This is a genomic window from Arthrobacter sp. R4, from assembly GCF_051365025.1.
Classification (GTDB): domain Bacteria; phylum Actinomycetota; class Actinomycetes; order Actinomycetales; family Micrococcaceae; genus Arthrobacter.
The window spans coordinates 1-57,671 of sequence record NZ_JBLWIJ010000041.1 but is presented as its reverse complement, the minus strand read 5'-3'; the positions used below and the strand labels follow the sequence as shown (position 1 = coordinate 57,671).

Below are 57,671 nucleotides of genomic sequence, written 5' to 3'. Positions count from 1 at the left end.
CTTCGAGGAGTTCGCAAATGAGCTTTACTGCCCGGCGGGAGACCTCGGCCGGACGGAGGTCAATCGTGGAGAGAGGAATGGGCTGGAGTTCAGCAAGCGTGGGAGTGGCGCTGCCGATGACCGAAACGTCTTTGCCGGGAGTTAGCCCGCGGTTCGACAGTGCCCGTCGCAGTACGTCCTGAACCGTGCCATCAGGAGCAATAAACGCGGGCACGCCCGTGGTTTCGGCCAGGGCCTTGTCCACGGATTCGGCAATGACATCTCGGTCGGTGCCGCCGGGCAGGTGGAGTACCTTGACACCCAGGCTCTCCCCTGCCTTGTCGGTGCCGGACATGAAGCGTTCCACGTAATTCACGTGCCGGTCTACTACTTCCCGCTGCCAGTCAAGGACGGAGATCACCGTGTGGCCCGCTGCGGCGAGGTCCCGAACGCACTGTTCGCCGGCCATTTCAAAGTCGGCATCGATGCAGACCAAACCGGAAGGGTCGTGCGGGATGCCAATCAGGACCACAGGCACATGGAGGCTTCGGACCACGGGCAGCCGCTCATCGTCGCCCTCTACCTGCATGAGAATCAAGCCATCACAGATCTGCTGGCCTACCACGCGCTGCAGGCCTGGTGCACCTTCATCCTCGGTGACCAGCAGGATGTCGTGATCGTAGAGGCGGGCGGTATTGGCGATCACGGAGACGAACTCCATGATGGAGGCCATGTGCAACTCAGGTATGAAAGGAATGACCAGGCCAATGACGCGGGTCCTGCGGCTGGCCAGCGCGCGGGCTCCGGCGTTGGGCTGGTAGGTCAGCTGCTGAATGGCATCCTCCACCTTTTTCCGGGTCTTCTCGGAGATGGGCCGCTTGCCACTAAGAACATAGGAAACCGTGCTTTGGGCAACGCCGGCGGCCTGGGCAACGTCCTTGCTTGTGGGCATGGCCTAGCCTTCCTGTGCTCTCTGCTGAACGGTTCCTACTCATCGATACGCTTCGTCGATACGCATCGACCAACAGTATGACATGGGTCACTTGGCTGCGCAAGGGTGGCCGGCGAGCCCGGTATTTAATTCATCACTAAATTTAGTCGGCCAGTAATATGGGACGTACCCGTCAGAGAGGTCAACGCCCATGCCGTCCGTGATCTCCGCACCGGAGCCACAATTGCTGCGCAGGGTAAGCAACAGCGCTGTCCTCGACTTCATGCGGGCTTCTCACGCAGTGACAGTCACCGAGATCATGAAGGCAACCGGGCTCGCACGCGCCACTGCCATATCGGTGTCCGAGGAACTCGTGGAACGTGGCTGGATCAGGGAGCTGGAGAACCAGCGGGCTTTTGGCGAATACCGGAAGGGCCGGCCCGCCCGCCGGTTCGAGCTCAATGAAAGTGCCGGTTTCGTCCTGGGCGTGGACGTAGGAATCGCCAAGGTCACGGCGGTCGTGTCAAATCTCCGAGGCCAGACAGTCGGACGATCCAGCCAGCCATTCCCTGGTGTCCGGATCACTGCTGAGGACCGCATTCCCGGGACCCAGATTACTGCCGAAGAACGCCTTGCCATCATCGATCAGACGGCCATGACGGCCCTTCAGGATGCAGGTGCCTTAGCCGACATGGTGCTCGCCGTGACCATCGGCATAGCAGCACCCGTTGACCGAAACGGGGAAGTGTTGGCCACCCAACACTTCTGGGAACTGTTCGACCTGGACATCAAAACTGCTTTCAAGGACCTCCGCGGCTGGACCGTGCTGCTGGAAAACGACGCAAACCTTGCGGCCTTGGGCGAACGCTGGCACGGCGAAGCTGCCGGAGTCGACGACGTCGTAGTGATCCTCTCCAGTGAACGCTTCGGTTCGGGAGTGATCGACGGCGGGCGGCTCCTTCATGGCAGCCATGGTGGCGCGGGGGAACTGGCATTCCTGAAATACGTCGAAGGTGTGGGCAATACTTTTGGCATCGCCCTCATGGCCCGTACCTGGGCCTCTGAAACCCTCGCCGGCAAAACCAGGACATCCCTCCGAAACCACCCACGTGAGGAAATCAGTGCCGAACACGTATTCGCCGCGGCCGCAGACGGAGACGCCCTCGCATTGAGGATTTTGGACCGCCTCGCCGACAGGATGGCCAGAGTCATCGGCGCCGTGGCCACAATCTTCAACCCCGAACTCGTGGTCATTGGCGGAGCCGTGGCAAAGTCCGCCGGAGTACTGCTTGGACCCATCGCGGAACGGCTGGTCGAATTTACCGCGACTCCGCCCCGAATCGCGGTTTCCCCCTTGGGTGAGTCAATTGTGGCTGTCGGAGCCATCAGGAGCGCCCTGGACTATGTCGAGAAAAACAGCCTGGATCTTAACCTGCGCTTGCCGAGCGCGGCTGAATGAGCGAATTCATGCCTTACCGGCGGAGGCCAGCCCGAGCACAGGGTGTAGATGTTGACTCTCAAGGGCAAGGCGGGACTGGGCCGCGGCTGCATTGAGGGCATCCCCCACTGATGCACCGTGAAGGGTCGCAGCCAGGAAGCCGGCCATGAACGCATCGCCGGCGCCGTTCGTGTCCACCACATCAGCGGGAACTGCGGCAATCTCATGCTTTGTGCCGTCTGCTTCCAGCGCCAAGGCACCTTCTGCCCCGCGGGTGCATACAGCCAAGTACGGGCCCCGCTCAAGGCAGGAACTCATGAGCTCCCAGGGATCGCCGGTCCGGTCGTCATTCATGAACACGGCGTTGGCGGCACGCAGGAACGGCTCATGGAACGACGACGATCCGCCGTAGTCGTGGAGGTCCACCCACAGTGGGGTCTGCCGGACCTCATCGCGTTCCAACAGGAGTACGCCAAGCTCGCTCAGGTCAATCACGGCCAGATCGGCGGCCGCCACCAGCGCCGCGGCAGCTTCGAGGTCGTCTTCGGCAGGTGTGGAAGGGACCGAAACGTAAATGGAAACGCGGTCGCCGTCGTCGGTCATCAGGTTGACGTGGCGCTCGGTCCGTTCCGACGCGATTGCTTCGAACGTGACACCGGCCTTGGCCAGCGCGCCGCGGACCAGGCCGCCGTCGTCGTCCGCCCCAAGAGGCGAGCACAGGCGCACACTGATGCCTAGATCCGCAAGGTGCAGCGCCTTGCCCGCCGAGGTACCCCCAAGCGTCTGCCAGGAGCGCCGCGCAAACTGCATATGGGGGACGGGCTCCGGAAGGTGATCAAGAAGGACGAGCTGGTTCCACGAAGCGGGCCCGCACACGACCACCGTAGGGGAAATGGACATCCCCTACTCCTGCCGGGGGGCAAGATCAGGCTCCCTGCGGTTGTTCCGCCCGGCACTGTCGGAATGTACTTCAGCAGGCGAGGCGTTGGTGGTGTGCTGCCTGCTTGGTTCGATGTCCCGATAATGGCGGGCCGCAGGCTCCCACGAATCCCGAAGGGCGATACCAGCGTGGCTGACGGTGAATGCGTCCATTGTGCCAATTCCTAACATGTAGCGGCGTCCGGACTTGGCCGGAGCAGAAACTGCGTCAAGCATTCAGTGATGGTTTGCTTGACCCCCAATCTGACATGGCAACAACAGTAGAGATCAGCGCAGAGCCTCGTCAACGATTACGGAAAAAAATACGCTTCGTTTGCGTCCCATTCCGATGGAACCCGCTGAACAGGAAAGGACTCCAGCAGGCCCTGGGGTGGCACCGTAGCGAGAGTTCGTCCGTCTATCCCGAAACCTTAGGGGCCGGCCCGGTGGAGGCCCTCACCACGAGGTCGGATTGCAGGAGCACTTCGGACGGTCCGCCGAATTCCCCGGAAATGTCCGTGATGAGCGCGTGAACTGCTGCATGGGCAATCGCGCCCACCGGTTGGCGCAGTGTGGTCAGCGGCGGATCGGTGAACGCCATCAGCGGAGAGTCATCGAATCCGATCACCGACACATCCTCCGGTACCCGCAAGCCAGCCGCGCGCGCAGCCCTTACGGCTCCCAGCGCCATGAGGTCGGAAGCGCAGACGATCGCCGTATGCCCTGTCCGCAGCAATTCAGAAGCAGAGCTCTGGCCACCTTCAATGGTGAACATGCTGGTGGCTATGTGCGCATCAAGGTCCTGCTCACCCAGGAGTTCCTCCAGGGCGGTGCGGAAGCCGTCGATCTTGTTGCGGCTGGGCAGGAACCGGTGGGGACCAATGGAGAGTCCAATTTTGGTATGTCCCAGCGTGACCAGGTACTGGACGGCGTCAAAGATGGCCTTCGCGTCGTGATTTGCCACGGACGTCGCTTCGAGTTCCGGCCTGCTGCCGTTGACAAGCACGTAGGAGAGCCCGCGGCCCTGCAGGCGGTGGTAGCGCTCCATATTGGCCTGCCCGTCCGCATGGGCCCCGCAGATAAAGACAATCCCGACCGCTCCCTGCTTAATCAGCAGGTCGATATATTCGTCTTCCGACCTTCCGCCGCCAGGAAGGGCGCACAGCACGGGTATGAAGTCTTCCTGGGAAAGCAGGGAAACCACGTTTTGTGCCAGCGCTGGGAAGATCGGGTTGATCAGGTCTGCAACGATGACGCCCACCTGCCCCCGAGTGGTGCCGCTGACCCGGTCTGCGCGCTCATAACCGAGATCGTCCATTGCAGTGAGGACTGACTGCCGGACTTGACGGGAAACCCCGCTTCGACCGTTCAGCACCCGTGACACCGTGGCAACGCTCACCCCTACGTGCTTGGCGAGGTCTTCAAGGCGGGGCCGCTCCTGGGCGCTGCTGCCCTTGGGTGCGACGGCGTTCTTCATGGATGCTCCTGATCTTGACGGACCGTGGTTACGCCCAGTATAGGCAGACCACGCTCGTCGCACTTACGAAAACATAATGTAAATTTTGCGCAAGTCTTGACGTGTCGTGTTTCACATTTCTATCATCGACGTTACCGACAGCTCATCGATGATGCCGATCTGGGTCATTTCACGGAAGGTTTTCCATGGTTCTTCGAACCCCTGCAGCCGGGTCAAGCCGGGCATTTCAGAAACCGTACTTATCAGCCATAGCAGCCGCGGGCATGACTCCGCTGGTTCTGGGAGGACTGGCGGGCCCCGCCCTCGCGGACCACACCCCAGCACCGACCAGCGTCACCGTGGTCGGTTCATTGCAGTCCGAACTCGGCTGCCCCGGAGACTGGCAGCCTGACTGCGGCGCCACCACGCTCCAGCCGGTGGCCGGTTCACCGGGCCTCTATCAGGGGACATTTGATGTTCCCGCTGGTGGATACGAGTTCAAAATCGCGCTCAACAATTCATGGGAAGAGAACTATGGAGCTGGCGGGGTGGCAGGCGGGGCGAATCTTGCCCTGACAGCACCGGGCGGACCAGTGACCTTCTACTACGACCACAACACGCACCTGATCACCGATAACCTGCCGGACGCCGTGGGCAATGTGGCCGGCGCCCACTGGCTTAGCAGCACTACGATCGCGTGGAAAGGTTCGCCAGTAACGGCTGCGAGCTACCGGCTCTACACTGCACCCGACGGCGGAATCAGCATTTCGGGCTCACAGCTCAGTGGCGGGCAAGCCATCGAGCTGAGTCGTCAGGCCACGGGCCTCAGCGGCGAACTGGCCACACGCTTCCCCCACCTTTCGGGGGTTCCGGTCCTGACCATTCCAGCCGCCGACGCGGGCCGTGCCAAGGAACTGCTGAAGGGGCAGGTGCTCCTCGCGGCCCTGGACGCCGCAGGCAACGTCGTCGCGACGAGCGGGGTGCAGACACCCGGAGTCCTCGACAATGTGTATCCCGGGGCCCTCCAGCGCGAGCTTGGACTGATCTGGAAGGGCCAGAAACCTCAGCTTGCGCTCTGGGCGCCGACTGCGCGGAGCGTACAGGTAAAGGTTTACCCGGACGGAGCCGGTGGCGAGCCCAGCGCCGCTGTTCCGCTGACGCTGGACAATGACGGAGTCTGGACAGTCGAAGGAGACAAGAACTGGAAAGGCTCGTACTACCTGTTTGAGGTGGAGGTGTACGTTCCCGAAACAGGAAAAGTTGAACGCAACATCGTGACCGACCCCTACAGCCTTGGGCTTTCAACAAATTCCGAGCGAAGCTTCTTCCTCGACGTGGACGACAAGGCATTGGCCCCCGATGGGTGGAACAAAATCTCCAAACCCGCGCTGGCCAAGCCTGAAGACCTGTCTATCTACGAACTCCACGTACGCGACTTTTCCATCAGCGACCAGAGCGTCCCCGCCGATCACCGCGGCACGTACAAGGCCTTCACGGATGCCGACAGCAACGGGATGAAGCGCCTGAAGGAACAGATAAGCGCTGGCATCAACGCCATCCACCTCCTGCCCGTCAACGACATCGCGACAATTGAGGAACGGCGCTCGTTGCACCAGGAGCCAGCATGCGACCTGCCTTCCCTGCCTCCCGCAGGCGAAGAGCAACAGGAGTGTGTTGCCAGGATAGCCGCAAAGGACGGCTTCAACTGGGGCTACGATCCGCTGCACTACACCACTCCCGAGGGCTCATACTCTACGAACCCCGAAGGCGCCACCCGCACCATCGAATTCCGGGAAATGGTTGCTGCCCTCAACAACGCCGGCGCACGTGTGATTCAGGACGTGGTCTACAACCACACCTCCGGTGCAGGGCAGAACTCCCCGCAGAACCTGGACCGCATTGTTCCCGGCTACTACCACCGGCTGAACCCGGACACCGGCACTGTGGAAACCTCCACCTGCTGCGCCAACACTGCCACCGAAAACGGCATGATGGGAAAGCTCATGACAGATTCCCTGGTGACCCTCGCCAAGACCTACAAACTCGATGGTTTCCGCTTTGACCTCATGGGCCATCATTCCAAGCAGAATCTTCTGGACGTCCGTGCCGCCCTGGACAAACTCACCCTGCAAAAGGACGGAGTGGATGGGAAAAACATTTACCTGTATGGCGAAGGCTGGGAGTTCGGCGAAGTCGCGAACGACGCCAGGTTCGTCCAGGCAACCCAGGCGAACATGGCCGGAACCGGGATAGGCAGCTTCAACGACAGGCTGCGGGATGCTGTACGCGGCGGCACGCCGTTCGACGACGACCCCCGCATCCAAGGCTTTGCCACCGGCCTGTTCACTGACCCCAACGCCTCTGCTGCCAACGGAAGCCCGGAAGAACAGCGCGAAAACCTCCTGTTGGCGCAGGACCAGCTCAAAGTTGGCCTGACAGGCAACCTGGCCGGCTACTCCTTCACGGACCGTAACGGTGCAACCGCCAAGGGTTCGGACATCCTCTACAACGGGCAGCCGGTTGGGTACACCAACGATCCGCAGGAGGCCATTACCTACGTGGAGGCCCACGACAACGAAACCCTGTTCGACGCCTTGGCCTTCAAATTGCCCCAAGGCACAGCCATGGCCGACAGGATCCGCATGCAGAACCTCGCATTGAGCACTACTGCACTCGGGCAGGGGGTGTCGTTCTGGCACGCAGGAGCCGAAGCGCTGCGCAGCAAGTCCCTGGATCGCAACAGCTATGACTCCGGCGACTGGTTCAACGTCCTTGACCACACCGACGCCACCAATGGGTTCGCACGGGGACTGCCGCCCGCAGTCGACAACGGAGACAAGTACCCGTTCATGAAGCCGTTGCTCGAAGACCCGGCACTCAAGCCCGCGACGGCAGACATTGCCGCAGCCCGGGCCGGCGCCGCCGAACTACAACAAATCAGGAAGGGCAGCCCTCTGTTCCACCTAGGCACCGCGGCGCTCGTCCAGCAGAAGGTTTCCTTCCCCACTGGAGGACCAACGCAGACCCCCGGAGTTGTGGTCATGAACATCGACGACACCGTAGGGCCGGACGTTGACCCGAAGCGCAAGGGCCTCGTGGTCGTCTTCAACGCCTCAGATGAAGCAACAACCCAGAACGTTCCAGGCACTGCGGGACAGCGCTACTCGCTCCACGCCGTCCAGGCCGGCGGGAAGGACCCCATTGTGAAAACCGCCGTGCATGATGAGGCGTCTGGAACGTTCACCATCCCTGCCCGCAGCGTGGCGGTCTTCGAAGCCAACTAAACCCACCGTCGCCCGCGGCGTGCCGGCCAGCCTCCGCGCGCCGTGGGACGACTCCCACTCCAGTGCACCGAAGACGCAACCTGTCTTACAGCAGGAGCCAACGGAACGTAGGCGAAGAGATGCAGTTCACGGGAGTTGTGGGCGGAACGCTGTCCGTGGAGGAAGGTCAGGCAGCTGCCAGGCTGTGCGCCCTCCCCCGCCATCGCCGCCGCAAGCATCGTTGGCTGTCCGGCCGTCATCGTTGTGCCCAAGAATGCGCCGCAGATCAAAGTGGAGAACTGCCGCTGGTAGAGCCGACGAAGTCCTCAGGAGGCAATGTCGACCCGGCCGTCTACATGCGCGCGCTCACCACACATCCCTTTGGACTCGGGGCACAGGGCATCAGGACCCCATGATGCGCAGTGAACGCTGGCCAAAACCCGGAACCCACAAGTTTCAATCAAAAATCCGAATCCACACACTCACTTTTCGCCCGTCGGGGTTATCCTCAAAGAGCGTATCCAGTTGCGGGGGGCATCCGGGCGGGGGGCTAGGCGCACCCGCGGTGTGACTGCCGCGGGCCAGTTTCATATTGTGCATCCACACTGGGGAAACCCGGCGGATTTCAAAGGAAACGAGCATGGGCCGTCGACACGCAGCAACTGACCCCACCTACCCACGCTGGATCTGGTACGCCGCGGCCGCCCTGGTTGCACTTCTCATTCTTGGCGGTGCCTTTGTGCTGCAAACCCTTATTTACCCGGACCGTTCAGGTGGGGGTTCCGCGGGAAATGGCAACACGCCGTCAGCGACCGAACCCTTGGAACAGGACAGTCCTGCCGGCGTCGCCGGGTCCCCTCCCTGCATTTCCTTGAACATCCTCACGTCGCTGGAGAACGCTGAGATGGTCCGCGCCCTGGCGGCGGCCTATACGGCGAAACCCCGCAGCGTGGACAGCAAATGCGTGACGCCGGCAGTGACCCAGGAAAAAACCGGAGTCGCTGCACGCAAGGTTGCGGGGCAGTTCCCCGGTGTTCCTGCCGGTGACAGGCCGGCGATCTGGCTGCCCGACTCCTCCGCATGGTTACGGATCGCCGGGGAAGGCGCCGGCGGAGGTCCTGTCCCACAAGAGGGAACCAGCCTGGCTCGGAGTGCCATCGTAGTGGCCATGCCCGAGACAATGGCAAAGGCCCTCGGCTGGGACAGCAAACCGCCGTCGTGGTCTGAGGTGTTCAGGATGGCCGAGGACCGTGACGTCTGGGAGCGCCTCGGCCACGGCGACTGGGGAAAGTTCAAGTTTGGCAAAGCCAGTCCGCTCGTCTCAACCTCTGGCCTGATGGCCCTGGCTGCCTCCTACGGCGCCGCCGGCGGCAGCCCGGGCGGCTTGGACGACATGGACCTGGACGCTCCCTCCCTGGTGGAAAAAGTGCGCGCCGTCGAACTGGGCACCAGCCACTATATGGCCACCCCCGAACACTTCCTGTGGCACGCCAGGGAGGCTGACGACGCCGGCAAAGTCTCGGAATTCCTCTCGGCCGTAATCGTCGATGAAAAATCTGTATGGGACTACAACAGGGGTGTGGTCAGCGAGGACGGAATTACGAAGCATCCCGGCCCCGCGCCCAAGGAGCCCCTTACTGCCATCTACCCCCAGGACGGCGTGCACGTGGCGGACAACCCCGCAGTCATCCTTGACGGAGACTGGGTGGGGAGCCAGCAGCGCCTGGCTGCCCAGGATTTCATCGCGTTCGCCGTGACGGAACAGGGCCAAAACGTAGTCATGGCATCCGGGTACCGGACCATCCAGGGCAAAGTGGATACCGGCGTGGCGGACACCGGCCGGTACGCGCAGACGCTCCAGCCGCTGCCACTGCCCAGGAGGGAAGCGCTTGTATCCATGCAGGACAGCTTCCCCGATGTCCGCAAGCGTGCCAGGGCCCTGTTCCTGCTGGACGTCTCGGAGTCCATGGTGCAGGAGCCCGGCGTGACCAAGCTGCAACGGGCAAAGGATGCCGTCCAGAAGGCACTGGGTCATTTCACGGGTGAGGATGAGATTGGACTGGCCGCCTTCTCCCACGTGGGCGACGGTCCCCTGCAGCCTGGCATCGTCAGCCCGGTAGCCCCGTTCAAGACCAACAAAGATGACCTCCTCAACAAGCTCAACGGGCTCCAGGCCGTGGACGCCACGCCTCTTTTCGAAGCGGTGAGCCGATTCTCGGGCGATCAGGCAAAGGACTACAAGGACACCTTCATCAACACCATCGTGCTTTTGAGTGACGGCAAAAACGACACCACGCACCCCGGAGACCTAAACGGGCTCTCCCAGCAGCTGAGCCATCAGAACCACTCGACGCCGGTTCTCGTCTTTACGCTCGCTTACGGGCCCGACGCCGACGTCCCTACTCTGCTGGAAATCGCCAGGGCCAGTGGGGCGCACTACTACGACGCCACCGATCCGAATAGGCTCGAAGAGGTGCTGGGCGAACTGGTGACCAGCTTCTAGGTGTGATGCTAAATGCGATCCACCGCTAAGCGGAACAGCGAGCACCAGGAGATAGCAAGAAGGGACCGACCATGCTGATCTGCGCAACCTGCGCCGTGGAACGCGACGAACCTGCCCCGGAGCTCTGCCCGATCTGCACCGATGAACGGCAGTATGTGCCCGAGGACGGACAAAAGTGGCTCACACTGGACGGTCTGGCGCAGGAGGGCCAGCAGATAGTGCTGAAGGAGAACGAACCGGGTCTTAGCGGAATCATGACGAAGCCGAAAGTCGGAATCGGCCAGACCGCCCAGCTCGTAACGACACACGAGGGTTCATTGCTGTGGGATCCGATCGGGTATGTCGATGACAGCACTCTGAAGGCAGTACTCGAACAAGGCCCTGTCCTGGCTATCGCCGCCAGCCATCCCCACATGTTTGGTGTGCAGGTCGAATGGTCGCATCGGCTCGGTGGCGTCCCGGTGTTTGTGGCCGATGCAGACCGACGATGGCTGGGGCGCCATGACCCAATTATCAAGTACTGGTCCGGCACCCAATCCATCGCCGAAGGCTTGACGCTGCACCAGACCGGGGGGCACTTTCCCGGCAGCGCGGTGGTGCACTGGGCTGCAGGAGCAGACGGCAGGGGGGTCTTGTTGACCGGCGACAGCGTGTATCCGAATCCCGACCGGATCTCCATCTCCTTCATGCGCAGCTACCCGAATCATCTGCCGCTTTCCGGTGCCGTGGCGTTGCGGATAGCCGGGCAGTTGGGAGAGCTCAGATTCGACCGGATCTACGGCAACTTCAACAATGTCATCGCGTCCGGAGCCAAAGCCATCCTGCACGAGTCCGCGCAGCGGCATGCTGCCTGGGCGCGAGGTGACTTCGACCATTTGACCTGAACGTCAGCTGATGAATACTCGCCCCTGATCTCGTGGAAGTGGCCGCGGAGCAGGCTCTCGCATGGCACAAGGAATAGGGCTAGCCTGACGCACATGGCGCAGACAGCCTCACCCCACGCGCGTGGATCAGAACGATCCTCTTCCTGCTCCTGGCCCCGGGCGTCATCCCGTGGCTCATCTCCGGCTGGCGGTGGCGAGACTGGGGCGGCCTGGCCTGGGTCGTGGTGCCGATCGCATAGATCCAGGCACTGCTGTGCGGCAGTTGGTGGCTGGTGCTCTACGCCATCATCGTGCTCACCACGGTCGTCGGGTTCGTGAAGGCTACGAGGAGCCGACCCTCACCCCGCACGTACGGCGAGCAATACCTCAACTACCGCCGCCACGGCCCATGGCGGTCGCCGCTGCTCAAGCCGTGGCGGGAGTGACCGTGCCGGGATCTCTGGCGTCGAAAAGGGCTGGCGCAGATTGATGTCCCGCGGGCACCATGGGTGGGTGACCCCGGTCCAGGACATACCACCACACTTCTACGGCCAGCTGATCGAGACGACCGTCAGGGTAGTCGCGTGGAATGTCTGGGGGCTGTACGGTCCGTGGGAGGAGCGTGAGGCCGCGATCATCACCACGTTGGCAAAGGCCCGCCCAGATATAGTCGTGCTGGCCGAGTCGTGGGCAAAAAGCCAGGATAGCCAGTGTGCTCGGCTGGCAGGCCCGCTGGGGCTGCCGCACTATGCCTTCAGCGGTGTCACCGCGCAGGAAGACGACGCCGCGCTCTCCGGCGTAGCGGTGATGTCACGGTGGCCAATCAACTCCAGAGCCAGTACATCTTTCGGTGACCTGCGCGTGCAGCAGGCCGAGCTTTCCGGCCCTCGCGGACCGATCCAGGTCTATGGCGTGGTCATGGACGCATGGTGGTTCGATGAAAGTCACGAACGCCAAGAAGCGGTCAAGGGCCTGTTCTCAGAGGTGCACGCCGCGCAGGACGATCGAATCCCCTTCATCGTCTGCGGTGACTTCAACGCCGATCCTGACAGTGACGAAATACGGATGATGACCGGCCGGGCAGCGGCGCCCGTCCAAGGGGTGGCTTTCTATGACGCTTGGGAGGTGGCCGGCCCAGGCGACAAAGGCTGCACGTGGTCCAACAGCAACCCCTGGGCCACACAACTGCTGTGGCCGGACCGTCGGATCGACTACATCTTCACCGCGGCACCTCGGCGCGGCGGAGCCGGCCACCCCCGCTCCGCGGCGCTGGTTGGGACCACTCCCGTGCACGGGGTGTACGCCTCAGACCACTTCGGTGTGCAGGCCGACGTCCGCTACTAAACACCCATCATCGCCACGGGAGCCCGCTCCGGCACGCTGCGACTCGTATAATCTGAGCATGCCGATCACGCGCCTCAAGCGAGGCCTCCATGCCCAGCAGTCCACCCTCGAGCACTTTGGAAGTGATCTGTGAGCGGCGGTCTCGTCGCCCTGCTGGACGACGTCGCAGCCCTCGCCCGCATAGCGGCCGCGTCGGTGGATGACGTCGCGGCCGGAGCAGCCAAGGCGGGAGCCAAGGCCGCCGGCGTGGTGATCGACGACGCCGCCGTGACGCCACAGTACGTGTCCGGGGCGGACCCGTCCCGCGAGTTGCCGATGATTAAGAAGATCTTCTGGGGCTCGCTCCGCAATAAGCTGCTGATCATCCTGCCCGCACTTCTTCTCGTCAGCGCGTTCATCCCATGGGCCATTCCGTTCATCCTTATGCTGGGCGGCACCTACCTCTGCTACGAGGGCGCCGAGAAGGTCTGGCACAAGCTCCGCGGCCACCACGAGGACGAAAAAGCGCCGGCAGTTGAGCGAGGTCCGGAGGCGGAGGCCAAGGTCACCAAGGGCGCCATCACCACCGACTTCATTCTCTCCTGCGAAATCATGGTCATCTCGATGAACGAGGTGGCAAATGAGTCCCTGTGGGCCCGGGCCCTCATCCTGGTCGTCGTTGCGCTCGTCATCACGGTGCTCGTGTACGGTGCCGTCGGATTGATCGTCAAGATGGACGACATCGGCCTGCACCTGGCCGCTAAAGATTCTGCGGGGTCCAAGCGCTTCGGCGAGCTGCTCGTCAAGGGAATGCCCGCCGTGCTGACCGCGATAACCCTCGTCGGGACCATCGCCATGCTGTGGGTGGGTGGCCATATCATGCTGCAGGGAGCACACGATCTCGGCTGGCACGCGCCGTATGATCTGGTCCATGCCCTGGAGCACCCGTTCGTCGGAATCCCGGTGGTAGGCGGCTTCCTGGCATGGCTGGTCAATACCTTGTGTTCTGCCGTACTCGGGCTCGCCTGGGGCCTCGTGGTCGTGGCTGTCGTGGGCCCACTGCTAAAAGTGCTGCCTTTCGGCAAAAAGAAGAAGGGGCACGAGGAAGGAGACCTTCGCGCCGTGGTTTCCGGCCACAAGCCGGGTCAAGGCAAGGCCGATTCCAACACCTGACCTAGAGCCTCCGGATAGCCGTCCGACCCCCATCACGAAGTAGGCCGTCCAGGGTGGCAGAACGACGTCGTCCAGGTCCCCGCCTCGACTGACTAGTCCCGTAGAACGCGAAAGCGAGTCCGGCTTGACGAAGTTCGATGCTCACTACAGCGTTCACTGTGAGTCCAGCCCTGACCTGAGAGATCCCTCGCCCGTATGGCTGCTCGAGCCCGGTCGATGACGCGATGATCCTGCTGGGGGCCGGAGAAGTGAACGGGCCGTATCCTCATGAGGGTACGGCCCGTTAGCCTGGCGTCAGGTTCAGACGGGGATCAGTCGAAGCCGTGGCTGTAGACCTTGCGGATGGTCTCGGTAACATCCCAGCGGCCCGACCAGCCCTTGGGCTGCACAACAACGTCGCCGGCAGAGACCTCGTAGACGTTGCCGGTGTCGCCATCCGTGACGGTCACGCGGCCGCTCACGATGTAGCAGACCTCGGTGTCCTCGCGGGGGGTTATATTCCAACCGCCCGGCTGGCACTCCCAGACGCCCGTCTTGATAGCGGTGTCGAACTTAAGGATCGATGTCTGCGGGTCACCCGAGTCGTAGCCGACACGGTGGCCGTTGGGTTCGAGCTCGCCCTGAATTTTGGCTGCAGGGACATATACGTATGGACGCATGATTTTCCTTCCACTGGATCGTGAATTGTTGACAATCGTACTCCATGGATCGGCGGCGCGTCTATTGCACTCCTGGGACCAACTCATACGGACGAGATAATCACCAGCCTCCACGTGTGATTACCCGACGCCGTCGTAAGCGGTCTCCTGTCGTGTCGAGACCGCGCGGAATCGTTGACAATCTACTAACCATCAGAGTATCGTCGACAATCGACAGCAATTCTCAGATTCGTCGACAATCGACGAGCTGCCTATAACTGGAGGATCGATGGGATTCGAAACCAAGCCGAAGTTCGTTACGTTCGACATGAACGGAACGCTGATCAAGTTTGCTATCAACGATGCGATCCGTGAGGTACTGGGTGACCGGTTGCCGGCTGAGATCGCCGATGATTACCTGCGGGCCTGCAAGGCCTACCGCATCGATGAGTGCACGGGCGAGTACAAGCCGTTCCACCAGATTGTCGCCGACTCGATGGAACGCGCCTCGCGTCGGCTCGGTCTGGAGTTCCGTGCAGCCGACGCACGGGCGGTTTATGAGACTGTCCCCTCTTTTGGCCCGTACCCGGGTGTCACCGAGGCATTAAACCGCCTGGCTGAGGAAGTCCCGCTGGTCATCATCACGAACAGCGACACCGCCCATGCTGTGCGCCTTGCGGCCAACCTCAAGGCCCCGTTCGAGGTCATCATCAGCGCCGAGCAGATGGGCATGTACAAGCCGCGGCTCGGTGCGTTTGAGTACATGTTCGACAAGCTTGGCGTGACACCGGATGAGATCGTGCACGTCTCCGCGAGCCCGATGTACGACCACCGCCCCGCGGCCATTATGGGTATCAAGAACAAGGTGTATGTCGACCGCGGCTTCGAACACGACGAGCACTGGCTCGGCTACGAGCGGATCACCGACATCGCCGATCTCCCCGTCCTCTTCGGCCTTCCGCGTCCTGCTGCCTCCTGAGAGAAAACTGAGTAAAGGATGAGTCTGCCACTACCTCCAACCGTGAAGGGCGCATCGGCTTCAGATCGGCTCCAGGCCCTGGGTCTGGAGCTGCCCAGCCTCGCTGATAATGCGTACTACGTGGACCACCGGGCGGTGGACTCCAGCATCCACATCGCGGGCCAACTGCCGTTCAAGGACGGTGAGCTGCTGGGCACGGGGGTTGTGGGCCGGGACGTGGACCTGGAGACGGCGCGGGAGCTTGCGCGCCATTGCGCGCTGAACTGCCTCGCTGCCGCTGTACAGGCCGTGGGAGACCTGGACCGGGTCCGTATCGTGCAAATGCTGGTCTTCGTGGCCAGTGGACCGGACTTCGGTCTGCAGTCACGCGTCGCCAACGCGGCCAGTGAACTCCTCATCGAAGTGTTGGGCGAGAACGGCCGGCACGCCCGCACCGCAATCGGTGTCTCCGGACTGCCGCTGAACACTCCTGTCGAGATCCAGATGGTCTGCACGGGGGCGTAGATCGTTGAACAATGAGGAGTACAGCGTGAACCGCATTCAAGGAGCACTTGAGGCACTTGTCGAACGGATCGACACCCCCGCACCGATCGTGCTGGTCGATGTGATGCAGGAGAACATCGACCGGATGCAGGCCTTCGCCGCCCGGAAAAACCTGGACGTCCGGCCGCATGTCAAGACGCACAAGTGTGTCGAAATTGGCCGTCGCCAGGTTAGGGCAGGGGCGGTCGGAATCACGGCGGGCAATGTGGGTGAGGCCGAGGTCTTCGCCGCGGCCGGGTTCGACGACATCTTCCTCGCCTACCCGATCTGGCCTTCGGGAACGAAAGGGAGGCGGATCCGGCGGCTCGCCGAGAACACCCGGCTGCGCGTCGGCGCCGACAACGTCGCGGCGATCAATGGCCTCGCCGACGCGATGGGCGCAGAACCTGACCGGCTGCAGGTCGTGATCGAGGTCGACTGCGGTGCCCGCCGTTCCGGAGCTCCTGCCGAGGCCGCCGGCGACCTCGCCCTCGCCGCCCGCAACCGCGGCCTGGTCCCGGCGGGCGTCTTCACCTACCCGGGTCACGGCAGCGCCGGTCCGGACGCCCGCAAGGGTGCGGCCAAGGATCAGGACACCGCGCTCATTGCTGCGGTGCGCAGCTTCAACGCAGCTGGGGTCACCGCGGAGGTGGTCAGCGCCGGGTCCACTCCCACAGTGGAGTTCTCCACCAGCAGCGTCATCACCGAAATCCGGCCGGGCGAGTACGTGTTCAACGACCTGAACAACGCCAGGCTCGGCGCCTGCACCGAAGATCAGATCGCGCTCTTCGTCGCCGGCACCGTGGTCAGCGACTGGGTCCCCGACCAGGTCGTCCTCGACATCGGCACCAAAGCCCTCGGCCGCGAAGGCAGCCCCGAGCGCGGCTACGGCGGCATTGCCGGCACCTCGGCCGTCCTGTCCAAACTCAACGAATACCACGGATTCCTCCCGCTCCCAGCGGGCGGGTTCCGCCCCCGGGTCGGGACCGTGCTTCCGGTGGTCCCTAACCACGTCTGCCCGGTGGTAGTCAATTTCGAGGAATACATCATCACCGACAGCACAGGCACAACGCTGGAACGGTGGCCTGTCGATGCCCGTGGATTCCTCAACTGACCGATCGCGGACGGCAAGTCCCTCCCCTAGCTACAAACCCCAAGCAACCTAACTCACGATGGAGTGACTGACATGAGACTTGATAAGACCACGGCCCTGGTCACCGGCGCCAACAGCGGAATCGGGCAGGCAGTGTGCTCCCACTTCCGCAACGAAGGTGCCCGGCTGCTGCTCACCGGCCGCAGGGAGCGCCTCGACAGCGCCCAGCCCGAGGACCTGTATGTCCCGGGGGACCTCAACGACGAAGCGTTCGTCGGAAGCCTCGCCCGGCAGGCCGCCGAATCCTTCGGCACCGTGGACGTCGTCGTCCTTAACCACGGCCTGCAGGTCAGCGGCCCGCTGACGGAAATGGCCTACGAGGACGCGAAGAACGTGCTGCACAGCAACCTGCTCAGCTCCTTCCTGGTGATGAAGCACTTCGCGCCACTGATGCCTGCAGCGGGTGGCGCGTTCGTCCTCGTCAGCTCACGGCTCGGCATGGTCGGCAAGCCCGATGAAGTCCTGTATTCGGCGGCCAAGGGCGGCCTGATCATGCTCGCCAAAGGTGCCGCGATCGAATGGGCGTCCCGCACTATCCGGGTCAACGTCGTCGCACCGGGCCTGACCGCCACCCCGGTCATCGAAGCATCGTTCCAGCGCAAGGACGACCCCGAGGCCTACCGCGCCCAGCGCGAAGGGCAGATCCCGCTCCAGCGCCTCGCGACCCCCGAAGAGATCGCCGACGCGATCCTCTTCATGGCCTCGAAGGAATCGTCCTACATCACCGGAGCGGTCCTGCCCGTCGACGGCGGATACACCGCCGCCTGAATACCTCAACGCTTCACAGACAACGAAGGACAACCATGACAGCCCTTGCGGCAACACCCCGAAACGGAGAGCTCGGCTTCTGGATGGCCGGACTCGCGGACACCAGGCCCACCTACCCCCGCTTCACCGGCCAGGACTCTGTAGACCTGGCAATCATCGGCGGCGGCTACACCGGCCTGTGGGCCGCGTACTTCGCCAAGAAACTCGAACCATCACTCAAGGTCGCGGTCTTAGAGGCAGAACAGATCGGCTACGGCGCCTCCGGACGCAACGGCGGCTGGCTCTCAGCAATGCCCCCAGGAAACCGGGCCACGTTCGCCCGCGCATCCGGCGGAGGGCTGGACGCGAGCCGGGCCTTGCAGCAGGAGTTTGTTGCCGGCGTCGATTCCGTCCTGAATATTCTCCAGGCCGAAGGCATTGACGCGGACCAGAACAAGGGCGGCGCGCTCGTCGCCGCCCACACCAAGGCGGGGCATGGCCGGCTGGTAACCCGGCGTGATACCGACTGGAAGTACGGGCTGACCGAAGACGATGTCCATTTGCTTGACCGGAATGAGTTCCAGAGCCAGATCAACATCTCCACCGTCCACGGCGGACTCTTCTACAAACACTGCGCCCGCATTCATCCGGCGAAACTCGTCTACGGCCTCGCCGACACCCTGGCCTCCATGGGGGTCAGCATCTACGAAGGCAGCCGGGTGGACAGCATCCAAGGAACGACCCTAAGACTGGCCAACGGACAAGTGACGGCTGCCAAAACGTTCGTCTGCACCGAAGGGTATTCCGGACAGCTGCTTGGCAGCAGGACCCTGATCCCGATCAATTCCTCGATGATCGTGACCAAGCCGCTGTCCGAAGAAACGTGGCAGCAGATCGGATGGAACGGGCCCCAGTGCCTTAACGACTCCGCACACACCTTCATCTATTCGCAGCGCACCGCGGACGGCCGCATCGCCATAGGTGGCCGCGGTAAGCCCTACCGCTACGGCTCCGGCACAGGAGGCACCGGTTCAACACCCCAGTCCACCATTGACCTGATCTCAACAAAACTCCGCTCCTTCTTCCCCGGCATCCCCTTCGAAGTGGAACACGCCTGGTCAGGAGTCCTGGGCGTCACCCGTGACTGGAACGGCGGCGTGCACTGGGACCAGGCCAACGGGATCGGATGGTCCACCGGCTACGCCGGACACGGCGTCACCGCAGCCTACGTCGGCGGCCGAACCCTCGCGGAACTGGCCTTCGAGAAGGAAACAGAACGGACCACACTCCCCTGGGTCGGCTACCGCGCACGGAAGTGGGAACCCGAACCTCTGCGCTGGCTCGGCGTCCACGGCATGTACCGGCTCTTCGGCATTGCCGACCAATGGGAAGAACGCAGGGACTCCACCAAAACCTCACTCCTGGCCAAATTCGGCAGCAGACTCGCCGGACTACATGAATAATCCGCTCAGCCCAACTCCCACCACTACCCCATTCGAAGGGAAGCACCTTGAAAACCATCAACAACATCCAGACGGCAGCTGCGGGGCTCGTGATGGAGCGCAGTGACGCCAATGCCAAGGAAGCCAGGACCCAGGCGCTACCGGAAAAGGTGCTGTAGGCCATGGACGGAAAATTGGCTGTCATAGGCCTGGGCAGCATCGGAAGCATGGCGTTGTGGCAGGCATCGAACCTGACCGACTCCGTCACTGGTTTCGAGGCGCAGTCCCCTGCTCACGGCAGAAGCGCCGTGGGCGGCGATACCAGGCTCTTTCGGATGATCTACCGTGGAGTACCTGACCTCTACCCCATCCTTGGACGCTCACGTGATCTCTGGGGTGAACTGGAAGCAGAAACCGGACAGGACATCCTCATCCGCTGCGGCGGCCTGTCCATCGGCACCGCCGACGGCCCCTACATCCGCAGCCTCCTGGAGACCGCCCGAGCCAACAGGGCTGCCCATGAGATTCTCAGCCGCGAAGAGATGGCAGAACGCTACCCCCAACACAACCTCCGCCCGGATGACTGCGCCGTCTATGACCCGAACGCCGGGGTCCTGCGCACCGACCGTGCCGTCACAGCCGCCATCGCTGCTGCGGAGGCCAACGGCGCAACCGTCCACACCAACACCCCCATCGACAGCATCACCGAAACCGAAGACGGCGTTGTCATCACCTCCGGAGACACCTCCTGGACCTTCGAGAACGTCATCGTCTCCTCTGGCGGCTGGTCCCAGCGTCTGATGCCCAACTACCTCAAAGCCGCAACGCAGACAAAGCGCGTCTTCCTGACCTGGTTTGTTGCCCACGACGCAGCCCAGTTCACCCCGGAAAAGTTCCCCACGTTCAACCGGATGTACGAGGACCGCTCCATGTATGGGGCACCCGTCGTCGACGGGGTCACGGTCAAAGCCACCCTTGACGGCCGCGGGGCACCAACCCCCACCGCCGACTCGGTGCCAAGGGATCTGACAGACGCTGAGATAGCCGAAACCACCGAAACGGTTCAGGAGTTCTTCCCCGGCTTGATCCCCAACATCGTTCGCTCTGACGCCTTCCCGGATCTCTACACCACGGACCGGAATCCTCTACTGGGGTGGCTCAGCGAGTCACGCAGGATCTATTGCGCCACAGGCTTCTCCGGGGGCGGATTCAAGAATGCCACCGGGTACGGCCACATTGCCGCGTACGAAGCGCTCCGCAAACAGTCATTCACAGGCCTGGAATTCGTACGCCCGGAACGGTTTAGGACGAGCCAGGCCAAATCCGTCAGCCAGCACAGCAACAGCAACCTAGCCAACCCGCAGTACGCCGAAACATGAGATGGGTGGATGTCAATGGCGGCACCAGAAGGACCCCTTGCTCTGGAGGGAAGACCCACTGCGCAAGTGATCGCTGACCACTTGCGGGATCAAATCGTTCAGGGGTCCATCCGGCCCGGGCAACAGATCAACGAATCCTTCCTGGCGGAACAGCTCAACACATCAAGGGGCCCCCTCCGGGAAGCCCTGCAGCGCTTGGCCCAGGAAGGAATCCTGATCAGCCGGCGCAACTACGGAGTGTTCGTCAAGGAGGTCGAAACGCATGACCTGAGGGAGATCTACGCAGTTCGGGAGTCCATCGAATCCGCGGCCGCCAACAGGCTGCTGGACAGCAGCCCGAAACAGATCAGTGAAACCTGCGAGGTGCTGAAGGAAATTGTGGGTGAAATGGCGAAGCAAGTGCCTGCTTCCGACTGGCAGACCATGGCAGGGCTGGACATGCAGTTCCATTCAGCCCTCGTTGAAGGCGTGGGAAATTCCCGTTTTACCCGCATTTACAAGACACTCGCCGCTGAATCACGAATGTGTATCTTCGACTTGGAAGTTTCCTACCCAAGTTTGGACGTCCTGGTACAGGAACACCAAAACATCCTGGATCTCTTGAAGGCAGGCGACAGGGATGGCCTGCTCAAGGCCATCAGGGGGCATCTGCAACAGGCCACAACGCAGCGGAAGCCCTCAGCGTCTGACAGCTTCCGCTGCCGGGACCACGACTGGCGCCTTGTATAATCGACAATCGACAAGGGAGGCGGCACGATGGACCGCAAGTTCACATGGCAACAGCAGCGGACCACGACGCCGGACGGCGTCTACAGCGTGCTGCGTACAGCCATCCTGGACGGAACTGTGCCCCCAGGTGGGCAGCTGCGCGAGACGCACATTGCTGCCGATCTCGGAATCAGCCGGTCCCCGCTGCGTGAGGCGCTGACCCGCCTTGAAGAGGAAGGTCTGGTGGTGAAAATCCCCTTCCGGGGATCCTTCGTTGTGGAGGTCAGCGCCCGCGACGTCGCCGAAATCGCATCAATCCGTTTGCTTGTTGAGCCTTACGCTGCTGAACTCTCGGCCGCAACGTTGCGCGGCACTGAGCGGCTGCGGTTGAAGCAAACCATCGAGGAGCTTTACCGGGCCACGGACACCAACGATATTCCGGCCAGCATTGACGCTCACCTGCGCTTCCATAGGCTCTTCTACGAATATTCGGGGAACGCCGCCCTGCATGCTCTGTGGAACGGTTGGGAGAACAAGCTGCGTCTCTACTTCTCTGTCGACCATCGGACTTACAGCGACCTGCATGAAATCGCCGTTGAGCACGAGAGACTAGCTGCACTTGCTTTGGAAGGTGACTTCGAGGGTTTCCGCCAGGAGACTGTCCGTCAGTTCCACAATGCGCTCCGCGCCGAAAGTTAACCAAACCAAACCCCTGACTTGCGAGACTGGCATTGCTCTTCTTGCGCCGTCGTCACTGTTACTTCGAGTGTCCGCGTCTTCGGAAAAAGTGTATAGCTGTTATACAGTTTTAAGGTGACCATCAATGAAGCTGTGACAGTAGCCGACGCCGTCCGTACCCGGCTTGAACGCAGCCTCCTGGCCGGAGACTATTCAGCGGGAGCCCACATTAAGGACAGCCACGTGGCCCAAAAGTTGGGGGTGGCGAGGCCCACTGCGCGCGTTGCTGTACAGGCTCTCATCGCTGACGGCTTCCTGGAACGTGAAACCGGGCGAAGTGCAAGAGTCCGCCTTTTCTCCGTCCAGGATGTCGCAGACATCTTTCGCGTGCGCCGGCTCATTGAATTCGACGCGGTCCGCTCGGTCTGCCAGGGCGCGGACACGGAGCCGATTCGGGAATCCTTGGCGAAGTTTTCCGAGGTGAAAGGTGATCAGGATTGGGAAACCGCCGCACAGGCTGACATGGGCTTCCATGCGGCAGTCGTTGCAGCCGCAGACTCGCCAAGGCTGAGCAGACTGTTTCAGACGATTTCCACTGAAATCCGCCTCCTCATGGCACTTCTTCGGCCGCGGTACCCCCACGTATCCACACTTCACGATGAACACACTGTTCTTCTGAATGCTCTTGCCGCCGGCGACCAGGATCACGCATTGCAGCTTTGGGCGGCCCATTTGAACGACGCCGAAGCGTTCCTGAGCACCAGAATCCGGGAGGAACCCGCCCAATGACACTGACTTTCGGTTCATCAACACCGTTCCATGAAAACCCCAGTGGAAAGCACGCCATGCGTTCAAATTTCGCCGCCCCGGAACATACCCCGCTCCTGGAAAGACTCCTGGCAGCTGGAGTGCCCGTGGAAGCCTCTGGTCACCGGCTGGCCGCATACGCCTACGATGCGTCCAATTACCGGATCCCGCCGATCGGTGTTGTGTTTCCGCGCAGCGTCGACGACGTTGTCGCCGTCATAGCGGCGTGCCGGGAAACGGGCACTGCCGTGATAAGCCGCGGCGGCGGTACGTCCATGGCTGGAAACGCCATCGGCCCGGGAATTGTGCTGGACTTCTCGCGCCACATGAACCGGATCATCACCATTGATGAGTCGGCAGGAACGGCAGACGTCGAAGCCGGTGTTGTCCTTGCCCAGCTCACCCGCGAAACCGAACGCGTAACCGGCGGAAGCCTCACTTTTGCCCCCGACCCGTCCTCAAAAAACCGTGCCACCATAGGCGGCTCGATCGGAAACGATGCGTGCGGCAACCACTCTGTCCGCTACGGTCGGACCTCTGATCACGTCCACGAGATCGACGTCGTCACCTCCGACGGAGCGCTCCTTACCGCATCAGCCAAAGGCGTCCGTGCTACCAACCCGTCAGACGCTTACTCTGTATCCCGGGCGTTCCAGTTGGGCGAAGACCTCAAAACGCTTGCCCAGGAGAATCTTGCTGCTTTCCGTCGCGAACTTGGACGTATCCAGCGGCAGGTTTCCGGTTACCACCTTGCCAACCTGCTGCCGGAGAACGGCCTGAACGTTGCCAGGGCATTGGTCGGCACCGAAGGAACCTGCGCCGTCGTCGTCCGTGCCCGCATGAAACTCGTCCCCAAGCCATCCAGCGCACTGCTGGTCTGCCTCGGCTATGCCGACGTCGTCGATGCCGCCAAAGATATCGAGACCATCCTTGAGTTCTCCCCAGCAGCAGTCGAGGGCATCGATGAGGCCATCGTTGAGACCATGCGGCTGCGCCGCGGAGGCGACTCCGTCCTAGGGCTTCCCCTGGGCAAGGCTTTCCTGTACGTAGACCTTGACGGCGACGACCCGGTCGAAGTGGCCCGCCAGGCCGCCCTGATGCTGGAACGGCTGGCGGCGAACGGACGTTTGGTCGATGGTTGCGCGGTTCCGGACCCCGCTGAACGCGCTACTTTGTGGCGGGTGCGGGAAGACGGCGCAGGGTTGTCGTCAAGGCCCGCCAGTGGCGGGGAATCCCTGGCCGGCTGGGAGGACTCCGCCGTTGCCCCACAGAACCTTGCAGCCTACCTGGCCGACTTCCGGACGCTCCTGGATGACTATGCGCTGACCGGGATCATGTATGGACACTTTGGGGCAGGCTGCATGCACATCCGCATCACCTACGATTTGCGCACGGAAGAAGGCCGCAGCGTGTTCCGCAAGTTCACGCAGGCCGCCGCCGAACTTGTTGTCCGTCACGGAGGCTCCCTGTCCGGAGAACACGGCGACGGACGTGCCCGCTCGGCACTGCTTGCGCAGATGTACTCCCCCGGTATGCTCGCCGCGTTCGAGGAATACCGCAGGCTTTGGGATGAGGCTGGGATCCTGAATCCGGGTTCCATCACCGATCCGGATCCGTTTGACGCCAACCTGGCACTCGAGGGGGTCCCCGAGCGTGAGTGGAGGACGCACTTCGAACTCAGGCCCGTCGAAGCCGCCGCAGCCGGAGCCGACCCCTGGGTGCATGCCGTCCAGGCTTGCATCGGCGTCGGTAGATGCCGTTCAGACTCCGGCGGAGTGATGTGCCCCAGCTTCCGCGCAACAGGGGACGAGAAAGACTCGACGCGCGGACGCTCCCGGGCGCTCCAGGACATGGTTCGAGGTGCCCGGACCGTCGACGAAGGCTGGAAGTCCGAAGATGTCCGTGAGGCATTGGACCTGTGTTTGGCCTGCAAGGCCTGTTCCAACGACTGTCCCGCAGGCGTAGACATGGCCAGCTACAAATCGGAGTTCTTCTCGCACTACTATGAGGGCAAATTGCGGCCCATGTCGCACTTCTCCCTTGGCTGGTTGCCACGTTGGCTCAAACTCACCACGCTGATCAGCCCCTTGGTGAACCTGGTGCTGGCCAGCCCGCTCGGGAACGTCGTGGCCGCTGCCGGTGGCCTCACTACCAAAAGGAAGATGCCGAAGTTCGCTTCCCGGAAGATGCTTCGCGATGCCCTCGCCCCCTACGCCACCCATCCCAAGACGGCCGACGCCCTACTGTTCGTTGACTCCTTCACCAAGGGCTTCAGGCCCGAGGTGGCCGGAGCAGCAGCCCGGGTCATGGAAAGCACGGGAAGGCAGGTCGGCTGCGAATCCGACGCCTGTTGCGGCCTCACCTGGATCTCAACGGGTCAACTCGACACAGCGAAGAAGCTCATGAGCAAGGCCGTAGCGAAGCTCGATGACGGCAGCGATGCACCGATCGTCGTTATCGAACCAAGCTGCGCCGCCGCGCTGAAGAAAGACGCGCCGGAACTGCTCGGCACTGAAGCCGCCGAACGCGTATCCCACAGGATCCGCAGCTTCGCTGAAGCCGTGAAGGAATGGGTTGACGCAGGTTGGGTGCCACCGGCCGTACCCACCGACGTGACTGTGCAGACCCACTGCCACGAGTACTCGACGTTCGGGGCTACCGTCCAGCGCAAGGCACTGGCCGCCCTCGGCGTCGCCAATGTCACCGAGGCAACAGGCTGTTGCGGCGTCGCGGGCAACTTCGGCTTCGAAGCCAACCACTACGACATCTCCATGAAGGTCGCGCAACAGGCACTGGCTCCTGCCCTCGCCAACACTGCCCAGGACACGCCGGTCCTCGCCGACGGCTTCAGCTGTGCGATGCAGGTTAAGCAATTAGAGCCGGAGCGCAAGAGCCTTCACCTTGCCGAACTCCTCGATCCCATGACCACTGCCCCCTGGAACCCTCCAGAGTCATAAGGGTGCATACAGCTCATGGTGATGCTGTGGGTGCCGGAACGCCCAACAGCTGGTCGACTAAACATATGGTCCGTCGTGGCCATCATTTTTGTCCGTGATCGCTGCCTCGGTCTTGTGGGTGTTCGGCGTTGCTGTCCTTGCTGTTTTGGCGGTGGGGCGGGGCACGTTGCCCCTGTCATATCCAGCTAAGAGACGAACGAGGCCGCGGTCTAGCCATTGCGGCCCTTGCCGTTGGATACGCGGCCTAGCCACGCCGGCATTGATCAACACGCGGGGGTTCATGCGCACAGCGGTCCAGCAGCTCTCGAGGTAGAGCCTGCGTCTCGTCACAAACGGGCCCCTCCCGTCATCTGAATATGATTCTTGACACACCGAAGCTGCTCTCCTAGTCTCGTCAAACGGCGCGCGTCGACAACGCACATCGAGTCCTTGTTTGCCAGCTTCTCCCTCGAATAGACCGGGTCAGTGCAGCGAAGAAGGACCTTGCCGCTAGTCCCGCCCCGCACCCAGTGGTGGAACACGAAGACGGTCACATCAAGCGTCTTTGGGGTGCTCCAGCGTAGCTCCCGACCTCCCAGGGCGGCGCCATCCACACGGGGCCATGGATCCTTCCCGCCTGCACCATAGTGCCGTAACCCGATGCCCCCGTACGGCTATTCCTTTGAGCTAGGACATACAATGCCTATCCAAGCTGAACAATTCGACAGTCCTCCCCACGTTTTGGCATTGACCGACGAACCACGCCCTCTGTTGGGGCCAGTGGGACAAAGCATGTCCACAACGGTCTTGCCCGTGGTTGAGGGAACCAGGCGGCAAGAAGACCATCAACAGTTCCGCTCCGGACCATCAGGTGAGCTATCAGCCCGGGGTTTCGCCCTTTACGTGGGCGTCGATGAATCAGAAGCCCAAGCAGCCGGAACATCAGTTTCGGCAGTGGCCCGGGAGACATGCGTGTTTGGACAGTTCCTGGTTGGCGGGTTGGAGATCCATGCAGCGGTCGCACTCGGGCCAGCAAATGCTCGCGGAGGTGCTCTTGAGAGCGTGTTTGCTGCTCTCGGTGATCCGAGGAGGCACTTCGGGCAACTGCCAGCCAAGGAGGAACCGGCAGGTGGCGAAGCGCAAGCCTGGAACGTGGGGGTGGTGATCGATGTATCAAGACGAAGCGTGCATTTGGACGGTATCCCCGTGCGCCTGACGCCCGTGGAGTTCAACCTGTTGACCTACCTTATGGGCGCCAGCATGAGAGCCGTGGGCCGGCAAGAACTCCTGTGCCATGTCTGGAGCGACGGCGCGAGCATTCCGAGCGACCGAACCATTGACGTGCACATTCGCCGGCTCCGGAACAAGCTGGGGCGATTCTCCAAGTCAATCCGGACTGAGCGAGGTGCCGGATACCTCTTTCACGCCCATCCGGAGATTCGCCTGTTTACACCGGAGTACGTGATTTAGGGCGCCAAGAGTCCGGTTAGATTTCTTACCACTGCTCCTGGTGCGGCACCCGCCGCATGCACATGACATTGGCGCCGCGGCACAGGGGCCCTGGCCCGACGGCAACGAATCGCCACCATGCGATTTCAGAGTTCGTCTTCGGGCCGGGCGGCCAGGATCCGAGTGGCGCTGACCTGCAGGATGCCGAGCGACTCCTGGATCAGGGGCGATGCAATGCTGCCCTTGCGCACCGCAGCGACAATACGGCGCGCGGGCTTCCCCTTGCCAGTAATGCGCAGTCGAACCACGTTCTCGGCACTACGAAGGGGCGCCAGTCGAGGCAGCAGGCCCACGCCCAGCCCCGCACCAACGAAGGCAATCTGGGTTTCCCATTCAACGGCCTCATGGGCAATCCGCGGCGTCACCCCCACTGCTGTGAACGCCGCCGTGAATAGCGAGTGGTAGGTGGAACCGGCGGTCTCGGTAATCCAGGGTTCCGATGCCAACTCTTCGAGCGTCACCGTTTCCCGCGATGCCAACGGATGGTCGGCGGGGATGATGACGTCCAGCGGATCGTCGAGCAGAACGGTCTGCTCGAAGCGCGGATCGTCCTCAACGTAGGTTTCGGACTGCATGGCGACAATGACCGCGAGGTCGATCCGCTCGGCTACCAACAGGTCGAAGCAGCGGTCCGGGTTGGCCTCGAGCACCTGAACCTGGAGCTGGGGACGTGTCGAGCGCAGGGTGGCGGCCAGCGGCGCGAGCAACTGGGCTGCCGCAGTGGAGAAGCCGCCGAGGCCAAAATGAGACTGCACCTGGTCGCCGGCCTCCATGGCCGCGGCGCGCAGGCTCTCCCATTCCGCAATGAGGGTGTCCGAGCCCGCCACGAGAAAGCGGCCAGTGGCCGTCAACCGCACGCCCCGGCCGTCCTTCGTCAGCAGCTGCATTCCAAGCACGCGCTGGAGCTCCCGCAGTTGCGAGGAGACGGCGGAGGGAGAATACCCTGTGAGCTCCGCAGTTGCGCCAATGGTGCCGCATCTGGCAAACACCCGAAGTGTGATGAGTCTCGCATCGATCATGCACCTATTGTGCATGGTGATCTTCAGAATGTTGCGCTTTTGTTGCAGTTCAATCGTCCCTAATGTCTTGAGTACAAGGTTTTCGACAACGCCGCATGCACCGTCGCATCCGTGGCCGCCTCGAATCGTCACTACCCACGCCTCCCGGGAGGAAACACATGTCTGCTCCAGTCTTGCCCCTCAATTCACGCGGAAAACTCGCCTCATCTGTGCCTGCCGAGCAGCTGGCGGAAATCACCGAGTTGTTCGATTTCCGGCGCGTGGGATATTCCCTCGATGCCCCCTTCTACACCGATCCGACGATTTTTAACGTCGACATGCAGGCCATCTTTGGACAGCACTGGATCTTTGCCGCCAGCATCGCCGAGCTCCCGGAGCCGGGCGACTACGTCACCGTCGACTACGGGCCCTACTCCCTGATCGTGCTGCGCAACGACGACGGCGGCGTGAACGTCCTGCACAATGTGTGCCGCCACCGCGGCGCGCGCGTCCTGACCGAACCCGCGGGGTCAACCGGAAACCTTGTATGCGGCTACCACTCGTGGACCTACTCCCCGGAGGGGAATCTGATCCATGCCTCGGCACCGGGAGAGACGAAGTTCGACAAGGGCTGCTTCGGCCTCAAGCGCGCCCACAGCCGCGTGGTCGCCGGACTCATCTTCGTCTGCATTGCGAACGAACCGCCGGCGGATTTCGACGAAACCTCAAAGATCTTCGAGCCATACCTCGCGCCCCACGATCTGTCGAAGACGAAAGTCGCCTACCAGCAGAACATCATCGAGGAGGGCAACTGGAAGCTCGTCATGGAGAACAACCGTGAGTGCTACCACTGCGACGGCCACCCGGAGCTAGCCTGTTCCCTCTTTCCCACCTGGGGCCTGACGGAGGGTCTGATCCCGGCCCACCTTGAAGAAGTGTGGGACCGCAACAAGGAAGCCCAGTCCTCGCTCGAGGAGCGTTGCCGCCGCTATGGCCTTCCCTATGAGGTGGTGGAGGAGCTCGACACGCGCATCGCAGGAATCCGCATCTCCAGGGAATCGCTCGACGGCGACGGCGAATCGTTCTCCCCCGATGGGCACAGGCTCTCCAAGAAGCTGCTCGGCGACTTGCCGGACTTCCGCCTTGGCCGCTGCTCGATGCACCTGCAGCCCAACAGCTGGTTCCACTTCCAGAGCGACCACGTCATCACGTTCGGCGTCTTCCCCGTCAACGAACACCAGACCCTGGTACGCACCACCTGGCTGGTGGCCGACGACGCCGAGGAAGGCGTCGACTACGACCTTGAGAAGCTCACCTACACCTGGAAGCAGACAAACCTGCAGGATAAGGCGTTCGTGGAGCTGTGCCAGACGGGCGCCGGCAGCCCTGCCTACGAGCCCGGCCCGTACATGAAGAGCGAGTACCAGGTAGAGGCGTTCATCAACTGGTACGTGCAGCGCGTGCAGGAGCACTTGGCATGATCGAACTCCTCACCGAGACGGCAGTCCAGGAGCCACAGCGTATTCGCGGTCTAGAGATGCCGTGGAACAGGGTGATGGGCAGCACCGAGGGGCCCGCCCGCGCCGCCCACGCGTTGGGGCCCTGGCATCCGCAGGAGTTCATGGCGGAATGTGTCGAGACCGTTCCCGAGGCGGGCGGCATGATGACCTTCGTGTTCCGTCGCTGCGACGGTGCGCCGCTGGCGTTCCGTGCAGGCCAGTATGTGAACGTCGCGTTTCCCTTGAACGGCGAGGACCAGGATCCGGTGGACCGCAGCTACTCGCTGTCCAGCTCACCCACACAGCCGTGGACCTTCAACATCACTGTCAAAAGCGACCCCGCGGGACTCGTCTCACCGTGGGTGCACGAGAATGTCAAACCCGGCACTGTGCTCGAGATGCTCGGACCGGTCGGCGCTTTTCACCTGCCCGATGCCGACCGGCGGGCACGGTACCTCTTGCTGGCCGCCGGCGCAGGCATCACCCCCATCATGTCCATGGTGCGGACCATCCACTCCCTGCCCGGAACGGCAGATGTTGTGGTGCTCTACCACGGAGCGGAGGCCGGAGGATTTGCCTTCCACCAGGAGCTGGCCTACATCGCCTCCGTGGACTCGCGGGTCAAGGTCTTCTACGCCCTGGGCGACCGCAGTAAACCCGAAGGATGGGAATGGCTCAGCGGAAGGCTGACGGCAGCCATGCTGGACGAGGTGGCCCCCGATGCCAACGGCCGCCAGGTCTATGCCTGCGGCCCCGAAGGTTACCTGAACACTGCCACCGAGCTCCTGGGGAAGATCGGCGTCGACGACACCTCCATTAACATGGAATTCTTCACTGGAGACCGCCAGACGCTCCTTGAATACCAGGCGGAGCTCGCGTTTGCAGTGGACATTGCGGAGGAAATCGCCGAGGAAATCGCCGATTCCGCCGAAGACTACTACGAAAGCCAGCCCACCGCGTTCGGGCTCTACGAGCCAGGCTACGACGCCGATGGAACCCTGAAGGCCACGGGGCTGCCGCTGGAAACCGTCGATCCGGACGCGTCCGGTCTCGGAGCTCCCGACAGCAGTCCCGGAGTGGCACCCGAGGCCGGCCAGCCCGATGCCTCAGGCTTTGACACGGTCGGCACGGGAAGCCTCACCTTGTCCTTCATGCGCACCGGCATCAATGTGCGCATCGATCCCGACGAACACATCCTGGGTCCGGCCCAGCGTGCGGGCGTCAGGATCGGCGCGAACTGCAAGGAAGGCATGTGCGGCTCCTGCAAGGTCGTCAAGCTTTCGGGGGAGGTCGAAATGAACCACCAGGGCGGGATCCGGGCACGGGAAATCGATGCGGGCAAGTTCCTGCCCTGCTGCTCCACCGCACGGACCGACATGGTGATCGATGCTTAGCCGCTTCCAGCAGCCCTAGGCTGGGGCGGGAGGTCCCGCCCCAGCCTTCCCTGCCTCGGCGACGTCGGGCAGCCAGGGATGCGTCCGTAAGCGCCTCAGCCGGCACCTCCCCTAAGCCTGCGAGCCGAGGATCGGATTCGTGGCCTTCGTCGAGGCGGGTGGGCAGGCAGATCCTCGACCAGGGCCGTCATCCGGCGTGTGTGTTGTTCTACCGCTAGGGCGTGCAAGAAGACCCAAAGAAATGTTGAATCGACCTACGCGTTTGGACGAGGCATAAACGTCCTGGACGAAGTTCCATGGTGCGTCCCAAGCCTGGTCAACCATGTACTCGTTCAGTTCCTTATACAGCTTGTCCTGCTCTTCGCCGGTGGCAAGGCTGATCCTGTTCACCAAGTCAAGGGCATGGTCGTCCTTGTAGCCCAGAGGGTTCCACGTTGCCTTTTCCTTGACGAGCAGCTGGACCACATTCCACGGGTCCGTCGAGCCGGTCTTGAAATAGGACAGGGCGTACTTGCCCTGGAGCAGTGACGGCATGAACTGCGAGAAGGGGATCTTGTCAAGCTGCACGCGGACGCCCACGGCACCGAGCTGTTCCACCATGGCAGCCTGGGCCTCAGGGAACAGGGTTGAGATGTCGGGCATGACGACGTCGAAGCCGCCGGCGTAGCCGGCCTCAGCCAGGAGCGCCTTAGCCTTGGCCGGATCGTAGCCGTACTTCTTGTCCAGGTCTGCTGAAAAGGCCTCGCTGTCCGGGGCGAAGTGCTGTGTGGTTGTTTCGCCCAAACCCTTCTTGGCGACCTTGACAATTGCCTTGGTGTCGAAGGCATAGTTCAGGGCCTGGCGAACGCGGACGTCGGCAAGGGCAGGGGTGATCTTTCCGGCGCGGTCCCAGATGTAGAGTCCCTCTACGATCCCTGAATAGAATTTTGTGATGTCCAGCCCGCCACCTTCGAGTGCCGGGATTCTGTCCGGTGTGATGCTCGCGCCGTCAACCTGGCCAGCAAGCAGAGCGTTGGTCTCCGCCGTAGGGTCATCCAGCGTTTTCATCACAATGGTGTCGAAGGGGAAGTCCTTCTTGTTCCAGTAATCCGGATTGCCGACGAAGACGTATTCCGTCCCAGCGGTTGAGGCGGAGGCGTCAAGCTTGTAGGGGCCGGAGCCCACTGGACCAGAGGCGGCCGTAAGCGCGGTGGGGCTGGCAATCATCCCGGGAACGTTGGCAAAGTTTCGCAGCAGGCCCGGATCGGGTGCGGTCAGTTTGACGACGGCGGTGCTGGGGTCTGGTGCCTGCACGTCGTCAATGGACTTGAGTTTGGCCGCGGATTCCCCGGTACCTGCCTTGGCGTGCAGGAGGCTGGTCTTGACGGCAGCGGAGTCAAGGGCCGAACCGTCGCTGAATTTGACGTCGGTCCGTAGCTTTAGCGTGAGGGTGGTCATCGCCGGATCGTAGGTCCAGGATGTCGCAAGGTTCTCTTTGACCTCGCCTTTTTGGTCCAGCCTAAGCAGCGGGTCAAAAACTGGCTGGTAATACTGCTCGGAGTGACCGAGGCCGGCTTCGGCAAGGTCCCAGCTTGCCATGTTCTGCGAAATGGCCAGCGTCAGTGTTCCGCCAGTAGCCCCTTCCCCCGATGCGCCGCCGGTGTCTCCCCCGCCGCAGGCCGAAAGTGTCAGTGCAAGCACTGCGGTGCCTGCCACTGCTAGCTTCTTGATCATTTTTTCTCCTCATGGAACGCCGTGGTGGGCGCCTGTTTCGCTTCCGGTGCGCGGGTGCGCATGCTGTTGATTAAGTTGTTGATGTGGCAGTTCAGGGCCGGCTATATGTCTCGCACCGAGCTGAAGAACCCCGGGAGTTAGGACGGCGGCGCCTGTCCGCCGTCGCGTACGCCGTTCTTGCCGTGCCGTGATTCCGTTTTCGGGAATGTGTGCTGGAGGTTGATCCTGCGCAAGCTTTCACGTTCTGTATTCCACTCCCGGTCCGGGCTTGTGGCTCTTGTCACACCTTGTCCCATAAGCATGTTTTAGTACGACGTGGCCTGCAAGATGCCGAATTTAGTTTTTGTCACTACATAAAGATGGGCCTTCGGCAGTCGTAGGAATCCCCATTACCGACGAAGGAATCCTTTACTTCGCCGATCTAGACAAGACCGACTTTAAGACCCGTTCGGGCCGATTCATAAGCCCCGGGATTACCGCGAGGGACGTCCTGTTCTCGGTCAGTCCCACCCGGATGTCTTCATCGCCCCTGGTTGCGGCCCGGAAGTTCTTGAACTGGAGCCTGTGTGAATCGGCCACGAGCCCGGGTCCTCCCCGACTGGGTGCAACGGTTTGAGGACTTCCGTGCAAGTGCACCTGGTTTCTCTGCAGGCGGTGCAGGCAAATACGTGCACCGGAGTTCCCAACGCGGCGACAAGGAGATCCACCATGTGTACAGCTTGATTCATCAAAGCTCCCCCGCCGTCCCAGCGCCACGTACCCCTCCAGTCCCCCGAGTCGTAGTATTTCTGATCTCGCCACCAGTTGCTGGCGGCAATTCCGGATGTGAGCTGTCCCAACCCCCGGACTCAATCGCGGCGAGAACAATTTTTGTCGCCGGGTCGAAGCGATGTTGCGATACAACGCTGACCACCGTGCCCGCCCGCTGCTGGGCAGCGATGATCGCATCGGTTTTTTCGAGGGAAACCTCGGCTGGCTTCTCGATAAGTACGTGCTTGCCGGACCGGAGCGCCTCTATCGAAACCTCGCCGTGGGCTCCAGTAGGAGTAGAGACGGATACGGCTTCAAACCCAACGTTAGACAGGGCATCGGCAAGAGTGCTGTAGGCGCCGGGGCCATGCAGCGCAGCAAGAGTCCGTGCCCGCGCGACATCCGGATCCACAACCGACACCAACTCAAGCTCGTCACGCAACGGATGCATGACTTTGCCGTGATGGGCGCCGATGACTCCCGTGCCGACCAGAGCGAATCGCGTCCGTGTCCTCTATGTCACCTGCCGGCGTTCTGAAACGCGAATCGGTTGGTCAGCCATGCGCCGCATCGTCTGATGCTTTCAGCCGGAGGGACCGAGCCCCTGTCGACCTCAACCACAACCCAGCCTGTGAAAGCCGGCCCGGCCGCAGCCAGCACCTCCTCGATGTTGGCGTCCCCGGTACCGGGCTCGGTCCACAAACCCGACAGCACAGTCGATCGGTAGTCAATGTCTTCGATTCTGCTCAGCCGCGCAATACTGCTGTGGTAGTCCTTAATGTGGATTCCCGCGACTCTGGGCGCGTATTCGGCAATGACGTCGGCGGGGTTAACGCCTGTCCACGCGAGATGACCAGCGTCCGGCCCGAATTTGAGGACGCGCTCATCGACCCGGTCGAGAACGTATCTGGCTTCGTCGACGGTTTCAATCCACGTTCCGACATGGGGGTGCAGCGCTAGTATGGCGCCTTCAGAGACCATGATTTCGGCTGCCTGCGCGACGTATTCCGTTATGTGCGCCAAGCGGTCTTCGCGGCTATCAAATCCGACACCCGGATGGCGGACCCGCGGGGCAGTCTGGTCCATTCCAAGAGCCAGAAAGACCAGAGGGACGCCCAGGGCCGAGTTGTTGGCTGCCGTCAGGCGGGCACGTTCCAAGAACGGAAGTCGATCCGAGTCGTCCAAGACCCAAGGCATGGGTACGTAGCCTGGTCCGGGCCGGAGGCCGGCCTTGGCCAGTTCTGCACGATACGCCTCAGTAGAAACACTGGCCGGGACTTCGGTCTTAATGGCAGCAAATCCGGAGGCAGCGATAACCGGCAGCCTGTCCTGGAGCGGCGGGGCGAGCCGTGGATTAATCCATCCGTCTTCTGTGGCCAGCCACTGAATCGGGTTGAGGGCGAATTGTTGCGGGGAAAGGGGCACGGCGCGTCCTTGTCAGCGGTGAGGCAGCAAACGCCGGTCTAAAAATACCAGGCGTTGTCGGAATGCTATCGCCGCTCAAAAATTGCTAAAAGATGACGAATAAAATTCGTTTCTCGAACTTAAGACGTAGGTCACTATTCTTATATGCTTCGAAATTCAGTGGAACCCGCCGTCGATGAGTTCCGCGCCGCCGTCGGGGGTTTGGGATCGAGATTCGGGCTCGCCTCTATATTCGTCGATTTCGGTGACACCCAAGTAGCGGCGATGGAGGCAGAGAAGGTACTCAGCGCCGGCAACTTGAGCGGCGGCTCCTGGATGGAGTTCGAAGGAAGCACACTTGCCGTTCTGACCCGACCGCATCAAGAGGCACGGGAGATCATATCCGGTGCCTCTTGGCACGCTTGCTGTCGAATCGCCGCGCACCGCTGTTCTTCGAGAGACCCTGGTTGCGTACCTCCGCAACAACCGCAGCTGGTCCGCCACATCAAGAGAATTGCGGATCCATCGGCAGACTCTTGCCTACCGTCTCAAACGGATATCGGAGGAAACCGACCGAGTCCTCAACCGAAGCACCGACATCTCCGCACTATGGATTGCCTCGCAAGCATGGGCATCGCTGCATCCCCGAGTCACGCAACAGGTAGGTGACAGCGTTGACGGCCTGTAATGGCAGGTTTTCACTCCCGCCAAGCCAGACCGTGACCTCATGGAGTACATTGAGGCGGCGTTCGCGAAGACATTTGAGCGTCTTGCTTCGGGACAGATTTCGGTTACCGTGTCGCGCATGCGCCTAAGACGGGCTCTGGATCCGTGGTCGCGGCCCTGGCGGTCAGTGTCGTTTACAGATTGGTGAACAGAGAGGGACTTGTCGATGTCCAAACCATTTGTCCGACATGTGTCAGAGAGTTCGTGGACCGACTGGGATGATCCTCGTGATGGCCTGCTGTCGTACACGTCGACGATAGGTGACGGGACGACTCCGTCGGACACTCTGACGGCGGGCCTGACGAAGTTGCCGTCGGGAGGATGGCTAGGGCTGCATAGCCACGACGCCACCGAGGTTTATCACGTGCTGTCCGGAGAAGGTATCGTGCAGCTTGCGGGTGAACAGGAGCAAGTCAGCCAAGGAAGTCTGGTCTTTATCCCGTCCGGATGTGTCCATGGAATCCGCAACACAGGCGTCCACGAGCTCGAGTTCTTCTACGTGTATGACGCAGACTCGGCAACGGATGAGCGAACGCGGTACACCTACCCGGCTGAGCCCCCGCTGGACGCGTGACGTGCGCAAACGCACCACAGACTCAGGGAGAACGTAAAACATCTGCACTCGACCAGCCCACTTGGGGCCATCACCCCGTCACCATGTCCCCATGGCGGTGTGCGACCCTCCATTCGCCGTCCTCGCGCCGATAGATCTGCGTGGCTCGCAGGACATAACTTCGCGGCTCCCCGTCGACCGAGGCTGAAGTGTGCTCCAGTCCCGCTGTGTATGCCATGTCGCCCACAACGTCGTAAGCGAGCAGCTCGAATCTGTACGAGGTGCAGTCGGAGAACTGCCGCGCTAGGCCGGTGAACAATTCGTCGAGTTCCTGCTGTCCAAAAGCGCTCCGCCATGCACCAAGGACGCTCACAGTTTCCTTACGAGACCAGAGCGCCCTGCGCGGGCCGGGATCGCCGTTATGGATAGCCAGTTCCGCATCGTACAGCGCAGTCCTTACCCAGTCCAGGAAATCGGCGCGATCACTCATGCCACCAGTATGGTCCCAGCGCCCCGCCCACTGCGACCTCTTCCTCTGATCTCGCGCGCGGGACTATCAGTATCGCCGTTCGGCGCTTCATGTCTGCATATGGTCATCGCGGCTAGTGGGAACCGGTCACATCCCCGGAACTCGTGAGCAGAGGGTTCGCTACTATTCATCGATCAGATGGCTCTACTCCCTTCGATGCGCGACTGCGTACGTGGGGCCAAAAACGCCCGCCGGCGAGCAGCGGGCGCCGGACGTCTTCGTTGTGCGTGCCTTCGAGGAAGAGCACATACCGGGCAATCGTCCGGGCCCGGGAGGCGGTGCGGGGCACCGGAGATGATCCGGTGTGGCTCGCCGTCGAACATGAAATCGTGCCCTCCGATGTCGAAGTGGGGCACTGATGGATACCAATCCCTGGGATGGTGGGGACGTGGGGCAGGTTCTGCGGAAGGGGCCTGAAGGCGCGGTGGCTTCTGACCGTCGCTTCGTGTGCGTTCCGTCCGGGCCGCACCCTGCCAATTTGCGTCCCCACAAGATATGATAACGATTTCAGAGCCTAATCGTCCATGGCTTGAAGTTCAACAGATTGGAGAGTCCGTGCCCCCTTACGAGTACGCTGAACACGGGAAAATCTCGCCCGGCAAATTGTTCCTGGATCAGGACGGCAAAGTCGCCCAGCTCCACGGAGCAGGCATTCAGCAGTTTGATGACACCTTCTTTGCCTGGGGCGAAGACAAGACGTATGGGGGCACTTTCGGCGGCGTGGCCTGCTACTCCTCCCCCGATTTAGCCACTTGGACGTTTCACGGGCATTCCCTCCCCGTAACAGAAGATGTTCACGAGCTCGCGCCAGGCCGTGTTATTGAACGACCTAAAGTCCTGAGGAACCACAACGGAAAATACGTCATGTTCCTCCATGTGGATTCCAGTGACTATTCAGACGCAAAGGTTGGTTGGGCAATATCCGAGAAGCCTGAAGGCCCCTACGAATTCCTCCGTGCAGAACGGCCTCTGGGCAACATCAGCCGTGACATCGGCGTCTTTGCCGACGACGACGGCACCGGCTACCTCCTCAGCGAAGACAGGGACCACGGCCTTCAGATCTATCGCCTTTCGGACGACTACCTGTCCGTGGACAGCATCGTTTCCACCACGTTGGCACCTGAGAGCAATCATCCATTGGGAGCACATGGATATGAGTCCCCTGCCATGGTGAAGGTCGCCGGCCTCTACTATCTTTTCGGTTCGGACCTTACGGGTTGGTCCACCAACGACAATAAATACTCAACGGCAGAAGCCCCGAGTGGCCCATGGAGCGAGTGGGAGGATTTCGCACCGCCTGGCTCCGCCACCCACGACTCGCAGATTTCGACCGTCGTGAGTGTCAAAGGGGCGCAGGACACGTGCCATGTATACGTCGGGGACCGGTGGATCCGCGAGGACCTTTTTCACTCCGCGCCTGTCTGGCTGCCAATCCACATTTCCGACGGCAAAGCTTCCCTTGCTTGGACAGACGAATGGACCCTCAATGCCGGGACGGGCACATTCACGGCATAGCCTGACGGATGCGGCCTCCAACGCAAAACAGACGGTCCAGGATCCGGAGATCCTGGACCGTCTGCTTATGCGCCTACTGTCATCCGTCACCTAGTGGTGGCTGGACTCTTCCTGGTGACCAAGTCATTTTCATGAATCCAGCCATAGGGAATATCCGCCGAGACCGCTATTGAATAGTGGTCAAAAGTCGTGACGGGTAATTAGGATCCCGCCGCCCCGGTTTTTGGTGGCGTCCCTGCGAGCTGTCTCAACACTGCATTGAGGCGCTCCTCAACATCGGTCGCGCCGAGGGAACGGAGTTCGACCAGAATTCCCATACTCTTCCTTTCAAAGGTGGTCATGCGTCCCTGACGCGAAATATCGTTGACGCCAGGTGTTTGCCGCTCGCTCAGTTTCCGTAGAGTCGCAACTCAGCAACCCCCATGATGTCCCCGTTAACTAGGCGCACATACCGGTACTGGGAGTTGTCATTCACCGTCCATGGCTGCCAGGGAAGGACGCCCTTGGGTGCAGCCGGGGTCAGCCGCTTCCAGCTCTGCCCGTCATTTGAACCCTCCACCCGGAGGTCCCGCACCCGTGATGTGCCGTAGCCGTCCTGCCGCAGGAGGATCTCTGCCTTGCCCAGCTTCACGGACCCGTTGGTACCAAAGTCCCAAGTGATGCCGTAGATGCCGTCCACCTGTCGCGTGTCCGTATAGGTGGTCGACTTGTTATCGAAGAGCTTGACGGCGTCCGCGGTGTGGGTGCTGCTCGGCTGGAGGTTGGGGCGAAGCACAGCAGCGGAGGCGAACCGGCTGTCGATCAGCCCGGTGTTGCTGGAGACAAATAGCCCGGATCCATCACTCGTGGCTTCCACGGGATCCGCGGCTTTACCATCAGGTGTAGTGAAGTTGAGGGCGAAGGTCAGCGATGCACCTTCTCCGCCTTGCAACGTCCTCCTTGCAGCCCATTTACCGGGTTCCTCGGCGGTCACTGTCGCCGGTTATCCTTGAATGACCACCGAGATGTTGGTGTTTTGCGCGGCGCCCGTGAACCTGAGCTCAGCTGTATCGCCGTCCACTACCCGTCCCACCACGGCGTTCGGAGAACCAAGGGTCACCGTGTCCATGGCACCCACCGTCTCGCGGCGTTCTCCCTCAATCCGCAGGTCAGCCACGCTCCACACGCGGCCCGCTGGCTGCACTCCTTCCAATTGGAACTTGAGAAAGCGGTAGGACTGGTTGCGCAGTTCCTGCTTGACGGGAAGGTATTCGAAGGCATAGTCTTGGCCAACGGTTTGTGTCTCAGTCAGCAGTGTCCAGTCGGCGCCGTTGCTGGAACCGTAAACACTGGTTCCGCGGGTGCGGTCCGGAAAGGTATCGCGGGCCAGGAAGCCGAACCTGTCAGCGCGGAGTCGGTACGACGTCCCTGCGTCAAAGACCACCGAAGGGCCGGGAAGGTCACCCCACGTTGTCTGGTTACTGCCATCGATCAATGAGCCCAGCGTTGAAGCCGATATCTGGCTCGAGGTCACCAGCTTGGTGAAGTCCAAGGACCCGTCCTGAAGTTTCGGGTTCAGTTCGGCCAGTTGTTGCACCGCCAGCCGTAGGCCCTCCAGCAACGCCGCGAATCCGGCAGCATCCGTAGAGCCCTTGCCTGCCACGGCAGCTTCCTTGGCCTTGGCAAGAGCAGCCCAACTGGACGAGGTATAGAGCGCCTGGTTCTGAACGCCGGAAAGCAGGTAATCGATGGCGTCTTGGCGGTTAGCAACAACACTGATGGTAATGTGCAGAGCCGTCGTGGTTTGGCCGTCGTTAGCCACGGCCAGGAATGCCGCCCCATCCGCTCCGGGCTGCGGCGTCCATGCCAGGCGCCCATCGGCCGCGAGGGAGGCATCCGTCGGGGCACCCTGCAGACTGAGCGAGGGGGCACCGCCAGAGTCCGTGACCACCAGGTTGCGGGAAAACTGTTCGCCGGCCACAGCAACCGTGCTCACTCCGGGGGCGTCCTTGAAGACAGGTGGGGTCAAGAGGCCATTTGCCTGGCTGAGAACGCCGCTGACGTCGATCTGGGGAGAGCCGTCCTTCGCACGGAGGAAAAGGATGTTCTCACCCACCCTGCTTGTAGGAATTTTGTTCGAATCCAGGTCGAGCCAAACGTAGGTCCATTCATCGGCGGTGTCGGGGAGGGCAATTTCCGCGAAAGCCGTCGAGCTTGCCGTCCTGGCGGCCTGCAGCGTGGCAGTCCCGCGCGTCCTCACTTTGATTCCGACGAGGGATGTCTTTGTTCTGTCCGACCACACCATTCGGCGCACGGCCAGAACCGCGTCGCCCTTGTGGGAATCCAACCGGGTGAACTCCTGGCCGTTGGTGGTCATTTGCCTGGCGTCCTTGCCGATCACTTTTCCGTACTGCGCGGTGGACATCTCGGCTGTCGCAGCCGGCGCAGGCACGCTCACGTTCTCTGTTGCCAGCTGGGCCGGCAACGCTACCCAGTAATCCGCGGGGTTAAAGTCCGATCCGCGCGGATTCCAAAAGTTCTCGATGCCGGCACCGTTGTAATACAGGGGCCCGTCCCGCTTCTCGTGAAGCTCGGCAACATACGGCGCTTCCCGTTCAACGTTCACACCTTCCACGTACTTGTACTGATAGTAGATCTCGCTCATCATGTCCCGGAGCCGTCCCCTGTAGGCCTGGGAAAGGGAGCTGGAGCCGCCAGAGGTGTCAATGAACGGCACTTCTTCACCCATCATGAACTGGACATATTTGTCAGCTCCCTTCAGCAGCCGATTTCCAAGGAAGCCGTAGGGGCTGACGGCGTCCGCGTCCTGGGATACTGTGCCGTGAACAGGGTCCAGGCGGGTGCCTTGATTGTTGATCATTCGCGAGATGGAACCGAGAAGGGTAATGTCGCCTTCGGCGTGAGCTTGGTCGCGGCCCATCTCGACGAGCTCCACAAAGTCATGGCCGAAGGGGTTGCGCGGATCGTCCGACTTGACTTCGCGCAGCAGTGCAGCGAGGCTGCCGTTGACGTCCCCGCCATTAATGGTGCCGTTGATTTCGTAGGTGGAATTTACGGAGAACCACTCAACCCGTTCGGCGTACAGCTGCGGATCATCTATGAAGATCGCTCCCGAGAGCATGCCGATCACGCCGTACAGGTGCTGGTTCCACAACCTGTTCTGCGAATAGAGGAACGTCCTTATGGTGGGCAGGACCATGTTGTCCTTGGCCCTCTGCTGGTCGCGCTCTGTCCACCTGAGATCGTAGCCATTGAGGTCAGAGTTGGCCGGCTGCGTTGAACGGATAATTTCGGCCGCGCTCACGAACTGATAGAGCGGCACACCCGTGTGGATGTGGGAGTCCGGAAAGTATTTGTATTTCGCGGGATCCATGCTGCTCCATGTCCGGAGAACGTGAAGCGCATTGGCCCGGTAGACCTCCTCACCGGTCATGACATACATGAGGGCCTGGGTGAGGGCTCCCAGGCTGTCCGTGTGCGCTTTTCCACGCATGGACGCTTGGTCGTAAGCATTGTTCAGTGGTGTGTCGTCAGTGGCGCCTTGGTTTCCAGCGACATAATCCCGGGACGCGTACTTGGTCTCCGACATCGCCTTGTAGTAGCTCGACCACGGTTCAACGCCGGCTTTGACCTGCTTCTGGGCGTTCTGTAGCTGGCTGGCAGTCATGCCCGCTCCAGGGTGCGTGAAACCGGCGGAACTGACGGTTTGTGTGATCTGGGGCAGAGCCACCTCAGTGCCCTCCACGGCGTCGGCAGATGCCGGCGTCAGTCCGGCGATCCCTATGAAAGCAGTCAATGTACCGGCAAGGACTCTAAGCAGTCCGGGAATGGAACCGGGTTTATGCCGGACAGTCGTTGAACCACGGGATCTTCCCGTGCCGCTGTCATCGTGAGGAAAGTGCTGCATTGCATATCTCCCTTTTTTGGTGGAAATGGTGGACCCTGGCCTCGATTCCCTGTGATGGGGACGCCTTTCAGCCACCCAGCAACCAGTCCGGAACCGATGAGGGTCCGGGCTGCGCTTCTGGGGCCGGATTGGTAGTCTTGGGCACCATTCGGGCGCGAGACGTCGCTTGGGGGTCCCATTGAGCGTGCGGCTGGAGTGATGCCAGGGCACAGGATCTATCGCGAAGCTGGCGTGCTCGGATATCAGAACCGACGGCCACCAACTTGGTGATCTACATCACTGATATCGATTTCATACTAAATCAATAAGGGCTCCTGTTTCAATGCCATCCGCCATTTTGAGTCCTCCGCGGTGAACGTCCCGGCAATGTTGGGATCAGTACCTGATACGTATGAGTCGGGCGCTGTTCTGCTCCGGAAGTTCTAGCTTCAGCTCCAGCCTGCCCTCGGGGCCTGGAACCAGGACCGCCACGCCTCCGGTCCGGGAGGGATACAGAACCTCCACGGTAGCCCTCGGCCCCACCTCGCCCGGGAGTCCTATGTGCCGCAACTGGCTTCCCGCTCTCCGGTAAACGGCAACCACCACCGAGCGTCCTTCCAGGAACGCGCCTTGAGCAACCCAGTCGTCACGCCAGGCCGGAAGGCCCAAGGGAAAGAACGGCCGGCTCTGCGGTATGGCACGGCGCAGACCTTTGTAGAGGGCAATGGCTTCTGCCACTACAGCCCGCTGACCAGGTTCAAGGGTGTCAATCCGTCCTGCAAGGTGGACCCTTGAAAGCATCGAGCTGATCATGGAGAAAGCCAGTTGCTCGTCACCCATGGACCCATCAACCGATGCCCAGACACCCGCCTGCTCCGGCGGCAAAGCCATGGGCGCCGCCGCCGAGATGGCCGGGATTTTGGCGTAGTCCTGCTGATCGGTCAGGGAGAGGATGGGAAAGGAAGAGCACGAGGCCCCGTCCAGGCGGGATCCGCCGGCCGCACACCCTTCAATGGTCAGCCCGGGGTGGCGATCCATGGTGGCAGAAACCCATGCGAGGAATGCCCTGTTGTGTTCCATCAGCCCCGAGCCGGCAGACCCGTTCAAGTCGGAACCGGCTCCAATGTCAATGTTGTAGTCGAGCTTGAGGTAGCCAAGACCGAAATCCTCCATCAACCGGTCCACCACTCGGTCCAAATGCGCCCGGGCCGCTGGATGACGCAGATCCAGCTGGTACCTGCCCCACTCCTGGACCCGCTGGCCCTTTCTGCTGAAGAACGCCGCATCCGGAAGGGACCGCGCTGTCCGGCTCCTGCTGCCAACAACTTCAGGCTCCAGCCAAAGACCCGGCTGCATGCCGGCGCGCCGGATTCTGTCGATCACTGAAGCAAGACCGCCGCCGGGGAATCTGTTCGAGGACGGCTCCCACTCACCTACAGAGTCCCACCAGCCGCCATTCTCGTCGTCGTACCAGCCGGCGTCGATACAAAAAACCTCCGCACCCAAAGCGGCCGCTGCTTCAATCAGCGGAATCTCCTTTTTGGTGGTGGGATCAGACATGAGGCAGTTCAAAAAATCGTTGTAAACAACCGGCAGGGCCGTGTTATCGGCGTGCGGCCGGCGCATGCGGCGCCGATAGGATGTCAGCTCCGCAGCTACCGCGTCAATGCCTCCCCGGGGCGCAATGGCGACGGCGGCAGGAACAGTTGTGAAGGACGACCCGGGTTCCAGGCGCACATCCCACTGGTGCTCTTCAAAGGTGGGCCCCGAAAGAACCAAAGCGACGTCGTTGTACCTGTCAGCCAGCTCGTAATGCCAAGCGCCATTGTGTTCTACCTGCCACGCCATCATGCGTCCGGTGGATACGTCTTCAAGTATTCCCATGGGCAACTGCTCCGATGTGGACCAGGCGCCGGTTGACGTGGCGGTGATCCGATTCTTCGAGCCCACTTGGTTGTACTGCACCATCCCCACATTGATCAGGCCACGGCTGGCGAGCGACCCTTTGGCCCAGCGAAACTCACCGGACCAGGGATTGAACGCGTGCCAAAGCTGCAGTTCCTCTTCCCAGTCCGTGCCGTTGCCCAGTCCTGAAATGGCAAACGACGAAACGTATTCCAGTTCCACTTGTGCTCCTGCGGCCTTGACCTCCGTCCATGTGCGGACTACGGCACCGGCTTCCGCCACCTCGTAATGAGCAATGGCGTGGATCCCGGAGCCTTCGTCGTTGGCATGGACTTCCAAACGCCGCACTCCATGGGCCTCCGATTCCCTGAATTCGAGCAACCGCAAGTCCTGGGACGTGAGCCCGTCCATGTGCCGCTTTCCCGCGGTTCCGTTCCTGCCTTGACCAGCTAGGGAGAGCTCAACCACGGGACGGGACGAACGCACCAGGTTGGCAAGCTGCAGCGGAGCATCATCTTTGTGGGTAATCGCGAGCAGGCGTGGCGCGATTGCCGGGCCGTGCAGGAAGTGAAGCTGGAGCAAGCCGTTGCCCCAGGTGAACATGGAGGTACCGGGATGCAGACCCTCCTCTTGTTCATCCGCTTGTTTAAAGGCCAGCGCTGCGGGCTCCGGGTGGGTGGCGGTCATGGGGGCGTTCTCCTGAGGTCAATGGGGACGCGGCCACAGGCTGTTCTGCACGGGCCACGTTGGTCGGCTCACTCTATGATATCGATATCAGACATGCAATGCCCTCTGCGGCTGCGTGTAACGAACGCCACAAGCCGCCCTTGCCAAGCGCTGCAAAGGCCCTTACTCTGATATCGATATCAGCTTCCAGCCAATCCCGTCGGACAGCGCCCACCGGGCGCCCAGGAAGCCATCTCTCCAAGGAGCATCATGAATGCAATGAAGCGTTTTATTACCGGAGCCGCGGCAGTCTCCCTCGCGGCTTCGCTGGCAGCATGCGGAGGCGGACCAGCCGCGACCCCGGCCGGCCCCTCAGCTGATCCAGGGGTGGAGGGAACGGATTCGCAGCCCGTTACCCTCAACTACTGGGGCTGGAAGAAAGGTACAGCGGACCAGGTCAAGCTGTTCAACGCGGCCCATAAGAACGTCCAAATCAAATACACAGAAGTCAAGGGCGGGTCGGACGCCCTAAACGGCCTGCGCAACGCCGCATCAGCAGGCAACGCGCCTGATCTTCAACAAGGTAACCAGGACTGGATGGTTCCGTTGGTGGCGGAGAAAGTGGCAGCCGATGTCACTCCCTGGCTCTCACCCAGCAAGGACAAGTTCCGCGAATCGGCCTATAAAGCTTCGCAGGTCAATGACCACAACTACGTCGTCCCTACGGAGCAGGCCCCCCAGTTCTTCGTCTACCAGAAGCCGATCTATGACGCAGCAAATCTCAGCGCACCCAAGACCATGGATGAATTCGTGGACCAGGGCAAGGTGCTGGCAGGGCAAGGACACAAAATAACCAACATGGCCGGCGAGGATCCCTCCACGTTGGTGAACTGGGCCTGGCAGGCCGGCGCCCAGTGGTACAAGGCCGATGGAGACACCTGGAAGATCAACTTCCTGGATAGGGCAACCATGGAGGCGGCTGACGTTACGCAAAAGTTGATCGACGAGGGCGCCATCTCAACCCAGACCTTTGCCGATTACGCCGCCGTGCAGCAGATGTATGACAAGGGAAACACGGCCACCCGGCACATCTGGACGTGGTCCACCAATGGCATGGTGAGTAATTTCAAGGAATCCTTCGGCAACTGGGCGGCAGCACCGATACCTGAATTCAGCACGGGAGGCAATGCCAACGTCAGCCCCATTGGGGGAATCTTCGTCACCGAGCAGTCCAAGTCCAAAAAGGCGGCGGCCGAAGCAGCAGTCTGGCTGGCTACAGAGAAGGAATCAGTAACCATTGCCGCAGACCCCATCAAGGGTGCTTCCTCGTTCCCCGTCATTGCGGACTCTGACTCGTACGTGAGCACGCTGCTCCCCGAGAAGCTCTTCGGCGCCAACCACGCCGAGGCCGTGAAGGTGGCTGTCGAAGCATCCAAGAACATCGCCCCGGACTGGACCTACGGGCCCAACTACACCGCCATGTACACCGAGCTGGCCGACGGATGGGCCAGGGTGATCACCAAACAACAGAAGGTCACGGACCTGCTCAAGCACATGCAGGAATGGACGATCAACGACCTGAAAAAGAAGGGAATCAACGCTGCCGACGGCTCCGTATAGCCAGGCGCAGGCGGGTGGCCGCAATGCAGGCCACCCGCCTTCCCTTCGAAATCAGCCACTAAGGAAGTAGCATGTCCTCTCTGACTCAACGGGCCGGGCGTCCCACACAAGCACCGTCCAAATCCAACCGACTCGGCTGGCGGACTCTTCTCGCCGCCAAGGGTGCAGCCTTCACGTTGCCTTTCGCCGCAGGTTTCGTTGTCCTGTTCATCCTGCCCCTCGGATATGCAGTGTTCCAAAGCCTCTACAGCGTGAAGTCGTCCGGCCTGGGACTCTCAGGTAATACGACGGTCTTTGTGGGGTTGGACAACTTCATTACCGCCGCAACCGATCCCAGGTTTTGGGAGTCCATGGGACGCGTTGCGGTGTTCGCGTGCGTTCAGGTTCCCATCAAACTCGCTTTGTCCCTCATGCTCGCGCTCGGTCTGGACTACCTCAAAGGAAGGGTGGTAGCCGGTCTCCGCATCGGCCTTTTGATCCCCTATATGATTCCCGGCGTGGTGGGCACCCTGGTGTGGATCTATCTCTACTCCCCCGAAATTGGGCCGCTCACGGAATTCGGCAAATTTTTCTCCCTCAACTGGAACTTCCTCTCTGATGCCATGATGTGGCCGTCCATTGGCAACTTGCTCACCTGGGACAGCATTGGGTTCAACATGCTGATCATCTATGCGTCCTTGCAGGCAATCAGCCCTGAACTCTTCGAAGCTGCCCGGCTCGATGGCGCTGGCGAGGCGCGAATCGCTTTGTCGATCAAGGTTCCTTTTGTCCGCAGCGCTTTGGTGCTGACCGGCATGTTGTCCATCATCGGACTTCTTCAGATCTTCGCTGAACCCTTGCTCTTCAGGTCGTTCGTCCCGGAGGTGGTCACCAAGGACTACACCCCCACGCTGATGATCTTCAACCAAGCCTTTGATTCCAACAACTACAACTACGCCGCCGCGTTGTCGCTGATCTTCGCCGTCGTCATTGCCGGGGCGTCGTTCCTTTACTACAAATTCACCAACAAGCCGGAAGCCTGACGTCATGAGCACCACAAACTCAATTCCCACAAATGTGGCTCCGGAAGACAACGCGGTCCTGTCAACCACTGTGGTCCGCAGCCCGGAAATCCCCGCCGGAAAGCGCGAAGAGACGCTGTCAAGGATTCGCCGCCGGGGCGGCACCCGCCCGGCGTTGCCCGTAGGCGCCAAGCAAAACAGGTCATCCCAGCTTCTGGTCCTGGTTGGCATGGGCCTGGCCGTCATCTATTCCGCCGGCCCTATCTGGTGGCTGATCGTCGCATCCACCAAAGGTCAATCCGATCTCTACGGCGCCAAGGGCCTCGAATCGTTGTGGTTTGCGGACTTCAACCTCTGGGAAAATCTGCAGCAAATATTCGTTTACGACGACGGCTACTACTTCCGCTGGATGCTCAACTCGGTGCTGTACGCGGGTGTCGGCTCATTTGTTGCGATGTTGATTTCCCTCGCCGCAGGATATGGCCTGGCCCGGTACGAATTCCGCGGCAAAAAGGTGGTCTTCGGTGCGGTGGTTGCATCCTTCCTGCTGCCCTCGGCCCTCCTGACCATCCCGCTCTATCTTCAGTTTTCCTCGTGGGGGCTGGTCGGGACCCCATGGGCCGTCCTTATTCCCTCGTTCATCAGCCCCTTCAGCGTCTATCTGGCCAAGGTCTACATTGAGGGAGCAATCCCGGCAGAACTCCTGGAAGCGGCACGAATAGATGGCGCAGGCGAGTTCAGGATCTTCGTCCAGGTTGTCATGAGGCTGATGACCACCGGCGCCGCCACCATTTTTCTGCTTGCCTTCGTGGGCAACTGGAATAGCTTCTTCATGCCTTTGACTATGCTGGGCACCTCGGGCAAGGAGAACTGGCCGCTGGCATTGGGTCTGTACAACTGGGCAGGAAAGCGGACATTGGCGGGGGAAACCGTGGACGGCACCAGCATGCTCATTCTCGGATCGCTGCTCGCCATTGTTCCTTTGGCGATCTTCATGGTCGCCATGCAGCGTTTCTGGAAGTCAGGCGTAACACTTGGCGCGGTGAAGTAAATGACGAGCAGCAAGAAACCGCGCACGATGGCCGTCATGTCACCGTCCGGGCTCTTTGATCAACTCTTCTCCCTGGAAGCCCAAGCCAAGTGGCACGCCACGGCTGAACACGCGAGGTACGTTTTTGAGGACTTCGAGTCACCGACCGCACGTCGGATCCTGGCAGAGACAGAGGTACTCATCACTGGATGGGGATGCCCGCCGCTCACCCATGAAACCCTTGGCATGGCGCCGCATTTGAAAGCTGTCATCCACGCTGGCGGGGTCATCTCGGACAAGATGCCACCGCTTCCGCGCGGCCGGGACATCAAGGCCTCCAACGCCGGCGAAGTCAACGGCATGCCGGTAGCGGAGTATACCGTTGCCATGATTCTCCTTGCCAACAAGCAGGCCTTCAGCGCGGCCAGGCTGTACCAGGAACAGAGGAGATTCATCGACCGTGAGCAGGAGTTTCCCACCGCGGGGAACTACCGAAAGGTCATCGGACTGATCGGGGCATCACGCATCGGCCGGATGACGGCCAAACTATTGCAGCCTTTCGAGTTCGAGGTATGGCTCTACGATCCGTACCTCGCTCCGGAGGAAGCGAGCGAACTAGGCGTGAAACTTGTCTCCCTTATTGAGCTCATGGCTGCAAGTGATGTGGTGTCCATCCATGTTCCTGTGACACCGGAAACAACGGGGATGATTGGAGCCGCCGAGTTGGCAGCAATGCGGGCCGGGGCAACGCTTATCAACACTGCACGGGGTGAGATCCTGGACCAGGATGCCCTCGAGACAGAGTTGATTTCCGGGCGTATCCACGCCATTCTCGATGTGGCTGTACCGGACGTCCTTCCCGCCGAACACGTTCTTTACGAACTGCCGAATGTTGTCCTGACTCCACACATAGCCGGCTCAATGGGAACCGAGCTGCAGAGGATGGGCGACCACGTGGTGGCCGAACTGGAGCGGTACGCCGCAGGCTTGCCCTTTACCCACCCCGAGCATCTGGCGACTGCCCAAGCCGGCGAGCACCTGGAGCCGATAGCATGACCACCCTCATCAACCCGGTTCTGCCGGGTTTCCCCCTATCCCTCCCTCATCAGGGTGGGTGACTGGTACTACTTGGCGAACAGCTCGTTCAAATGGTTTCCTGCTGTCCCTATCCACCGGTTAAGGGACCTGCGCACTTGGGAGTCTGCAGGTTCCTTTGACGGTCATGCGGAGGCACTTGGGCTCCTGGGCATCCAGGACCCGGCGGGGTGTGGGCTCCTTCCGTGAGCTGGACCAACGGAACGTTCTGGTTGGGCTTTAGGGTCGTCACAGGATTTGGTGGCCCCCATAAGGACATGGACACATATGTGACCAGGCCCCCGAGGTATCGGGTCAATGGGCGCCGCCGGCCAGGGTCACCACGACCGGACGTGGGAAGTTCGCCGGCATCAACCTCCAGGAACTGGATTCAGAAGGCGCCTCCACCATCTCAGAGCCCCGAATCATCCACCGGCGCGAGGAACTCGTTGAAGGCCACGAGGAGATCGTTGTGAGTCAGGACGGAACCCTCTTTCTGGCCCACCTCGCCAGCCGTTGATTGGAGAAGGACCACGCCAACATTCCATCCTGGGTAGGGAGACCTGTATGCAACGCCTAGCAAGAACAGAAGATCAAGGCTGCGCGGTGGCACCAGCACGGCAGCCTCCGTGACCAATCTCTGGTGGCCCGCAGGCTCACTTCGACATCCCTGGACGCCAGCGTGCTCATCGAGGCGAACCCCAGGAACTACAGCCAAAGCGCCGTCTGATTTTCTGCTACAACACTGACAACTACTTCTACCTCCGGGGACGGACCAGAAGCGCTTATGGTCCCACCTTGAACAGCCTCAACCTCCGTGATGACCACAGGGACAACTGCGTTTCACGGGAGCTTTTGTGGGAGTCGCGGTCCAGGATCTATGGGACCCCAAATTCACTGCCGACTTCCGTGGCTTCACCTACTGCCCGCTGGACTCGGTCCGCCGCCAGTGACTTCGAAGCACGATGGAGAAACCCCTTCAAGTGCCCTGCGTGTTGGTGGTTTCCCGCTGAAACCGATTGCGGAAGGCTACTATTGAGCTGTCGCTTCCCCTGTCAAAAGGGGGGGGACGGAAGATGCCCGCGACGTGAACCGAACTGTAGCTGAGGACAACCATGAGGACATCACCGACTCCGCGTCAACCAGTCATTGCTGATGTAGCGCGGTTGGCTGGAGTCTCCGTTCCCACGGTCTCGAGGGTACTCACCGGCAACATTCCCGTCAGCGATGAGAAACGCCAGCGCGTCGAGGCCGCTATCGAGGAGCTGAACTACCGCCCCAGTTCCTTGGCGCGGGCGCTCAAAAGCGGCCAGCGGACCATGGTCGCCATCTTCGCCGCAAGCACCTCCACTTACGGGTACGCCAACACTGTCGCAGGCATTGAGGAAGTAGCCCAGGCCGAAGGGTTCTCTGTGGTGGTTTCCGTGGTCAAGTCCGCCGAGCCATCAGATGTTAGGGCGGCCATGGAGGTGGCACTGCAGCAACAGCTCGCGGGCATTATTGTTTTGGATTTTGATCCTTCAGCCGCCGAGGTACTGAAGCAGCTCCCGGAGAACATTCCAGTGGTGGCAGCCTCGGGTTTCTCTTCCGGCCAGCCTGGTTTTCCATATGCGTACTTGGACGAATATGCTGCGGGCCGGGAAGCCACCGAGCATCTCCTAGGCCTTGGGCACCCCATGGTTCACCACCTCGGCCTGTACCCTCTCACGCAGTTCTCCGGACGGTACCAAGGCTGGTTCGACGCTCAAATGGAGGCCGGAATCACTCCTCCGCCCGTCCTGGAAGCTTCCAGGGAACTACGGTCCGGATACGAGCAAGGACTCAAGATCGCCACTTCACCGGATATCACGGCAGTCTTTTGCTCGAATGATGGCCTGGCCATTGCAGCGCTGCGTGCCCTGTCCGAGAAAGGCATCAGGGTTCCCCAGGATGTGTCAATTATCGGCTGGGACAACCAGCCCTTCAGCGAATTCACCAGGCCGGCCCTGTCTACTGTGGCTCCTGACTTCAAAGATCTGGGTTCCCGTGCATTCCGCCTGCTGCACCGCCTCGTCAATCGGGAGCAGGACGTAAGCGATTCAGTAGCCGCACCTTTGTTGCTTCAGCGTGAATCGACCGCGATGCATTCATCACGTTCGGCACGGAGAGTCGGGTAGCACATAACACGTGCGGCATCGGGCCCTGATCCAGCCTCTGCAGCAAGAGGTCGCTGCGACGTTGTGCACGACCTCGTCGGGGATGTTCCAGTCACCGCGGCACTGTGCTTCATCGAAGCAGACTGGCCGCTGATCGGGGGCGCGTTCTCGACTCGAGGCGCTCACGTGCTCTGGCCGACACGGCTAGCCAATTGCTTACAGAGTAAACAGGCGGCGACGTTGATGTGGCCAGGATGCGTGAGTTCATAGCCTCGCGATTCAAACCTGCATGACATCAGGAGCCGACGTTCGAAGCTGCTCGGGAAGCACCTTGGAGGATCGGCTATGGCACAAGGGGTGACATTTGTCGCTGCCAAAATGCGCCATCTATCGCTGCGATTCACGCCCCGTCCACCGGACTGACTCATTCTTCTTGGAGTGGTGTCTTGAAAAGCTTTTCAAGACACCACTCCAAATAGTCCCACTACTTCTTTCCTGCTGCTGACCCTCGGGCGGTACCTACAGCCGGACAAGGACGGGCACGTAGTCGCCCGTGCCATCATCCCTGCGCTTAACAAGGCGGGCGGTGTGCCCGAGACCGAGGTGGAAGCCGCGACGTTCCCCCTCCGTGTGGTCCGCGCTTGCGCTGCGGCCTGCGGTTTTTCCTTGATTGAAGGGTCATGGGTCAAAATGAACGACGATGCTGGTGTCGCCGGAGACGGATGCGACGACGGAGGCGGCCAGGTCCCGTAGTTTCAGGTGTCTGGTACTGGCAGCGCGGAGGAGAATCTTGAAAGCGGTGTCGTGGTCGCAGCGGTTTTGGCTCATCACCACTCCTAGTGCCGAATCAATGACCGTTCTATGTTCAAGTGCTGCGTACAAGTCGCGTACGGTTTCCGTAAGCTTGGTGATTCCCAGGGCGGAGCGGAGCATCCTTGAGGCCTGCTCGGCGAATGCCTCAGCGGCATAGATGTCGTTACGAGAGAACGCATCTGATGTGACTGCGGTTAGGCTCATGACCGCCTGGTTTGGGCCTTCCACTTCCAGGGGGATGCTCAGGCAAGATCTGATACTTGCTTCGGTGGCGAATCTGGCAAGGCGGGGCCAGCGGTCATCGCCGGTCAAGTCGGAGGAATGGACCGTGCGTTGCTCGGTCATGGCTGTCAGGTTTGGACCTTGTTTGAGGTAGTCCTCCAATTGGTCCAGTGACCGGGCCAAGGGTCCACTCGATGCCTTTATTGGATGCTTTTTCGGGCGGCTGATTGTTATGCAGCACGCGGCGTCGGGGCTATCGCAGTTCACCGTGTCTGCGGCGACGGCAATGAGGCTTTCCAGGAAATCCTCGAGTTTTCCGTCGTTCAGAATGAGGTCCTCCAGTTCCATAGCCAAATCCGGTTCCGGTATGGACGCGGTCATGGTCGTGGTCTTTCTGCAGTAGTCATGGATCAGGCCAGTACCGGCGCATTCACGGACTTCGCTGATTGCGTCTGCGGCAGCGCGTTTGTCGCCGAATGGTCCTGAAACGGCGAGGACGCTGCCGTCGGGCGCGAGGAGTTGGAAACGTATGTGGAACTGATCATCGGTGAACAGTTCGAAATGTCCGGCCATGATGGCCATCCTCCCTGCCGGGTCAAGATCGGGGTCCTGAGCTGCCGGCGGGTAGAAATTATGATTTGGTAGGCGCGGGGCCAGAGGTGAGTCAGATCCCGCTACTTCGCTGCTTCCATCATCTGGCGGGGTGTCCGTGTCTGAACAATTGATGGCGTGTCTTTGTAGGCGGCCTCGTCGGGGAGCGATGATGTAGGCGGGTGGCGGCGGTTCGCAGTTGCGCGATACGGATTGTGCCGGTGATTGCCACGAGGAATCCGCCGATGACCGCAGCGATGGAAAGGGCGATGCCAAGGGGCACCGAGCCCACGAGCCCGAAGTACTGCACGTGCACCTGTTCTTGGTTTTGCAGGATGAAGGCAATCAGGAGTCCCAGCAATACAAGGACAGCGACGGTGGCCGCCCAAACAAGGGCAGCCCGGGTGGTGTGCGGCGGCCCTCCAGTGGGGCTGTTGGAGGGCGTACGTGACCCGATCGCCGGTTGCCGTGCAGGCGGTGGAGGGATGGACGTTCGAGGAGTTAGCGGATTTGTTTGCATGGTGCCACCTTCCTTTCAGGTTTCATGGCGTGTCTCCTCTGGCCCTGTTTGAAGTCCGATGCCTTTGGTGAACCAGTGGGCCCCGGCCATCATCAACAGGAAGCCGACCGCGCCGACAATGATGAGTTCTGTTGCGATGCCTACTATGACGAGGGAGAATGCGCCTACCAGCGTAAGGACTCCACGGACCATAGTGGCGGACTCCCGAGGGTGCTCGCCGGACGCACCGTTCTGCAGCGCCCTGTCCAGGTCCGGGTCAGTGGAAACCAGCTCCTGTTCGAGCATTTCAAGGCGTTTGCGTTCTTCCTCTGACAGTGCCATGGACTCCTCGCTAACTTAAAAGATCATGCCGGTGGGATCAACGTTGGACACTTGGATAGTCAAGTGATGTTGCGGTGCCCCCTGCATGGCTATTCGCGGTGTCCGGCAACAACCCGCCGCAGGTCGCTCCTGCGGATTAGGCGCGTCGTTGATCGAAGCTGAATCCACATGCGCACCGGTACGTGAGCGGGCTGCCGTCGTTCTTTGTTGAGGTTCGATCGTCCGGCGGGGCCGGATGAGCGATGATCAGTTGCATTTCCTCACCGCAGTGGATGTGTGAGCTCAGCATCCGGCGCAGTTCCGGATCCTCTGATGGCCTGCCCGGTAGGGCACTTCCCAGCTGTTCCTGTTGCCAGGACCGACGGGCTGCTTGCGGGTTCTGTCGCTGGGTCATTTTGCCGCTCCCTTGCCTTAGCCCAGCGAGGCAAGGAGTTCGGCGCAGGCGTGCTCACAGTGCCGGCAGGCTTCGGCGCACATCTCGCAGTGGCGGTGCATCGAGGCGTGCTGCGCGCATTCCTCGGCACAGGCCCTGCAGGCGCTGCGGCACGTTTCGAGCACTGAACGGGTGAGCTCAGCCTTGTCGCCGGTATGGCGGGAGAGGATCTTGCCCGCGGCCGCGCAGATGTCTACGCAGTCAAGGTTGGTGCGGATGCATTGTGTGAGCTCGGCAACCATGTCCTCACTCAGGCAGGCGTCGGCGCAGGCGGTGCAGGTTTGCGCGCAGTCAAAACATGCCTGGATGCATTCGGCGAGCTTGGTCCTGTTGATGCTTCCCAAGTCCTTGGGGTAGACGTCCAGCATGGAGTTTACGTGTGTCATTACAATCTCTTTCCAGGGGTAAACAGCAGGGGTTGATGAGGTTGAACGGCGGACCGTTCTACGTCCTGCTGATGGAAAGCTCGACCACGGTAAGCGCGGGCAGGCCAGGCTCCGGAGGCTCTGCGCCGTTGAGCAGCGCGTCGCCGGGCTGCTGGTAATTCACGGATGGCGGGTCCAAGGCGCCGGTCCTCATCGGGACTGGTTCGCCGCGGGGCGCATGGCGCCGTTGGCAGCAGTCCCTTTCGACTTCTTCAGTCCCAGATGATGGCGCGGCGTGGTGTGTGGCGCCCGTTGACTGCGAGGTCGATACTGAAGGATCCGCGGCGGGATTGGCTGCTAGTTCCGCTGGCGGCGGCAATTCCTGGGGACCCAGGTCGTCCGCTGTCTGAACCGGGCCGCATCCGGGAACGATGGCGTACCGGCTGCCGGAGGTATAGGAAGCGGCTCCCGTGAGGAGAAGGGTCAGAAGAAGCCACACGAATAAGCTCCGCAGCGAAACTGGGCAGCGAAGCATTCGTGGTGAGGACCAGTTCAGCGCGGCCATCTCCGAATCCCGGTATGTGCCATATAAACAGCTTAGCTACGGGCGCTCATCGGATGGTCACGCATGTATCACTTTTAGGCTTCAACTTGAGTGGCCCTATGGCTGAAGGATCCAGTGAGCACCGCTGAGTCGCGTCGTCCCGTGATCCACTGCCCCTTTCATTCGTGGCCGTTCATGCCTGCGCGAGTCCTTGCGAATCTGCCTTTTTCAGTAAGCGTCGCAGCTCCGGGGCGGAATAATCCGCAGCGAGGATAGCGAGACGCATCTGCTCCAGATGGTCCAGGGTCTCCTCACGGTACTCGCCCCTAGGGTCGCACCAGGCCACCTCGTGAAGGAGCCCAAGGAGACGGTCCGCAACGGCAGGGTCACGGGCTCCGTATTTCCTGGGCTGATCCATGGCCATGTCAAGCAAGTCCCGCAGCGTGGGGAGGGACAACACCACCCTGATGCGCCCGTCATCGTCAGTGAGATGCTCCGGCCCGGGATTCCTTTCCGCCAGCCGGCACAGGAGGTCTGAGAGGTGGCCAATGACGTGAACTGCGGTGGTGGGGTCGTTAATGCCTGGCGAAAGGGCACGTACGGCAACATCCACCAGCTGCCGGAAACCGAACCCCACGTCCTGGACGTTGGTGCGTTCAAAACCTGTTGCCAGTGCCGCATTCACCTCATGGGTCAACTTCTCTCGGGTTTCCGCTCCAAGTATTACTCCCCTTTCCACGGCCCAGGCAGTGGCGAAGGGAACTCCCACCACCAGGGAACTGCCCGGTGGCACGTCCAACCGCACCACCGCCCCGTATTTCTTGACAGCGTGGAGGAGCGCGTCTTTATCAACGGAGGTCAAAAATCCTGAGGAGTAGGAATTGATGGGAACGCCACTGGCAGGGACGGGACCCGGTCCAGCCGCTGGCCGGTCTTCGGCAAAGACCCGGTCGATGGTTTCCTGCGCTTCCAGATTGACCCGGCGCATCATGGTTTCCACCCGGATCTCCCGTGCCAAATGCGCCAGGAAGAGCACCAGGCCGACCACGCTGGCGATGGCCAGCGCAAACGCGGCAGTGACCGAGATTTCCGGTACGAAGGCGGCGTTACCATTGCTCTCGTCGCGGACGCTCCGGAGGACCGTAAGCGCAAAGGCGAAGGCCGCCAGAAAGAGGGCAAGTGTTCCGTGGACGAACCGGTCAGAAGTGAAGGTCCGTAAAAGCCGAGGCGAAAACTGACTGCTGGCCAGCTGCAGCGTGACCACCGTAAGCGAGAAGGTCAGGGACGTGACCGTGATGAGGGATCCCGAGATGGCCTGCAGGATGGAGCGGGCAGCTTCCGGACCTCCACTGAAAAGAAAAACTCCGACGTTTTCCGGGAGCTCGCCGTCAACAGCTGAATCCAAGGCAGGCAGCGCCACTCCCAGCACCACGGCCAGTGCCACCGCCAAGGCAGGAAGCGGCCATAACTGGGTCCGCAGCGAGTCAAGCACGTGCGCCGCTCGGCCGTTCATCACCAGCACTCCGTCTGGAGCGAGAGTGCTTCAATCATGAGCTCCTGCTTTCCTGACCCGGCCCGGTGCGCTGCGGCCGCCGTCCTACTGCCCATTGGTGCACCTAACCGAAGGGGAAATACTAAGCGTACTGTCAGTGACGGTGTCCCTGTCCTTGATATTGCCGATTTCTCTATCGAAGGAGCATGAAGCGTATGTGGTTTGATTCCTGGCCGGAGATTCTCCGTATCCTGACCATCGGCTCAGTGTCCTAGGTGTACTGCCCAGGGACGTTGGTTGGGTGAATGTGATGACTCGCTGGAGTCGTTGACTCATGGGTGAGGACCTCCGGTTGCACAGTGGAGTTGCTTAGACAACCGCTGAGGCGACCAGGAGGTCCTCATGTCCCACGCTAATGCCGCTTTGACTCCGCGCCAACGGTTACGCCTCGCGCGTCTCGTCGTTGACCAGGGATGGCCGGTGTCCCGGGCTGCCGAGCAGTTCAATTGCTCCTGGGTTACGGCCAGACGCTGGGCTGAACGCTATGCCGCGATGGGCGAGTCGGGCATGACCGACAGGTCCTCGCGCCCGCACCAGGTGGTGAACCGGACCCCGCAGCAACTCGTT

48 protein-coding genes and 1 pseudogene (1 of these 49 running past the window's edge) are annotated in these 57,671 nt (G+C 61.3%); 29 read left to right on the top strand and 20 right to left on the bottom strand.

Features of this window, described 5'->3' with window-relative positions; genetic code table 11:
* Window positions 1–931 carry the 5' portion of a LacI family DNA-binding transcriptional regulator gene (locus ACLKOZ_RS21015; RefSeq protein WP_436478056.1) on the bottom strand. The gene continues 92 nt to the left of window position 1, outside the view, so the window shows 931 of its 1,023 coding nt (coding positions 1–931); its start codon is at window positions 929–931; its stop codon lies off the left edge, out of view.
* Window positions 932–1,121: 190 nt separating this feature from the next.
* Here ACLKOZ_RS21015 and ACLKOZ_RS21010 point away from each other — a divergent pair, with 190 nt between their 5' ends.
* A complete protein-coding gene (locus tag ACLKOZ_RS21010; RefSeq protein ID WP_436478054.1) occupies window positions 1,122–2,369 on the top strand; it encodes an ROK family protein in 1,248 nt (415 codons plus the stop codon).
* A gap of 6 nt (window positions 2,370–2,375) precedes the next feature.
* Here ACLKOZ_RS21010 and ACLKOZ_RS21005 read toward each other — a convergent pair whose 3' ends face one another.
* From ACLKOZ_RS21005 to ACLKOZ_RS20995, 3 genes are all read right to left on the bottom strand, one after another.
* Window positions 2,376–3,248, bottom strand: a complete 873-nt coding sequence (locus tag ACLKOZ_RS21005) for a carbohydrate kinase family protein (RefSeq protein WP_436478053.1) — start codon at window positions 3,246–3,248, stop codon at window positions 2,376–2,378.
* A 3-nt stretch (window positions 3,249–3,251) separates the two neighbouring features.
* Window positions 3,252–3,440 carry a hypothetical protein gene (locus tag ACLKOZ_RS21000; RefSeq protein WP_436478051.1) on the bottom strand — a complete coding sequence of 63 codons (189 nt, stop codon included), beginning with the start codon at window positions 3,438–3,440 and terminating at the stop codon, window positions 3,252–3,254.
* 244 nt (window positions 3,441–3,684) lie between these two features.
* Window positions 3,685–4,743 carry a LacI family DNA-binding transcriptional regulator gene (locus tag ACLKOZ_RS20995; protein WP_436478049.1) on the bottom strand — a complete coding sequence of 353 codons (1,059 nt, stop codon included), beginning with the start codon at window positions 4,741–4,743 and terminating at the stop codon, window positions 3,685–3,687.
* Window positions 4,744–5,006: 263 nt separating this feature from the next.
* On the opposite strand from ACLKOZ_RS20995, the gene pulA reads away from it, so the two are divergent.
* From pulA to ACLKOZ_RS20970, 5 genes are all read left to right on the top strand, one after another.
* Window positions 5,007–8,006, top strand: coding sequence for a pullulanase-type alpha-1,6-glucosidase (gene pulA / locus ACLKOZ_RS20990; RefSeq protein WP_436478047.1), 3,000 nt, complete (start codon window positions 5,007–5,009; stop codon window positions 8,004–8,006).
* A 619-nt stretch (window positions 8,007–8,625) separates the two neighbouring features.
* Complete coding sequence (locus ACLKOZ_RS20985) at window positions 8,626–10,488, top strand: substrate-binding domain-containing protein (protein ID WP_436478045.1); 1,863 nt, start codon at window positions 8,626–8,628, stop codon at window positions 10,486–10,488.
* Between the two features lie 71 nt (window positions 10,489–10,559).
* Window positions 10,560–11,372, top strand: a complete 813-nt coding sequence (locus tag ACLKOZ_RS20980; RefSeq protein WP_436478043.1) for a hydrolase — start codon at window positions 10,560–10,562, stop codon at window positions 11,370–11,372.
* Between the two features lie 492 nt (window positions 11,373–11,864).
* Window positions 11,865–12,695 (top strand): endonuclease/exonuclease/phosphatase family protein, encoded by an 831-nt coding sequence (locus ACLKOZ_RS20975; protein WP_436478041.1) that lies wholly within the window; start codon window positions 11,865–11,867, stop codon window positions 12,693–12,695.
* 129 nt (window positions 12,696–12,824) lie between these two features.
* Window positions 12,825–13,847 (top strand): DUF808 domain-containing protein, encoded by a 1,023-nt coding sequence (locus ACLKOZ_RS20970; protein WP_436478039.1) that lies wholly within the window; start codon window positions 12,825–12,827, stop codon window positions 13,845–13,847.
* A 311-nt stretch (window positions 13,848–14,158) separates the two neighbouring features.
* Here ACLKOZ_RS20970 and ACLKOZ_RS20965 read toward each other — a convergent pair whose 3' ends face one another.
* A complete protein-coding gene (locus tag ACLKOZ_RS20965) occupies window positions 14,159–14,506 on the bottom strand; it encodes a cupin domain-containing protein (RefSeq protein WP_436478037.1) in 348 nt (115 codons plus the stop codon).
* Between the two features lie 268 nt (window positions 14,507–14,774).
* Between ACLKOZ_RS20965 and ACLKOZ_RS20960 the strand changes: the two genes are divergently transcribed.
* The 11 genes from ACLKOZ_RS20960 (at window position 14,775) to ACLKOZ_RS20910 (ending at window position 27,306) form a co-directional block, all read left to right on the top strand.
* The gene (locus tag ACLKOZ_RS20960; protein WP_436478035.1) at window positions 14,775–15,464 is read left to right on the top strand and encodes a haloacid dehalogenase type II; all 690 of its coding nucleotides are present in this window, start codon (window positions 14,775–14,777) and stop codon (window positions 15,462–15,464) included.
* An 18-nt stretch (window positions 15,465–15,482) separates the two neighbouring features.
* Window positions 15,483–15,968: a RidA family protein gene (locus ACLKOZ_RS20955; RefSeq protein WP_436478033.1), complete on the top strand. Its 486-nt coding sequence runs from the start codon at window positions 15,483–15,485 to the stop codon at window positions 15,966–15,968.
* Between the two features lie 25 nt (window positions 15,969–15,993).
* Window positions 15,994–17,100, top strand: coding sequence for an alanine racemase (locus ACLKOZ_RS20950; protein ID WP_436478031.1), 1,107 nt, complete (start codon window positions 15,994–15,996; stop codon window positions 17,098–17,100).
* Between the two features lie 72 nt (window positions 17,101–17,172).
* Window positions 17,173–17,907 (top strand): SDR family NAD(P)-dependent oxidoreductase, encoded by a 735-nt coding sequence (locus ACLKOZ_RS20945; RefSeq protein WP_436478029.1) that lies wholly within the window; start codon window positions 17,173–17,175, stop codon window positions 17,905–17,907.
* Window positions 17,908–17,942: 35 nt separating this feature from the next.
* Window positions 17,943–19,349, top strand: a complete 1,407-nt coding sequence (locus tag ACLKOZ_RS20940) for an NAD(P)/FAD-dependent oxidoreductase (RefSeq protein ID WP_436478027.1) — start codon at window positions 17,943–17,945, stop codon at window positions 19,347–19,349.
* A gap of 161 nt (window positions 19,350–19,510) precedes the next feature.
* Window positions 19,511–20,707, top strand: a complete 1,197-nt coding sequence (locus ACLKOZ_RS20935) for an FAD-dependent oxidoreductase (protein WP_436478025.1) — start codon at window positions 19,511–19,513, stop codon at window positions 20,705–20,707.
* Between the two features lie 15 nt (window positions 20,708–20,722).
* On the top strand, window positions 20,723–21,436 hold the full coding sequence (locus ACLKOZ_RS20930) for a GntR family transcriptional regulator (RefSeq protein ID WP_436478023.1): 714 nt from the start codon (window positions 20,723–20,725) through the stop codon (window positions 21,434–21,436).
* A 27-nt stretch (window positions 21,437–21,463) separates the two neighbouring features.
* Window positions 21,464–22,114 carry a GntR family transcriptional regulator gene (locus ACLKOZ_RS20925; RefSeq protein ID WP_436478021.1) on the top strand — a complete coding sequence of 217 codons (651 nt, stop codon included), beginning with the start codon at window positions 21,464–21,466 and terminating at the stop codon, window positions 22,112–22,114.
* A gap of 114 nt (window positions 22,115–22,228) precedes the next feature.
* Window positions 22,229–22,882: a GntR family transcriptional regulator gene (locus ACLKOZ_RS20920; RefSeq protein WP_436478019.1), complete on the top strand. Its 654-nt coding sequence runs from the start codon at window positions 22,229–22,231 to the stop codon at window positions 22,880–22,882.
* 56 nt (window positions 22,883–22,938) lie between these two features.
* On the top strand, window positions 22,939–25,857 hold the full coding sequence (locus ACLKOZ_RS20915) for an FAD-binding and (Fe-S)-binding domain-containing protein (protein ID WP_436478017.1): 2,919 nt from the start codon (window positions 22,939–22,941) through the stop codon (window positions 25,855–25,857).
* Between the two features lie 792 nt (window positions 25,858–26,649).
* Window positions 26,650–27,306, top strand: coding sequence for a winged helix-turn-helix domain-containing protein (locus ACLKOZ_RS20910; protein ID WP_436478015.1), 657 nt, complete (start codon window positions 26,650–26,652; stop codon window positions 27,304–27,306).
* 125 nt (window positions 27,307–27,431) lie between these two features.
* Here the strand turns inward: ACLKOZ_RS20910 and ACLKOZ_RS20905 are convergent, their stop codons facing one another.
* Entirely contained in the window at window positions 27,432–28,364 is a 933-nt protein-coding gene (locus ACLKOZ_RS20905) for a LysR family transcriptional regulator (protein ID WP_436478013.1), read from the bottom strand.
* 158 nt (window positions 28,365–28,522) lie between these two features.
* On the opposite strand from ACLKOZ_RS20905, the gene ACLKOZ_RS20900 reads away from it, so the two are divergent.
* Together ACLKOZ_RS20900 and ACLKOZ_RS20895 are read left to right on the top strand one after the other, a co-directional pair.
* Window positions 28,523–29,824 (top strand): aromatic ring-hydroxylating oxygenase subunit alpha, encoded by a 1,302-nt coding sequence (locus tag ACLKOZ_RS20900; RefSeq protein WP_436478011.1) that lies wholly within the window; start codon window positions 28,523–28,525, stop codon window positions 29,822–29,824.
* On the top strand, window positions 29,821–31,236 hold the full coding sequence (locus ACLKOZ_RS20895) for a ferredoxin reductase (protein WP_436478009.1): 1,416 nt from the start codon (window positions 29,821–29,823) through the stop codon (window positions 31,234–31,236). Before ACLKOZ_RS20900 ends, ACLKOZ_RS20895 begins: the two co-directional genes overlap by 4 nt.
* A 111-nt stretch (window positions 31,237–31,347) precedes the next feature.
* On the opposite strand, the gene ACLKOZ_RS20890 is transcribed toward ACLKOZ_RS20895, so the two are convergent.
* From ACLKOZ_RS20890 to ACLKOZ_RS20875, 4 genes are all read right to left on the bottom strand, one after another.
* Window positions 31,348–32,949, bottom strand: coding sequence for an ABC transporter substrate-binding protein (locus ACLKOZ_RS20890; protein WP_436478007.1), 1,602 nt, complete (start codon window positions 32,947–32,949; stop codon window positions 31,348–31,350).
* Window positions 32,950–33,449: 500 nt separating this feature from the next.
* Entirely contained in the window at window positions 33,450–33,788 is a 339-nt protein-coding gene (locus ACLKOZ_RS20885; RefSeq protein WP_436478005.1) for a Gfo/Idh/MocA family protein, read from the bottom strand.
* Window positions 33,677–34,150, bottom strand: coding sequence for a Gfo/Idh/MocA family protein (locus ACLKOZ_RS20880; RefSeq protein WP_436478003.1), 474 nt, complete (start codon window positions 34,148–34,150; stop codon window positions 33,677–33,679). Before ACLKOZ_RS20880 ends, ACLKOZ_RS20885 begins: the two co-directional genes overlap by 112 nt.
* A gap of 68 nt (window positions 34,151–34,218) precedes the next feature.
* The gene (locus ACLKOZ_RS20875; RefSeq protein WP_436478001.1) at window positions 34,219–35,124 is read right to left on the bottom strand and encodes a sugar phosphate isomerase/epimerase family protein; all 906 of its coding nucleotides are present in this window, start codon (window positions 35,122–35,124) and stop codon (window positions 34,219–34,221) included.
* A gap of 385 nt (window positions 35,125–35,509) precedes the next feature.
* Between ACLKOZ_RS20875 and ACLKOZ_RS20870 the strand changes: the two genes are divergently transcribed.
* Both ACLKOZ_RS20870 and ACLKOZ_RS20865 read left to right on the top strand, forming a co-directional pair.
* Complete coding sequence (locus ACLKOZ_RS20870) at window positions 35,510–35,791, top strand: helix-turn-helix domain-containing protein (protein WP_436477999.1); 282 nt, start codon at window positions 35,510–35,512, stop codon at window positions 35,789–35,791.
* 204 nt (window positions 35,792–35,995) lie between these two features.
* Entirely contained in the window at window positions 35,996–36,403 is a 408-nt protein-coding gene (locus tag ACLKOZ_RS20865; RefSeq protein WP_436477997.1) for a cupin domain-containing protein, read from the top strand.
* Between the two features lie 70 nt (window positions 36,404–36,473).
* Here the strand turns inward: ACLKOZ_RS20865 and ACLKOZ_RS20860 are convergent, their stop codons facing one another.
* On the bottom strand, window positions 36,474–36,872 hold the full coding sequence (locus ACLKOZ_RS20860) for a nuclear transport factor 2 family protein (protein ID WP_436477995.1): 399 nt from the start codon (window positions 36,870–36,872) through the stop codon (window positions 36,474–36,476).
* A gap of 594 nt (window positions 36,873–37,466) precedes the next feature.
* On the opposite strand from ACLKOZ_RS20860, the gene ACLKOZ_RS20855 reads away from it, so the two are divergent.
* Window positions 37,467–38,426: a family 43 glycosylhydrolase gene (locus ACLKOZ_RS20855; protein ID WP_436477993.1), complete on the top strand. Its 960-nt coding sequence runs from the start codon at window positions 37,467–37,469 to the stop codon at window positions 38,424–38,426.
* A 388-nt stretch (window positions 38,427–38,814) separates the two neighbouring features.
* Here ACLKOZ_RS20855 and ACLKOZ_RS20850 read toward each other — a convergent pair whose 3' ends face one another.
* From ACLKOZ_RS20850 to ACLKOZ_RS20840, 3 genes are all read right to left on the bottom strand, one after another.
* Window positions 38,815–39,399, bottom strand: coding sequence for a discoidin domain-containing protein (locus ACLKOZ_RS20850; protein WP_436477991.1), 585 nt, complete (start codon window positions 39,397–39,399; stop codon window positions 38,815–38,817).
* 9 nt (window positions 39,400–39,408) lie between these two features.
* Entirely contained in the window at window positions 39,409–42,222 is a 2,814-nt protein-coding gene (locus ACLKOZ_RS20845) for a hypothetical protein (protein WP_436477989.1), read from the bottom strand.
* 486 nt (window positions 42,223–42,708) lie between these two features.
* Window positions 42,709–44,904: an alpha-galactosidase gene (locus tag ACLKOZ_RS20840; protein ID WP_436477987.1), complete on the bottom strand. Its 2,196-nt coding sequence runs from the start codon at window positions 44,902–44,904 to the stop codon at window positions 42,709–42,711.
* Between the two features lie 249 nt (window positions 44,905–45,153).
* Here ACLKOZ_RS20840 and ACLKOZ_RS20835 point away from each other — a divergent pair, with 249 nt between their 5' ends.
* The 5 genes and pseudogenes from ACLKOZ_RS20835 to ACLKOZ_RS20815 all read left to right on the top strand — a co-directional run.
* Window positions 45,154–46,503, top strand: a complete 1,350-nt coding sequence (locus tag ACLKOZ_RS20835) for an ABC transporter substrate-binding protein (protein WP_436477985.1) — start codon at window positions 45,154–45,156, stop codon at window positions 46,501–46,503.
* A 71-nt stretch (window positions 46,504–46,574) separates the two neighbouring features.
* Window positions 46,575–47,525 carry a carbohydrate ABC transporter permease gene (locus ACLKOZ_RS20830; RefSeq protein WP_436477983.1) on the top strand — a complete coding sequence of 317 codons (951 nt, stop codon included), beginning with the start codon at window positions 46,575–46,577 and terminating at the stop codon, window positions 47,523–47,525.
* 4 nt (window positions 47,526–47,529) lie between these two features.
* Window positions 47,530–48,555: a carbohydrate ABC transporter permease gene (locus tag ACLKOZ_RS20825; protein WP_436477981.1), complete on the top strand. Its 1,026-nt coding sequence runs from the start codon at window positions 47,530–47,532 to the stop codon at window positions 48,553–48,555.
* On the top strand, window positions 48,556–49,590 hold the full coding sequence (locus tag ACLKOZ_RS20820; RefSeq protein ID WP_436477979.1) for a hydroxyacid dehydrogenase: 1,035 nt from the start codon (window positions 48,556–48,558) through the stop codon (window positions 49,588–49,590).
* Window positions 49,591–49,635: 45 nt separating this feature from the next.
* Window positions 49,636–49,818, top strand: a pseudogene (locus ACLKOZ_RS20815) (family 43 glycosylhydrolase); the annotation flags it as partial.
* A 202-nt stretch (window positions 49,819–50,020) separates the two neighbouring features.
* Here the strand turns inward: ACLKOZ_RS20815 and ACLKOZ_RS20810 are convergent.
* Window positions 50,021–50,143, bottom strand: a complete 123-nt coding sequence (locus ACLKOZ_RS20810; RefSeq protein WP_436477977.1) for a hypothetical protein — start codon at window positions 50,141–50,143, stop codon at window positions 50,021–50,023.
* Between the two features lie 580 nt (window positions 50,144–50,723).
* On the opposite strand from ACLKOZ_RS20810, the gene ACLKOZ_RS20805 reads away from it, so the two are divergent.
* Window positions 50,724–51,764 carry a LacI family DNA-binding transcriptional regulator gene (locus tag ACLKOZ_RS20805; RefSeq protein WP_436477975.1) on the top strand — a complete coding sequence of 347 codons (1,041 nt, stop codon included), beginning with the start codon at window positions 50,724–50,726 and terminating at the stop codon, window positions 51,762–51,764.
* Between the two features lie 657 nt (window positions 51,765–52,421).
* On the opposite strand, the gene ACLKOZ_RS20800 is transcribed toward ACLKOZ_RS20805, so the two are convergent.
* The 5 genes from ACLKOZ_RS20800 to ACLKOZ_RS20780 form a co-directional block, all read right to left on the bottom strand.
* The gene (locus ACLKOZ_RS20800; protein WP_436477973.1) at window positions 52,422–53,360 is read right to left on the bottom strand and encodes an ANTAR domain-containing protein; all 939 of its coding nucleotides are present in this window, start codon (window positions 53,358–53,360) and stop codon (window positions 52,422–52,424) included.
* 109 nt (window positions 53,361–53,469) lie between these two features.
* On the bottom strand, window positions 53,470–53,889 hold the full coding sequence (locus tag ACLKOZ_RS20795) for a LapA family protein (protein WP_436477971.1): 420 nt from the start codon (window positions 53,887–53,889) through the stop codon (window positions 53,470–53,472).
* Between the two features lie 15 nt (window positions 53,890–53,904).
* Window positions 53,905–54,210 carry a DUF3040 domain-containing protein gene (locus tag ACLKOZ_RS20790; protein WP_436477969.1) on the bottom strand — a complete coding sequence of 102 codons (306 nt, stop codon included), beginning with the start codon at window positions 54,208–54,210 and terminating at the stop codon, window positions 53,905–53,907.
* A 411-nt stretch (window positions 54,211–54,621) separates the two neighbouring features.
* Complete coding sequence (locus ACLKOZ_RS20785; protein ID WP_436477967.1) at window positions 54,622–55,029, bottom strand: four-helix bundle copper-binding protein; 408 nt, start codon at window positions 55,027–55,029, stop codon at window positions 54,622–54,624.
* Window positions 55,030–55,745: 716 nt separating this feature from the next.
* The gene (locus ACLKOZ_RS20780; protein ID WP_436477965.1) at window positions 55,746–57,065 is read right to left on the bottom strand and encodes a DUF2254 domain-containing protein; all 1,320 of its coding nucleotides are present in this window, start codon (window positions 57,063–57,065) and stop codon (window positions 55,746–55,748) included.
* A gap of 381 nt (window positions 57,066–57,446) precedes the next feature.
* On the opposite strand from ACLKOZ_RS20780, the gene ACLKOZ_RS20775 reads away from it, so the two are divergent.
* Window positions 57,447–57,671 (top strand): helix-turn-helix domain-containing protein (locus ACLKOZ_RS20775; RefSeq protein ID WP_436477964.1); only part of this gene is annotated, 225 nt, incomplete at its 3' end.

Bases quoted from the DNA above. Each gene is read 5' to 3' on its own strand.
- ACLKOZ_RS21010 (WP_436478054.1), top strand. From the start codon at position 1,122: ATGCCGTCCGTGATCTCCGCACCGGAGCCACAATTGCTGCGCAGGGTA.
- ACLKOZ_RS21005 (WP_436478053.1), bottom strand. From the start codon at position 3,248: ATGTCCATTTCCCCTACGGTGGTCGTGTGCGGGCCCGCTTCGTGGAAC.
- ACLKOZ_RS21000 (WP_436478051.1), bottom strand. From the start codon at position 3,440: ATGGACGCATTCACCGTCAGCCACGCTGGTATCGCCCTTCGGGATTCG.
- ACLKOZ_RS20995 (WP_436478049.1), bottom strand. From the start codon at position 4,743: ATGAAGAACGCCGTCGCACCCAAGGGCAGCAGCGCCCAGGAGCGGCCC.
- pulA (WP_436478047.1), top strand. From the start codon at position 5,007: ATGACTCCGCTGGTTCTGGGAGGACTGGCGGGCCCCGCCCTCGCGGAC.
- ACLKOZ_RS20985 (WP_436478045.1), top strand. From the start codon at position 8,626: ATGGGCCGTCGACACGCAGCAACTGACCCCACCTACCCACGCTGGATC.
- ACLKOZ_RS20980 (WP_436478043.1), top strand. From the start codon at position 10,560: ATGCTGATCTGCGCAACCTGCGCCGTGGAACGCGACGAACCTGCCCCG.
- ACLKOZ_RS20965 (WP_436478037.1), bottom strand. From the start codon at position 14,506: ATGCGTCCATACGTATATGTCCCTGCAGCCAAAATTCAGGGCGAGCTC.
- ACLKOZ_RS20960 (WP_436478035.1), top strand. From the start codon at position 14,775: ATGGGATTCGAAACCAAGCCGAAGTTCGTTACGTTCGACATGAACGGA.
- ACLKOZ_RS20955 (WP_436478033.1), top strand. From the start codon at position 15,483: ATGAGTCTGCCACTACCTCCAACCGTGAAGGGCGCATCGGCTTCAGAT.
- ACLKOZ_RS20945 (WP_436478029.1), top strand. From the start codon at position 17,173: ATGAGACTTGATAAGACCACGGCCCTGGTCACCGGCGCCAACAGCGGA.
- ACLKOZ_RS20940 (WP_436478027.1), top strand. From the start codon at position 17,943: ATGACAGCCCTTGCGGCAACACCCCGAAACGGAGAGCTCGGCTTCTGG.
- ACLKOZ_RS20935 (WP_436478025.1), top strand. From the start codon at position 19,511: ATGGACGGAAAATTGGCTGTCATAGGCCTGGGCAGCATCGGAAGCATG.
- ACLKOZ_RS20930 (WP_436478023.1), top strand. From the start codon at position 20,723: ATGGCGGCACCAGAAGGACCCCTTGCTCTGGAGGGAAGACCCACTGCG.
- ACLKOZ_RS20925 (WP_436478021.1), top strand. From the start codon at position 21,464: ATGGACCGCAAGTTCACATGGCAACAGCAGCGGACCACGACGCCGGAC.
- ACLKOZ_RS20915 (WP_436478017.1), top strand. From the start codon at position 22,939: ATGCGTTCAAATTTCGCCGCCCCGGAACATACCCCGCTCCTGGAAAGA.
- ACLKOZ_RS20905 (WP_436478013.1), bottom strand. From the start codon at position 28,364: ATGATCGATGCGAGACTCATCACACTTCGGGTGTTTGCCAGATGCGGC.
- ACLKOZ_RS20900 (WP_436478011.1), top strand. From the start codon at position 28,523: ATGTCTGCTCCAGTCTTGCCCCTCAATTCACGCGGAAAACTCGCCTCA.
- ACLKOZ_RS20895 (WP_436478009.1), top strand. From the start codon at position 29,821: ATGATCGAACTCCTCACCGAGACGGCAGTCCAGGAGCCACAGCGTATT.
- ACLKOZ_RS20890 (WP_436478007.1), bottom strand. From the start codon at position 32,949: ATGATCAAGAAGCTAGCAGTGGCAGGCACCGCAGTGCTTGCACTGACA.
- ACLKOZ_RS20880 (WP_436478003.1), bottom strand. From the start codon at position 34,150: ATGCATCCGTTGCGTGACGAGCTTGAGTTGGTGTCGGTTGTGGATCCG.
- ACLKOZ_RS20865 (WP_436477997.1), top strand. From the start codon at position 35,996: ATGTCCAAACCATTTGTCCGACATGTGTCAGAGAGTTCGTGGACCGAC.
- ACLKOZ_RS20860 (WP_436477995.1), bottom strand. From the start codon at position 36,872: ATGAGTGATCGCGCCGATTTCCTGGACTGGGTAAGGACTGCGCTGTAC.
- ACLKOZ_RS20840 (WP_436477987.1), bottom strand. From the start codon at position 44,904: ATGACCGCCACCCACCCGGAGCCCGCAGCGCTGGCCTTTAAACAAGCG.
- ACLKOZ_RS20835 (WP_436477985.1), top strand. From the start codon at position 45,154: ATGAATGCAATGAAGCGTTTTATTACCGGAGCCGCGGCAGTCTCCCTC.
- ACLKOZ_RS20830 (WP_436477983.1), top strand. From the start codon at position 46,575: ATGTCCTCTCTGACTCAACGGGCCGGGCGTCCCACACAAGCACCGTCC.
- ACLKOZ_RS20825 (WP_436477981.1), top strand. From the start codon at position 47,530: ATGAGCACCACAAACTCAATTCCCACAAATGTGGCTCCGGAAGACAAC.
- ACLKOZ_RS20820 (WP_436477979.1), top strand. From the start codon at position 48,556: ATGACGAGCAGCAAGAAACCGCGCACGATGGCCGTCATGTCACCGTCC.
- ACLKOZ_RS20805 (WP_436477975.1), top strand. From the start codon at position 50,724: ATGAGGACATCACCGACTCCGCGTCAACCAGTCATTGCTGATGTAGCG.
- ACLKOZ_RS20800 (WP_436477973.1), bottom strand. From the start codon at position 53,360: ATGGCCATCATGGCCGGACATTTCGAACTGTTCACCGATGATCAGTTC.
- ACLKOZ_RS20795 (WP_436477971.1), bottom strand. From the start codon at position 53,889: ATGCAAACAAATCCGCTAACTCCTCGAACGTCCATCCCTCCACCGCCT.
- ACLKOZ_RS20790 (WP_436477969.1), bottom strand. From the start codon at position 54,210: ATGGCACTGTCAGAGGAAGAACGCAAACGCCTTGAAATGCTCGAACAG.
- ACLKOZ_RS20785 (WP_436477967.1), bottom strand. From the start codon at position 55,029: ATGACACACGTAAACTCCATGCTGGACGTCTACCCCAAGGACTTGGGA.
- ACLKOZ_RS20780 (WP_436477965.1), bottom strand. From the start codon at position 57,065: ATGAACGGCCGAGCGGCGCACGTGCTTGACTCGCTGCGGACCCAGTTA.